This window comes from Variovorax sp. 01T432, assembly GCF_056398605.1.
The window spans coordinates 108,466-165,158 of record NZ_JBFTPS010000007.1; the positions used below are offsets into that span (position 1 = coordinate 108,466).

49 protein-coding genes and 1 pseudogene (1 of these 50 running past the window's edge) are annotated in these 56,693 nt (G+C 68.0%); 17 read left to right on the top strand and 33 right to left on the bottom strand.

The window, feature by feature from the left end; translation table 11 throughout:
- The first annotated feature begins 34 nt into the window (after positions 1-34).
- Positions 35-1,678 (top strand): methyl-accepting chemotaxis protein, encoded by a 1,644-nt coding sequence (locus AC1DNF_RS08295; protein WP_478148090.1) that lies wholly within the window; start codon positions 35-37, stop codon positions 1,676-1,678.
- Between the two features lie 281 nt (positions 1,679-1,959).
- Positions 1,960-2,199: a hypothetical protein gene (locus tag AC1DNF_RS08300; RefSeq protein WP_478148091.1), complete on the top strand. Its 240-nt coding sequence runs from the start codon at positions 1,960-1,962 to the stop codon at positions 2,197-2,199.
- A gap of 23 nt (positions 2,200-2,222) precedes the next feature.
- Here the strand turns inward: AC1DNF_RS08300 and AC1DNF_RS08305 are convergent, their stop codons facing one another.
- The 4 genes from AC1DNF_RS08305 to AC1DNF_RS08320 all read right to left on the bottom strand — a co-directional run bounded on the left by AC1DNF_RS08305 (position 2,223) and on the right by AC1DNF_RS08320 (position 8,502).
- Positions 2,223-4,748 (bottom strand): beta-propeller fold lactonase family protein, encoded by a 2,526-nt coding sequence (locus tag AC1DNF_RS08305; protein WP_478148092.1) that lies wholly within the window; start codon positions 4,746-4,748, stop codon positions 2,223-2,225.
- A gap of 214 nt (positions 4,749-4,962) precedes the next feature.
- Positions 4,963-6,261, bottom strand: coding sequence for an MFS transporter (locus AC1DNF_RS08310; protein ID WP_478148093.1), 1,299 nt, complete (start codon positions 6,259-6,261; stop codon positions 4,963-4,965).
- A 76-nt stretch (positions 6,262-6,337) separates the two neighbouring features.
- On the bottom strand, positions 6,338-7,723 hold the full coding sequence (locus AC1DNF_RS08315) for an MFS transporter (RefSeq protein ID WP_478148094.1): 1,386 nt from the start codon (positions 7,721-7,723) through the stop codon (positions 6,338-6,340).
- Between the two features lie 101 nt (positions 7,724-7,824).
- The gene (locus tag AC1DNF_RS08320; RefSeq protein ID WP_478148095.1) at positions 7,825-8,502 is read right to left on the bottom strand and encodes an ankyrin repeat domain-containing protein; all 678 of its coding nucleotides are present in this window, start codon (positions 8,500-8,502) and stop codon (positions 7,825-7,827) included.
- 225 nt (positions 8,503-8,727) lie between these two features.
- On the opposite strand from AC1DNF_RS08320, the gene AC1DNF_RS08325 reads away from it, so the two are divergent.
- The 6 genes from AC1DNF_RS08325 (at position 8,728) to AC1DNF_RS08350 (ending at position 16,452) form a co-directional block, all read left to right on the top strand.
- Positions 8,728-10,461 carry a PQQ-dependent dehydrogenase, methanol/ethanol family gene (locus AC1DNF_RS08325; protein ID WP_478148096.1) on the top strand — a complete coding sequence of 578 codons (1,734 nt, stop codon included), beginning with the start codon at positions 8,728-8,730 and terminating at the stop codon, positions 10,459-10,461.
- A gap of 13 nt (positions 10,462-10,474) precedes the next feature.
- On the top strand, positions 10,475-11,086 hold the full coding sequence (locus AC1DNF_RS08330; RefSeq protein ID WP_478148097.1) for a c-type cytochrome: 612 nt from the start codon (positions 10,475-10,477) through the stop codon (positions 11,084-11,086).
- A 22-nt stretch (positions 11,087-11,108) separates the two neighbouring features.
- The gene (locus AC1DNF_RS08335; protein ID WP_478148098.1) at positions 11,109-11,651 is read left to right on the top strand and encodes a cytochrome b; all 543 of its coding nucleotides are present in this window, start codon (positions 11,109-11,111) and stop codon (positions 11,649-11,651) included.
- Between the two features lie 39 nt (positions 11,652-11,690).
- Positions 11,691-12,650, top strand: coding sequence for a beta-propeller fold lactonase family protein (locus AC1DNF_RS08340; RefSeq protein ID WP_478148099.1), 960 nt, complete (start codon positions 11,691-11,693; stop codon positions 12,648-12,650).
- Positions 12,647-14,923, top strand: a complete 2,277-nt coding sequence (locus AC1DNF_RS08345) for a TonB-dependent receptor (protein ID WP_478148100.1) — start codon at positions 12,647-12,649, stop codon at positions 14,921-14,923. Before AC1DNF_RS08340 ends, AC1DNF_RS08345 begins: the two co-directional genes overlap by 4 nt.
- Before the next feature lie 83 nt (positions 14,924-15,006).
- On the top strand, positions 15,007-16,452 hold the full coding sequence (locus tag AC1DNF_RS08350; protein ID WP_478148101.1) for an NAD-dependent succinate-semialdehyde dehydrogenase: 1,446 nt from the start codon (positions 15,007-15,009) through the stop codon (positions 16,450-16,452).
- 19 nt (positions 16,453-16,471) lie between these two features.
- Here the strand turns inward: AC1DNF_RS08350 and AC1DNF_RS08355 are convergent, their stop codons facing one another.
- The 3 genes from AC1DNF_RS08355 to AC1DNF_RS08365 are packed head-to-tail and all read right to left on the bottom strand — an operon-like array spanning position 16,472 to position 18,197.
- Positions 16,472-16,852, bottom strand: a complete 381-nt coding sequence (locus tag AC1DNF_RS08355) for a c-type cytochrome (protein WP_478148157.1) — start codon at positions 16,850-16,852, stop codon at positions 16,472-16,474.
- A gap of 20 nt (positions 16,853-16,872) precedes the next feature.
- On the bottom strand, positions 16,873-17,442 hold the full coding sequence (locus AC1DNF_RS08360; protein ID WP_478148102.1) for a ferritin-like domain-containing protein: 570 nt from the start codon (positions 17,440-17,442) through the stop codon (positions 16,873-16,875).
- A gap of 38 nt (positions 17,443-17,480) precedes the next feature.
- Entirely contained in the window at positions 17,481-18,197 is a 717-nt protein-coding gene (locus AC1DNF_RS08365) for an RNA polymerase sigma factor (RefSeq protein WP_478148103.1), read from the bottom strand.
- A gap of 86 nt (positions 18,198-18,283) precedes the next feature.
- On the opposite strand from AC1DNF_RS08365, the gene kdsA reads away from it, so the two are divergent.
- On the top strand, positions 18,284-19,135 hold the full coding sequence (gene kdsA, locus AC1DNF_RS08370; RefSeq protein ID WP_478148104.1) for a 3-deoxy-8-phosphooctulonate synthase: 852 nt from the start codon (positions 18,284-18,286) through the stop codon (positions 19,133-19,135).
- Between the two features lie 13 nt (positions 19,136-19,148).
- Here kdsA and AC1DNF_RS08375 read toward each other — a convergent pair whose 3' ends face one another.
- From AC1DNF_RS08375 to AC1DNF_RS08410, 8 genes are read right to left on the bottom strand one after another with little or no spacing between them, the layout of a single operon-like run.
- A complete protein-coding gene (locus AC1DNF_RS08375) occupies positions 19,149-20,432 on the bottom strand; it encodes an MSMEG_0569 family flavin-dependent oxidoreductase (protein WP_478148105.1) in 1,284 nt (427 codons plus the stop codon).
- Between the two features lie 46 nt (positions 20,433-20,478).
- A complete protein-coding gene (locus AC1DNF_RS08380) occupies positions 20,479-20,763 on the bottom strand; it encodes an MSMEG_0570 family nitrogen starvation response protein (protein ID WP_478148106.1) in 285 nt (94 codons plus the stop codon).
- 12 nt (positions 20,764-20,775) lie between these two features.
- Positions 20,776-21,948 carry an MSMEG_0565 family glycosyltransferase gene (locus AC1DNF_RS08385; protein ID WP_478148107.1) on the bottom strand — a complete coding sequence of 391 codons (1,173 nt, stop codon included), beginning with the start codon at positions 21,946-21,948 and terminating at the stop codon, positions 20,776-20,778.
- Entirely contained in the window at positions 21,941-22,939 is a 999-nt protein-coding gene (locus AC1DNF_RS08390) for a sll0787 family AIR synthase-like protein (RefSeq protein ID WP_478148108.1), read from the bottom strand. The genes AC1DNF_RS08385 and AC1DNF_RS08390 overlap by 8 nt, the downstream gene beginning before the upstream one ends.
- Positions 22,936-23,496, bottom strand: a complete 561-nt coding sequence (locus AC1DNF_RS08395) for an MSMEG_0567/Sll0786 family nitrogen starvation N-acetyltransferase (RefSeq protein WP_478148109.1) — start codon at positions 23,494-23,496, stop codon at positions 22,936-22,938. The genes AC1DNF_RS08390 and AC1DNF_RS08395 overlap by 4 nt, the downstream gene beginning before the upstream one ends.
- A 2-nt stretch (positions 23,497-23,498) precedes the next feature.
- Positions 23,499-24,569, bottom strand: a complete 1,071-nt coding sequence (locus AC1DNF_RS08400) for an MSMEG_0568 family radical SAM protein (RefSeq protein WP_478148158.1) — start codon at positions 24,567-24,569, stop codon at positions 23,499-23,501.
- The gene (locus AC1DNF_RS08405) at positions 24,532-25,578 is read right to left on the bottom strand and encodes a Nit6803 family nitrilase (RefSeq protein ID WP_478148110.1); all 1,047 of its coding nucleotides are present in this window, start codon (positions 25,576-25,578) and stop codon (positions 24,532-24,534) included. The genes AC1DNF_RS08400 and AC1DNF_RS08405 overlap by 38 nt, the downstream gene beginning before the upstream one ends.
- Before the next feature lie 13 nt (positions 25,579-25,591).
- Positions 25,592-26,074 carry an MSMEG_0572/Sll0783 family nitrogen starvation response protein gene (locus AC1DNF_RS08410; RefSeq protein ID WP_478148111.1) on the bottom strand — a complete coding sequence of 161 codons (483 nt, stop codon included), beginning with the start codon at positions 26,072-26,074 and terminating at the stop codon, positions 25,592-25,594.
- Positions 26,075-26,414: 340 nt separating this feature from the next.
- Here AC1DNF_RS08410 and AC1DNF_RS08415 point away from each other — a divergent pair, with 340 nt between their 5' ends.
- A complete protein-coding gene (locus tag AC1DNF_RS08415) occupies positions 26,415-27,806 on the top strand; it encodes an aminotransferase-like domain-containing protein (protein WP_478148112.1) in 1,392 nt (463 codons plus the stop codon).
- Between the two features lie 276 nt (positions 27,807-28,082).
- Here AC1DNF_RS08415 and AC1DNF_RS08420 read toward each other — a convergent pair whose 3' ends face one another.
- From AC1DNF_RS08420 to AC1DNF_RS08445, 6 genes are all read right to left on the bottom strand, one after another.
- Positions 28,083-28,826, bottom strand: a complete 744-nt coding sequence (locus tag AC1DNF_RS08420; RefSeq protein ID WP_478148113.1) for a lysophospholipid acyltransferase family protein — start codon at positions 28,824-28,826, stop codon at positions 28,083-28,085.
- 16 nt (positions 28,827-28,842) lie between these two features.
- Positions 28,843-30,123 carry a dihydroorotase gene (locus AC1DNF_RS08425; RefSeq protein ID WP_478148114.1) on the bottom strand — a complete coding sequence of 427 codons (1,281 nt, stop codon included), beginning with the start codon at positions 30,121-30,123 and terminating at the stop codon, positions 28,843-28,845.
- Positions 30,120-31,082, bottom strand: a complete 963-nt coding sequence (locus AC1DNF_RS08430; RefSeq protein WP_478148115.1) for an aspartate carbamoyltransferase catalytic subunit — start codon at positions 31,080-31,082, stop codon at positions 30,120-30,122. The genes AC1DNF_RS08425 and AC1DNF_RS08430 overlap by 4 nt, the downstream gene beginning before the upstream one ends.
- Positions 31,082-31,579, bottom strand: a complete 498-nt coding sequence (gene pyrR, locus AC1DNF_RS08435; protein ID WP_478148116.1) for a bifunctional pyr operon transcriptional regulator/uracil phosphoribosyltransferase PyrR — start codon at positions 31,577-31,579, stop codon at positions 31,082-31,084. The genes AC1DNF_RS08430 and pyrR overlap by 1 nt, the downstream gene beginning before the upstream one ends.
- Positions 31,576-32,010: a Holliday junction resolvase RuvX gene (ruvX, locus tag AC1DNF_RS08440; protein WP_478148117.1), complete on the bottom strand. Its 435-nt coding sequence runs from the start codon at positions 32,008-32,010 to the stop codon at positions 31,576-31,578. Before ruvX ends, pyrR begins: the two co-directional genes overlap by 4 nt.
- Positions 32,011-32,191: 181 nt before the next feature.
- Complete coding sequence (locus AC1DNF_RS08445; RefSeq protein ID WP_478148118.1) at positions 32,192-32,791, bottom strand: YqgE/AlgH family protein; 600 nt, start codon at positions 32,789-32,791, stop codon at positions 32,192-32,194.
- On the opposite strand from AC1DNF_RS08445, the gene AC1DNF_RS08450 reads away from it, so the two are divergent.
- The gene (locus AC1DNF_RS08450; RefSeq protein ID WP_478148119.1) at positions 32,790-34,271 is read left to right on the top strand and encodes a cryptochrome/photolyase family protein; all 1,482 of its coding nucleotides are present in this window, start codon (positions 32,790-32,792) and stop codon (positions 34,269-34,271) included. The genes AC1DNF_RS08445 and AC1DNF_RS08450 overlap by 2 nt on opposite strands.
- A gap of 19 nt (positions 34,272-34,290) precedes the next feature.
- Here the strand turns inward: AC1DNF_RS08450 and AC1DNF_RS08455 are convergent, their stop codons facing one another.
- The 6 genes from AC1DNF_RS08455 to AC1DNF_RS08480 form a co-directional block, all read right to left on the bottom strand.
- On the bottom strand, positions 34,291-40,359 hold the full coding sequence (locus AC1DNF_RS08455) for a hybrid sensor histidine kinase/response regulator (RefSeq protein WP_478148120.1): 6,069 nt from the start codon (positions 40,357-40,359) through the stop codon (positions 34,291-34,293).
- A 25-nt stretch (positions 40,360-40,384) separates the two neighbouring features.
- Positions 40,385-42,709, bottom strand: a complete 2,325-nt coding sequence (locus AC1DNF_RS08460; RefSeq protein ID WP_478148121.1) for a methyl-accepting chemotaxis protein — start codon at positions 42,707-42,709, stop codon at positions 40,385-40,387.
- Positions 42,710-42,747: 38 nt separating this feature from the next.
- Positions 42,748-43,281, bottom strand: coding sequence for a chemotaxis protein CheW (locus AC1DNF_RS08465; protein ID WP_478148122.1), 534 nt, complete (start codon positions 43,279-43,281; stop codon positions 42,748-42,750).
- A 19-nt stretch (positions 43,282-43,300) separates the two neighbouring features.
- On the bottom strand, positions 43,301-43,666 hold the full coding sequence (locus tag AC1DNF_RS08470; RefSeq protein ID WP_478148123.1) for a response regulator transcription factor: 366 nt from the start codon (positions 43,664-43,666) through the stop codon (positions 43,301-43,303).
- Complete coding sequence (locus AC1DNF_RS08475; RefSeq protein ID WP_478148124.1) at positions 43,666-44,064, bottom strand: response regulator; 399 nt, start codon at positions 44,062-44,064, stop codon at positions 43,666-43,668. The genes AC1DNF_RS08470 and AC1DNF_RS08475 overlap by 1 nt, the downstream gene beginning before the upstream one ends.
- A gap of 75 nt (positions 44,065-44,139) precedes the next feature.
- A complete protein-coding gene (locus AC1DNF_RS08480) occupies positions 44,140-44,310 on the bottom strand; it encodes a rubredoxin (protein WP_088955233.1) in 171 nt (56 codons plus the stop codon).
- A 111-nt stretch (positions 44,311-44,421) separates the two neighbouring features.
- Here AC1DNF_RS08480 and thiD point away from each other — a divergent pair, with 111 nt between their 5' ends.
- The 3 genes from thiD (at position 44,422) to AC1DNF_RS08495 (ending at position 47,371) form a co-directional block, all read left to right on the top strand.
- Complete coding sequence (gene thiD, locus AC1DNF_RS08485; protein ID WP_478148125.1) at positions 44,422-45,387, top strand: bifunctional hydroxymethylpyrimidine kinase/phosphomethylpyrimidine kinase; 966 nt, start codon at positions 44,422-44,424, stop codon at positions 45,385-45,387.
- A 234-nt stretch (positions 45,388-45,621) separates the two neighbouring features.
- The gene (gene hemL, locus AC1DNF_RS08490; RefSeq protein ID WP_478148126.1) at positions 45,622-46,899 is read left to right on the top strand and encodes a glutamate-1-semialdehyde 2,1-aminomutase; all 1,278 of its coding nucleotides are present in this window, start codon (positions 45,622-45,624) and stop codon (positions 46,897-46,899) included.
- A 4-nt stretch (positions 46,900-46,903) separates the two neighbouring features.
- A complete protein-coding gene (locus AC1DNF_RS08495; protein ID WP_478148127.1) occupies positions 46,904-47,371 on the top strand; it encodes a hypothetical protein in 468 nt (155 codons plus the stop codon).
- Between the two features lies 1 nt (position 47,372).
- Here AC1DNF_RS08495 and purH read toward each other — a convergent pair whose 3' ends face one another.
- Genes purH through dusB form a run of 3 tightly spaced genes read right to left on the bottom strand, consistent with a single transcriptional unit; the run spans position 47,373 to position 50,292 of the window.
- A complete protein-coding gene (gene purH / locus AC1DNF_RS08500; protein ID WP_478148128.1) occupies positions 47,373-48,944 on the bottom strand; it encodes a bifunctional phosphoribosylaminoimidazolecarboxamide formyltransferase/IMP cyclohydrolase in 1,572 nt (523 codons plus the stop codon).
- A 6-nt stretch (positions 48,945-48,950) separates the two neighbouring features.
- Positions 48,951-49,187: a Fis family transcriptional regulator gene (locus tag AC1DNF_RS08505; RefSeq protein ID WP_028249493.1), complete on the bottom strand. Its 237-nt coding sequence runs from the start codon at positions 49,185-49,187 to the stop codon at positions 48,951-48,953.
- Between the two features lie 46 nt (positions 49,188-49,233).
- Entirely contained in the window at positions 49,234-50,292 is a 1,059-nt protein-coding gene (dusB, locus tag AC1DNF_RS08510) for a tRNA dihydrouridine synthase DusB (RefSeq protein ID WP_478148129.1), read from the bottom strand.
- Between the two features lie 143 nt (positions 50,293-50,435).
- Between dusB and AC1DNF_RS08515 the strand changes: the two genes are divergently transcribed.
- Positions 50,436-50,906, top strand: a complete 471-nt coding sequence (locus AC1DNF_RS08515; protein ID WP_478148130.1) for a YqaA family protein — start codon at positions 50,436-50,438, stop codon at positions 50,904-50,906.
- Positions 50,907-50,919: 13 nt separating this feature from the next.
- Here AC1DNF_RS08515 and AC1DNF_RS08520 read toward each other — a convergent pair whose 3' ends face one another.
- A complete protein-coding gene (locus AC1DNF_RS08520; protein WP_478148131.1) occupies positions 50,920-51,594 on the bottom strand; it encodes a glutathione S-transferase in 675 nt (224 codons plus the stop codon).
- Between the two features lie 177 nt (positions 51,595-51,771).
- Here AC1DNF_RS08520 and AC1DNF_RS08525 point away from each other — a divergent pair, with 177 nt between their 5' ends.
- Both AC1DNF_RS08525 and AC1DNF_RS08530 read left to right on the top strand, forming a co-directional pair.
- Entirely contained in the window at positions 51,772-52,530 is a 759-nt protein-coding gene (locus AC1DNF_RS08525) for a 2Fe-2S iron-sulfur cluster-binding protein (RefSeq protein WP_478148132.1), read from the top strand.
- Between the two features lie 11 nt (positions 52,531-52,541).
- A pseudogene (locus AC1DNF_RS08530) lies at positions 52,542-54,766 on the top strand (molybdopterin cofactor-binding domain-containing protein).
- Between the two features lie 6 nt (positions 54,767-54,772).
- On the opposite strand, the gene ychF reads toward AC1DNF_RS08530, so the two are convergent.
- Positions 54,773-55,864 carry a redox-regulated ATPase YchF gene (gene ychF / locus AC1DNF_RS08535; protein ID WP_478148133.1) on the bottom strand — a complete coding sequence of 364 codons (1,092 nt, stop codon included), beginning with the start codon at positions 55,862-55,864 and terminating at the stop codon, positions 54,773-54,775.
- A 58-nt stretch (positions 55,865-55,922) separates the two neighbouring features.
- Positions 55,923-56,693, bottom strand: the 3' portion of a protein-coding gene (locus AC1DNF_RS08540; protein ID WP_478148134.1) for an MOSC domain-containing protein. Its footprint extends 111 nt past the window's final position; the window shows 771 of its 882 coding nt (coding positions 112-882); the start codon falls outside the window, past its right edge; it ends in the stop codon at positions 55,923-55,925.

The window sequence follows — 56,693 nt, forward strand, 5'->3', positions numbered from 1 at the left end:
CTCCGCCCGCGAAGGGCGGAGGGCGCACCTGCCCGTGACCACCAACTCCATCACAAGCTCATCCAACATCCTTGGCCGACGCCTGCTGGCCGCCTTCTCCGCCGTTCTGCTTCTGACCCTGGCGGGCTCAGCCATCGGCATCTGGTCGCTGTCCAGGGTGGATGCGGCGACGCGCAAGGCCGTCGGGCAGGACGTCGAGTCCGAGCGCATGGTGGCGGACGCCTATCGTCTCCAGGCCATCAACGCGGCACGCTACAAGGCCATGGCGCTGAGCTCCGAGCCGGAGGTCGGGGAGGCTCTGGCCGCCGACATCCAGGCGACCGAGGCCCGCTACAGCGAACTTCTGACCCAGTTGGGCGGGCGCCTGCCGACCGCCTCGGATCGCGCGCTCCTGGCGCAGACCGAGGCCACGGGCCAGGATTTCAAGGTGGCCGTCAAGGAGCTCGTGGCCGCACGGGATTCCGGTCTCACGGAGCGCATCCGCGCCGTGTACGCGCAGCGCTTCCAACCCAGTTCAGCCGCGCTGCTCGCTGCTCTTGCAGGGCTTGCGCAAGCGCGGCGTCAAGCCATCGACGCGGCTGGCCAGCAGATCGCGGAACTGAGCGCTTCCGCACGCATGGCCCTGGCGCTCTTCAGCGCGGCCGCGATTGCGCTGGGCGTGGGGCTGACCCTTTGGCTGGTGCGCAGCATCTGCCGCCCCATCCGGGTGGCCAGCGAAACAGCCGTCCGGGTCTCCAGCCTCGATTTGCGCGAGGACATCGAAGGGCATGCCCGGGACGAAGCAGGCCGGATGCTGCTGGCGCTCGGAAGCATGCAGGGCGCCTTGCGCGAACTGGTCCTGCGCGTGCGCGAGTCCGTGCGAGGCGTGCGCGTCGGTGCCCACGAGATCGCCCACGGCAATTCCGATCTGTCCGTGCGAACCGAAGAGGCGGCTGCCAGCCTGCAGCAGACGGCGGCGGCGCTCGAGCAGGTGATACGCAAGGTCGAGCAGTCCGGCGAGGCTGCGCGCAACGCGGAGACGATGGCGAGCGCCGCGGCCGCCGTCGCGCTCGATGGCGGCGATGTGGTCTCGCAGGTGGTCAGCACCATGCAGGACATCCAGCGCTCCTCCGGCAAGGTGGTCGACATCATCGGGGTGATCGACAGCATTGCCTTCCAGACCAACATCCTGGCGCTCAACGCCGCGGTCGAAGCCGCGCGCGCCGGTGAATCGGGCCGGGGCTTCGCGGTGGTCGCGGCGGAGGTGCGGCAGCTGGCGCAGCGATCGGCCACTGCGGCGCGCGAAATCAAGGAGTTGATCTCGGCGTCGGTCCAAGGCGTCGAAGCGGGCACCGCGCTGGTCGACCGCGCGGGCCAGACCATGTCGCGCATTGTCGAATCCATCCAGGAGGTGGCCGGCACGGTCAGCGCCATCAACGCCGCGACCCTTGCACAGACCCGGGACATCGGGCTGATCAACACCGCCATCGCGCAGCTGGACCACATGACGCAGCAGAATTCGGCGCTTGTCGAGGAGTCTGCCGCGGCTTCGGAAGGCTTGCGGCACCAGGCAAAGGACCTCGATGCGCTGATCGACCAGTTCGTGTTGCCCGAGGCCCAGGGGGCTGCTGACGAGCGCCCGATGAAGGGCGAGGAGCGACGCTCGGGCGTGCCGCCGATCGCGTGGGCGACGGCCTGAGGCCCTGGATATACTGCGCCGGTCGCGTCCAAAGAAGGCGTGATCGGGTTTGGAAGCCCGCTGAAGCTCTGCACGCTGCCGCCTCGCTTGAGGGCGGGCGCGTCGACTATGGCAATTCGAAGCTTCAGGAGGCTTTCATGGCTGGTCCCGCTCGCGCATCCGCGCGTTCTTCCAAACTCTCTCCATCCCGCAGCCGGGCTGCTGCTTCCCGCAGCAAAGCGCCCCCCAGCCCCAGCGCAGACTCCCTGACGCAACGTCTGCGCAGCGCCGCAAAGCTTGCGTTGAATGCCGTCGACGAACTGTCCAACCTGGAGGAAGCACGCCGCGCCTATGACTGCCTTGAAGCGCTCATCGCGCCCTTCAAGCCGCTCGACAGCACAGAGATCCCCGTCAACCGCCACGAGCTCAGTGCCCTGCTGCTTCTCGTCAACACGGAACTCAAGCGCCGCGTCGAGGCCGCGGACACGGCCGTCAAGTCAGTGCACGATGAACTGGCGGCCCGGGATTCCACGGCCTTGTGACACAAGGCCTCGGGGCCTGCGCATCAAGGCTGCACCACCGCGATATCAAAGGGCCGCGCACCGACGGAGAACGGGCTCCCCGGTATATCCGTGAGCGCGCCGGTGACGGGGTCGACGCGGACCACCGACACGCTGAGCACCCATGCGTTCGCCACGTAGGCCAGCGTCCCCGACGAATTGAAGGTGGCGTAGTTGGAGCCGACCGTGCCATACGAGTTGGCCGGAACGGAGGTGAGCGCACCCGTGACGGGATCGATGCTGAAGGTCAGCAACTGGCCGCCGTTTCCCGACCCCACATAGGCGAAGGTGCCCGCCGGATTGACCGCGATGGATTGCCAGATCCATCCGGTATAGGACGCGGTGAACGGACTGCCCGCGACCGGACTCAGCGCACCCGTGACCGGGTCGATGGCATAGGCCGACACGCTGGCCTGCCCGTTCGTCACATAGGCGAAGGTCCCCGCCGGATTGACCGTGATGGCCGCGGGTGGCGTCCCGTTGGCGAAGGGGCTGCCCGGCACCGCCGTGAGCGCGCCCGTCGTGGCGTCGATGGCATAGGCCGAGAGCGTGCTGTCGTTCGCGTTCGTCACATAGGCGAAGGTCCCCGCGGGATTGATCGCCACCTTGGACGGGCCCGCGCCCGCGGGGAACGGGCTTCCCGGCACAGCCGTGAGCGCGCCCGTGGTGGCGTCGATGCTGTAGGCCGAGACAGTGTTGCCGTTGGCGTTTGCCACATAGGCAAAGGTCCCTGCCGGATGGATGGTGATGGAAACAGGGGTTGCGCCCGTCGCGAACGGACCTCCCGCGACCTGAACGAGCGCGCCCGTCGAGGGGTTGATGCTGTAGGCCGAGACGGTGTTGTCGTTCTGGTTCGTCGCATAGGCGAAGGTCCCGGCCGGGTTGGTCGTGATCCAGCGGTCCTGCGCCCCCGCGGGGAACGGGCTCCCGGGAATGGAGGCAAACGCGCCCGTGGTGGGATTGACGCTGTACCCCAGCACATTGCCGCCGCCGTAGTTCGGCACGTAGATATACACCGGCCGCGCGGAACACACGACGCTCACAAGCGTGACGTTGGCCACGATGCCGGAGCCCGAGCCCCTGGAGACGACGCAGTTCTGCCCCGTGGGCCGGGTGCCCACGGTGACGGCATAGCTGCCGTTGTAGGCCACGGGCGTCGCAAAGACGAAGGAGCCGTTGGCGGTGACGGTGGTCGGATCGGCGCCGTTGTTGTTCAGCGTGACCTGCGTGCCGCTGGCCAGGCCGCTGACCGTGCCGCCGACGGTGTAGGTGTTCGCCGAGCAGTTCACGCTCACGCTGGCGACGTTGGCGACGACGCTCGTGCCCGAGGCGCCGGAGACCGTGCACGTCTGGCCCGTCGGCTGGGTCGCCACGGTCACGGCATAGCCGCCGTTGTAGGCCACGGGAATGGCGAAGGTGAATGTGCCATTGGCGCTCACCAGGGTCGGATCGGCGCCGCCGTTGTTCAGCGTGACATGCTTGCCGCTGCCCAGGCCGGTGACGCTGCCGCCCACGGTGAAGGTCTTCGTGGCGCAGGTGACACTGAGGTCGGAGACATTGGCCGTGACACCGGAACCGGCACCGTTGGAAACCGTGCACACCTTCCCGGTGGGCTGCGTGCCCACGGTGACCGAGTAGCTGCTGCTGACCGCGGTGGGCAGGGTGAACGCGCCGTCCGCTGTGATGGTGAATGGGTCGGCACCGTTGATGAGCAGCGTGAGCGAGCCGCCCGCCAGGCCCGAGACCTTGCCACCGATGGTATAGGCCGTTGTCGAGGTGATGGTCGAACTACCTCCCGCCACGGCGGGCAGGGTCACCCGCACGAACGCGCCGACCGACGACGGCGCGGCGATCTGGACGCTGGTGGCGGTCGCGGTCAGCGGGAAATCGTCGAAGAACCCATCCACGCCCTGGCCGTTGGCCGCGAAGGGTGCGGTGGTCGGATCGAAGCCGGTGGTGGTGACGCCATAGCGCGCCTGCAGGATTTGCAACAGCGGCGCGATCAGGACCGAGGCCCTCGCCTGCTGGTATTGCGCGGCCGTGATCCGCGGCAGGAGCGCCAGCACCTGGTCGTTGTCGACCGGCGTCGCGGCGTTCGCGGCGAAGCCCGCGGCCGCGTAGGCCATCAAGGTGGTCAGCGGATTGATGTTCACGACGCCATCGACGATGGTCGTTCCCTGTGCGGGAATGGCCACCGCATCCAGAGGCGCGCCGCTCGGCGTGGTGTAACCCGCCACGAAGAACGCCGCGGCGCCTGGGGCGCAGCCGCTGGTGTCCATGGAATAGCTGCCATCGATCGCAGTGGTGGCTTTCGCGCAGACGCGGCCCGCCGAGTCCAGGACCTGGATGCTCTGCGCGGCCACTGGATGGCCGTAGGCCACCGTACCGGTGACCTTGGATGGCGCCGCGCCTGCCTGGGTGGCGGCAGCGGGAGGCGATGCGTCCCCACCGCCACCGCCACCGCCGCATGCGGCCAGGAACAGGCTCAGGGAGGCGCAGGCCGCGAGGCCCAGGAGTTTGCGTGTATGCATGGGGTAGGAGCGAATCCGGTAAGGAAGACGCAGCATGAGGCTCGTTCTCTCATGTGCGGCAACGCCGCGAGGCGCTAGCGTGACATATGTGGGAGAAGTGAACGCCGTGAAAGCGCGTCCCCGACCGGGCGATCGGCCGATGTCAGCAGGAAGTGTCGGTTCCGCCGCCAACGGCGAATGTCCCCGTGCGCGGCGCCATGGCCGCGCTCCGGACTCAGGCCGGAACCCGGGCCGCCGTGCCTTCCGACTTCGCGTCGTGTCCGATGATCAGGACCAGCACGCAGGCGAGCGCCGAAAGCGCCGCCAGGAACATCACCGCGTAGATGTCATTGCCCATCTTGTCCTTGAGCGTGCCGAAGATCGTCGGGCCGATGTAGCCGCCCAGGTTGCCGATCGAATTGATCCATGCGATGCCGGCCGCGGCCGCCGTGCCGCTGAGGATGGCGGTGGGCAGGGTCCAGAACATCGGCAGCGCGCTGAAGATGCCGAACGCGGCCAGACTCACGGCCGCCATCTTGGGCACCGGGGCACTGGTTTCCGCGGCCAGCATCAAGCCGACGAAGATGCAGGCCAGCGGCACCAGAAGGAACCACTTGCGCTCGCGCTTCGCATCCGACCAGCGCGTCCAGAACACCATGGCGATGGCGCCGACGAGGTAAGGGAAGGCGTTGATGAAGCCGATCTCCACGTTGCCGAGGCCGCCGAAGCCCTTGATGATCTGCGGCAGGAAGAAGCTCAGGCCATACAGCGGCACCGTGATGCCCATGTAGACGAAGCCCAGCGCAATCACGCGCGGGTTCGTCAGCGACTGCTTCCACGAGATCTTGTGCAGCGATTCGCGGTTGCGCTGCTCGGCGCCCAGAGTCTGCATGAGCCAATCGCGTTCTTCCGTGCTCAGCCACTTGGCATCCTTCGGACGGTCGGGCAGGTAGAACAGCACGAAGAAGGTCAGCACCAGCGAGGGAATGGCTTCGAGGATGAAGAGCCATTGCCATCCGTGCATGCCCGCGACGCCTTCCATGTTCAGGATGAAACCCGAGATCGGCGACCCGATCACGGTGGAGATCGGAATCGCGAACATGAACCAGCCCACGATGCGCGCGCGGTACGCCGCCGGGAACCAGAGCGTGATGTAGAAGATGACGCCCGGAAAGAAGCCCGCCTCGGCGATGCCCAGCAGGAAGCGCACGACGTTGAAGCTCGTCGCGCCGCCCACCCAGGCCTGGGCGGCGGAAATGACGCCCCAGCTGAACATGATGCGCGCGATCCATCGGCGGGCACCAAAGCGTTCGAGCGCCAGATTGCTCGGCACCTCGAAGAGGAAGTAGGCAATGAAGAAGATGCCCGCCGCGCTGCCGAACACGGCGGCCGTGAAGCCCAGGTCCTTGGACATCGCCGCCCCGGCGAAGCCGAGGTTCACGCGGTCCAGGTAGGCAATGAAGTAGGACACCATCAATAGCGGCAGCAGCCGCCAGCTGATCTTGGCTATTGTTCTTTTCTCGATCGGGTTCACTGTTGTCTCCAGCAGAGTTATGGAATGTTGTGTTGCTTGACCCCGCGCATCATGCCTGCTTGTCGCTCGCCCCGGGTCAGCGCATGTCGGCGCCCTCCTGCGGACTCAGGCGCACGAAGAACAGGAGCGACAGCAGCGTCATGGCCCCCACGACCACGAAGGCCGGCGAAAAATCGCGCGCCGCGAGGTGCGCCGAGTCGCCCCCGTGCCACCATGCCGCCGCGCTCACCAGCGAGGCGCCGAGCACCACGCCGAAGCTCAGCGAGAGCTGCTGCGCCATGCTCGACAGCGTGGTCGCGTGGCTCATGAGCGGCTTCGGAATCTCCGAGAAGCCCAGCGTCTGCATGGCCACCATGCCCATGGAGTTGAACAGGCCGCCGAGCATCATCGTGCAGAACATCAGCACGTGCGGCGTCCCGGGCCGGAACAGGCCGTAGCTCGCATACAGCAGGCTGGTCAGCGTCGTGGCCCCGATCAGCAGCGAACGGAAGCCGAAGCGGCGGATCGCCCGGGCCATGACGGTGCGCGTGGCCAGCGAGCCGACGGCCGTGGCGACCGTCAGCAGGCCGGAGTCCAGCGGCGAGAGCCCGAAGCCCAGCTGCAGCATCAGCGGCAGCAGGAAGGGCGACGCGCCGATGGCGATGCGCAGCGGCGTGCCGCCGATGATCGACGTGCGGAAGGTGAAGTACCGCAGCGTGCCGAAATCGATGATGTGGTGGGTCCTGCCGCGGCTGCGCAGGTGGTAGAGGCCGATGACCAGCACGCCCATCGCGATCACCGCGCCCGTCAGCCAGCCGGCCACGATTGCCTTGCCCACGGTCTCCAGCCCGCCGATGAGGCCGGTCAGGCCCAGGGCCAGCAGCGCGAAGCCGACAGCGTCGAAGGGCCGCCGCTCGTGCGCCTCCTCCGCGCCGTCGATGAACAGCATCGCCATGGCGATGCCGAGCAGGCCGAAGGGCACGTTGAGCAGGAAGATCCAGCGCCAGGAGGTCCAGGTGACGATGGCGCCRCCCAGCAGCGGCCCCATCATGCGGCCGATGGTCGGCGGCACGGTGAACCAGACCATGGCCGCCACGATGCGCGAGGGGGGCACGCTGCGCAGCAGGATCAGGCGGCCCACCGGCACCATCATCGCCCCGCCCAGGCCCTGGATGATGCGGAACACGACCAGTGACGCCAGCGAAGTGGCCGCGCCGCACAGGGCCGAGCCGAGCGAGAAGAAGGCGATGGCGCAGCAGAACACGCGCTTGGCGCCGAAGCGCTCGGCCAGCCAGCCGCTCAGCGGCAGGAAGACCGCCAGGCTCAGCAGGTAGGAGGTGATCGCGAGGTTGAGGTGCAGCGCCTCCACGTCGAGCGAGCGGGCGATGCTCGGCAGCGCCGTGGCCATGACCGAGGTGTCGAGGTTCTGCAGGAAGAGCGGGCAGGCGACGATGATTGGAACGAGTCTGTCGCGAGCTGCCATGGCCGCGATTCTACGGAGGGGTCCGAAGCGGGGCAGGCGCGGGGGGACCCGAACACGGCGGGTCGCCGAACGCAGGGCATGGACCGCGTCGCGACGCCCGTTCAGCGAAGACCTGCCGAGAGCGCCTCCGCTTCCTTGCCGGCGCCGCGCGCGATCTCGAGGGCCGTCAGGCCGCGGTCGTCGCGCAGGCTCGTATCGGCGCCGCGCGCCAGCAGCAGCCGGACGGCCTCGGGCTGCCCCTGGCCGGCCGCCCACATGAGCAGCGTCAGCTTGTGCTCGTAGGTGGCGTTGACGTCGATGCCGGCTGCCAGCAGCGCACCGAGCGCCTCGGCCTTGCCCTGCGCCGCCGCATACACGGCAGCCGGCTTGTTCATGCGGTCCACCGGGTCGGCGCGGGCGCCCGCGGCCAGCAGGCGCTTCACGACCTCGGCATTGCCGCCGTAGCTGGCGGCCATCAGCGGCGTGACACCCTCGATCGACGCCAGGTTGACGTTGGCACCGGCATCGATCAGCGCCGCCACCATCTCCGCATTGCCCTTCTCGGATGCGATGTAGAGCGCGGTCCTGCCGAAGCGATTGCGAGAGTCGACAACGGCTCCTTCGGCGAGCAGGTGCCGGACTTGCGTCATCTCGCTTTGCCGCGCCGCGACGAGGAGCTGCGCGTTGGCGTTCGGATGCGTCTCGGGCTGCGCGGCGGCTTGCGCGACGCATGCCCCTATAAACGCGGCGGCGGCCCAGCGCATCAGGGTCATCACGGGCCTTGCGGTCGATCGAATCATTTCCTTGTCCCCCATCAACGAATTCTGCAACCCACCCAAACATCCCTCTGTTCAGTGGACATCAATAGAGCTACGCTTGCAAGCGAGGCAAGACGGATATGAACTCCCTATGAGGAGGCACCCGCCAGCAGACGCTCCCCACCGTCACTGCGCGTTGCCTTGCGGTACCCGGCTCCCGGACCGCAGCGGTGGACAAGGGCATCAAATAAGCCCGAGGAGACCTGCATGCATCGACTCAAGCTCCCGCACGAAGGCAATCGGTCGCTCGTTGCCATCGCCACCCTGCTCTGTCTGTCCGGCGCTGCCCTCGGCCAGACGGAGATTGCCGGACAAGCCGGCGCCACCGGCGCGCCGGTGCCCAAACCGATCTCCGTGTCGCAGCGCCAGCTCGATGCGGCCACCGGGGACTCGGCGAACTTCCTGCTCTCGAACATGAACTATGCGCAGACGCGGTACTACCCGGCGGCGCAGATCAACACCGCCAATGTCGCCAGGCTCCGGCCGGCCTTCACCTTCCAGACCGAAGTCCTCGAGTCGATGGAGACCGCGCCCATCGTCGTCGACGGCATCATGTACATCACGACCTCCTACAACCATATCTACGCGCTGGACGCGGTGACGGGCAAGGAGTTCTGGCACTACAAGCACAAGATGGGTCCGGTCACGACCTACTGCTGCGGCCCGAACAATCGCGGGGTCGCCATCATGGGCGACGTCCTCTACATGGGCACGCTGGACGCCAAGCTGATGGCCTTCGATGCGAAGAGCGGCAAGGTGCTCTGGTCGGTGCAGATCGGCGACCCCGAAGCCGGCTATTCGGAGACGATGGCGCCGGTGGCGGTCGACGGCAAGGTGCTGATCGGCACCAACGGCGGCGAGTACGGCATCCGCGGCTTCGTGAAGGCTTACGACGCCAAGGACGGCAAGCTGCTGTGGACATTCGACACGGTGCCCGAGAAAGGCCATGAAGGCGTGTGGGCCACCAAGGATGCGACCCAGCGAGACCTGCACCGCGACATCGCCGCCGAGAAGGCGCAGCTCGCCAAGAGCGCCGACTTCTACAAGACACTGGGCGGCGGCGTGTGGATGGCGCCCGCGGTCGACAAGGAGAGCAACACGGCCTTCTTCGTCGTCGGCAATCCGAGCCCCGATCTCTACGGCGCCGAGCGCCCCGGCGACAACCTCTACACCGACTCGATGGTGGCGGTCGACCTCAACACCGGCGCCTACAAGTGGCACTTCCAGTACGTGCCGCACGACGTATGGGACCTGGACGCGGTCTCCCCGGTGATCCTGACCGATGCCATGGGCAAGGACGGCAAGATGCGCAAGGTCGCCATCCATGGCGGCAAGACGGGCCACGTCTACGTGCACGATCGCGCCACCGGCGAGCTGATCCGCTTCAGCGAAGCGATGATCCCGCAGGAGAACATGTGGGTGCTGCCGACCAAGGACGGCGCGCGCATGCTGCCGGGCGCGAACGGCGGCGTCGAGTGGAGCCCGATGGCCATCAATCCGAAGCTGCGCATGGTGTATGCCGCGAACCTGCACCAGCCCATGACCTACCACGTCGAGGAAGCCAAGTACCCGGGCGGCAAGCTCTGGCTGGGCGGCGCCTTCAAGGTGATTCCGGACGAGAAGCAATGGGGCCGGCTGGCCGCCGTCAATCTCGACACCGGCAAGGTGGCCTGGAAGTTCGACACCGAGCAGCCGCTGATCGGCGGCGTGCTCGCCACCGCCGGCAACCTCGTCTTCAACGGCGAGGGCAATGGGCTGTTCCGGGCCTTCGATGCCAAGACGGGAAAGAAGCTCTGGGAGTACCAGTGCGGCGCCGGCGTCAACGCGCCAGCCGTGTCGTACATGGCCGCGGGCAAGCAGTACGTCGCGGTGGCGGCCGGCGGCAACACGCAGCTGGACTACAAGCGCGGCAATTCGGTCTACGTGTTCGCGCTGCCCTGAAGTTGAAACGGCCTTGGCTCGCACCGATACCACACAGCGCTTCGCAGTGATCGCCGCCATGGCGCTCGCGCTGTGGGCGGGCGGCCCCGCGCGAGCGCAGGGTCCGGCGCCCGCGGCGCTTCCCATGCCGGCCAAGGCCGCCACCTGCGCCGCGTGCCACGGACTGGAAGGCAAGCCGCCGCTGCAGGCTGCCTATCCGATCCTGGCCGGGCAGACGTCCCGCTACCTCTACCTCCAGTTGAAGGACTTCCAGGAGGGTCGCCGGTCGAACGAGCTGATGACGCCGATGGTCGCGGGAATGACGCGCGACGAGATGCACGAGCTGTCGGACTACTTCGCCAGCCTGAAGCCGCCGCGCCAGAGCTTCGCCGCCGACGCGCGAAAGGCCGCGCAGGGCAAGCTCAAGGCGGACGAGACCCTTTGCACCATGTGCCACCTGGGCGGCTTCACCGGCCAGAACGAGATCCCGCGCGTGGCGGGGCAGAACTACGACTACATCGTCAAGCAGCTCACCGACTTCAAGACGCGGCGGCGAACCAACGACGCCGGCAACATGACGAGTGTCGCCAACACGCTGAGCGACCAGGACATCGAGAACCTCGCCCACTACCTGGTCGGGCTCTGAGCCGATGCGGTCGATGCGCGACATGCCACCCGCCGGCCCATCGCAGCACTACACTCGCACCGCCGTGTCCTTGCACTGGCTGATCGGCCTGGCCCTGCTGGGGCAGATCGCCTTTGGATTCCTTCTGGACAGCATCGCCCCGCGCGGGACACCCGCGCGCAGCGGCACCATCAATCTCCACAAGTCCTTCGGCATCGTGCTGGCCGTGCTGATCGGCGCCCGCCTGGCATGGCGCCTGTCGCACCGTCCTCCCGCATGGCCGGCCTCCATGGACCCCTGGGAGCGCCAGGCGGCGCGGGCGGCTCACCGGGCCCTGTACGCATGCATGCTCCTGATGCCGCTGTCGGGCTTCACCGCGTCGAACTTCAGCCGCTTCGGCATCCGCTTCTTCGGCATTCAGTGGGCGTCCTGGGGGCCGGACTCGCCGCGGCTCTACGCGGTCTTCAGCGGCATCCACCTCGCGACCGCCTATGTGTTCTGCGCGCTGATCGCGGTCCACGTGCTCGCCGCCCTCAAACATGCGCTGGTCGATCGCGACACCGTCTTCTCGCGCATGTTGTTGTAGCGGCGCCCGGCCGCCCCTTGTTTCGCACCAGGAGTCCGCATGTCACGTCGTCGAAGCTTCCCGCGCCTGTTCGTGTTCTCCTGCTCGCTCGTCCTGTCGATGGCCACGGCCGCGGCGGCCACCTTCGCCTATGTGCCCAACGAAGGGTCGGGCACCCTCAGCGTGATCGACACCGAGACCGACAAGGTGGTGGCCGACATTCCCGCCGGCAGCAAGCCGCGCGGCACCGCGGTCAGCACGGACGGGCGCACCGCCTATGTGAGCGACCAGCCGAACAACCGGCTTGTGACGATCGACCTCGAGAAGCGGGCGATGTCCGGCAGCATCGACCTGGGTGAATCGCCGGAGGGTGTCGGCATCTCGCCGGACGGCCGCTGGGTGGCGGTCGCGGTGGAGGAATCCAACGACGTCGTCTTCGTCGACACCCGCACCAACCGGAAGGCCTTCACGGTGACGGTGCGCGGCAAGAACCCGGAGCACGCGGTCTTCTCGCCCGACGGACGCCATGTGTTCGTGAGCGCGGAGGAAGGCGAGGCGGTCGACGTCATCGACCTCGACAAGCGCGCGCAGGTCGCGCAGGTGCCGGTCGGTGCCCGGCCGCGGGGCATCGGCTTCTCGCCGGACGGGCAGCGCGCCTACGTTGCCGCCGAGAACGCCGACGAGGTGTACGTGATCGACGCCGCGCGCTTCACCATCCTGCGTACCATCCGCGCCGGCAAGCGCAGCAACGGCATCGCGGTGCATCCCGACGGCAAGCGGGTCTTCGTGTCGAACGGCGGCGAAGCGAGCGTGTCGGTGATCGATGTGGCCAGCGGCACGGTCGTCGCCACGATCCCCGTCGGGCAGCGGCCGTGGAACATGGCGCTCACGCCCGACGGCAAGAAGCTGTACGTCGCCTGCGGCCGCTCGGGCAGCGTCACGGTGATCGACACCGACCGCAGGCAGCGGCTGCTCGACGTTCCCGTCGGCAAGCTGCCGTGGGGCGTCGCCATTCGATGAAGGCGCTGCTCCTGGCGGCCTTGGTCCTTCCGGGGACGGCACTGGCGCAGGCCGACGATGAAGAGGACCGCGTGCGCTCCCTGTCCACGGTCGAGGTGATCGGCCAGACCCCGCTGCCGGGCGGCATCTACCTGTCGCGGGACGCGTACCCCGGGAACGTGCAGGTGGAAGACGACGGCGCCATCGAGCGGGCGCACAGCGCCAACCTGCCGGACTTCATGAGGCAGCAGATGGGCAGTATCAGCGTCAACGAGATCCAGGGCAGCCCGTTCCAGCTCGACCTGAACTACAGGGGCCACCGCCTCTCTCCGCTGCTGGGCTCCTCGCAGGGGCTGTCGGTCTATGTCGACGGCGTGCGCTTCAACGAGGCGCTCGGCGACGTCATGAACTGGGACCTGTTGCCCGAAGCGGCGATCTCGACGCTGACCCTGGTGCCCGGCTCCAATCCACTCTACGGCCTCAACACGCTGGGCGGCGCGCTGGTGCTGACCACCAAGTCGGGCCTCACGCACCCGGGCACCGAGATGGATCTGTCGGTGGGCAGCTTCGGCCGGCGCCGCCTGGACTTCGGCCACGGCGTCCAGTGGGGCGAGGGTTGGCACGGCTACGTGGCCGCGACGCTGTTCGACGAGGACGGATGGCGCCAGCGCTCGCCGGGACACCTGGGCAATCTCTTCCTCAAGCTCGGACGCGAGACGGCGGGCACCGACTGGACCCTGAGCTACAGCCATGCGAGCAGCCAGCTCGCGGGCAACGGACTGGTCAGCGAGGGCCTGTACGCCGCGGACCGCGGCGCGGGCTACACCTTCTCCGACACCACCCGCAACAGCGCCGACTTCCTGGCCTTCAGCGCCAGGCACACGCTCGACGCGCGGGACCAGCTGTCGGTGTCGGCGTGGTACCGACGCTCGAAGCGAGAAGGCAGCAACGGCGACATCAACGACGCCTGGTCCGATTGGCTGCAGGGCTGCGAATCGGCGCCGCAATCGCCGGCCTGCAGCGATCCCAACGACCCCGGCTACATCACGCACACCGCGGTGATCAACCGGACGTCGACCCGGCAGCGCGGCGCCGGCGCGGGCCTCCAGTGGTCGCGCAACACCGATACCCATCGCATGGCCCTCGGTACCGAGATCATGGCCAACCGCACGAGCTACGACCAGTTCGAGCAGGAAGGCTTCTTCGACGCGTCGCGCGTCGCCTCGGCCGACCCCTCGGCGCCCGAAGAACAGTCGGTCGCCCTGCGCGGCAGGAGCCGCACCTTCAGCATCTTCGCCACCGACGTCATCGCGCTGACGCCGCAAACCCATCTCACGCTCTCGGGCCGATGGAACCAGACCCGCCTGAGCAACGAGCTCGGCACGCCCGCGCCCCTGGTCGGCGAATCCTTCACCTACGGCAAGTTCAATCCGGCACTCGGCCTGACCCATGCCCTGGACGCGGGCTGGAACCTGTTCGGCAGCCTGTCGCAAGGCACCCGCGTGCCCACCTCCATCGAGCTGGGCTGCGCCGACCCGGCCCGGCCCTGCACCCTGCCCACGGGACTGCAGGCCGACCCGTACCTCCGGCAAGTGGTCGCGCGCACCCTGGAACTGGGCATCCGGTCCCGCGCGGGCCAGGGGCTCCAGCTCTCGGGCGCCCTGTTCAGGACGGCGAGCCGGGACGACATCCTCTTCGTGCGCTCCGGCACTTCGCAGGCGGGCTACTTCACCAACGTCGGCCAGACCTTGCGGCAGGGCCTGGAGCTGTCGGCGCGCTGGCGCGGCAAGGAATGGCAGTGGTATGCGCACTACACCTACCTGCGCGCGACCTACGAGAGCACCGAGACGCTGCCCGGCCCGCTGAGCACACCGCAGCAGCCCAACCTCGTGCTGCCGGGCGCCCGCATCGCCGGGCTGCCCGGCCAGCTGCTCAAGCTGGGCGTCGAATGGCGCGCGACGGGCGCCCTTCGCCTGGGCGCCGATGTGCTGGTCTCGGGCTCGCAGGTCGTCGCCGGCAACGAGAGCGGCAGCCGCCCCGAGCTCGGCCGCATCGGCGGCAGCGCGATCGTCAATGCGCGCGCGAGCTGGCAGATCGATCCGCGCTGGCAGGCCTACCTGCGCATCAGCAACCTCACGGACCGGCGCTCGGCGAGCTACGGTGCCGGCAACCTCGATCTCTTCCCCGGCGGGCGCCCGCTGCAGCCGGGCGAGCAGGCGCAGCCCGCGCTCTTCCTGGCGCCGGGCGCGCCACGCGCGGCGACGGTGGGCGTGCGCTACGAGTGGGATCGGTGAGGCGCGGGCACTTTGCCGATAATGCTCCAGCTCCGCCGCGCGCGGAACGCGCCAACATCCCCGAAGTTTCCAAGGACCCCGACATGACCCCAACCAGCTACACCGACACCCGACTGCTGATCGATGGTGTGTGGTGCGACGCCGCGAGCGGCAAGACCCTGAACGTGATCAATCCCGCCACGGGCAAGGCCATCGGCAAGGTGGCCCATGCGGGCATCCCCGACCTCGACCGCGCCCTGGCGGCCGCGCAACGCGGCTTCGAGGCCTGGCGTCGCATCCCGGCCAACGAACGCGCCACCACCATGCGCAAGGCCGCCGGCCTGCTGCGCGAACGCGCCGCCGAGATCGCCGGCCTGCTGACGCAGGAACAGGGCAAGCCCTTCGCGGAAGCGCGCGGCGAGGTGCTGGCCGGCGCCGACATCATCGAGTGGTTCGCCGACGAAGGCCGCCGCGTCTACGGCCGGATCGTGCCCTCGCGCAACCTGGCCGCGCAGCAGCTGGTCATCAAGGAAGCGCTCGGCCCGGTGGCGGCCTTCACGCCGTGGAACTTCCCGATCAACCAGATCGTGCGCAAACTCGGCGCGGCGCTGGCCAGCGGCTGCTCCTTCCTGGTCAAGGCGCCGGAGGAAACCCCCGCCTCGCCCGCGGCGCTGCTGCAGACCTTCGTCGATGCGGGCGTGCCCGCGGGCACGGTAGGCCTGGTGTTCGGCGACCCGGCGGAGATCTCGAACTACCTGATCGCGCATCCCATCATCCGCAAGGTGACCTTCACCGGCTCGACCCCCGTGGGCAAGCAGCTGGCCGCGCTGGCCGGCGCCCACATGAAGCGCGCGACCATGGAGCTGGGCGGCCACGCCCCGGTGATCGTGGCCGAGGACGCCGACGTGGCCCTGGCCGTGAAGGCTTCGGGCGGCGCCAAGTTCCGCAACGCGGGCCAGGTCTGCATCTCGCCCACGCGCTTCCTGGTGCACAACAGCATCAAGGAAGAATTCGCCAAGGCCATGGTCAAGCACGCCCAGAGCCTGAAGCTGGGTGACGGCCTGGCCGAAGGCACGACGCTCGGCCCGCTGGCCAACGCCCGCCGCCTGACGGCGATGGCGAAGGTGATGGACAACGCCCTGGCCACCGGCGCGAAGATCGCGACCGGCGGCGAGCGCATCGGCTCCGAAGGCAACTTCTTCGCCCCCACCGTGCTGACGGACGTCTCGCTGGAAGCCGACGTGTTCAACAACGAGCCCTTCGGCCCGGTGGCCGCGATCCGCGGCTTCGACACGCTCGAGGAAGCGATCGCCGAAGCCAACCGCCTGCCCTTCGGGCTGGCCGGCTACGCCTTCACGAAGTCGATCAAGAACGCGCATCTGCTCTCGCAGCAGATGGAAGTGGGCATGCTGTGGATCAACCAGCCCGCCGCGCCCTCGCCGGAGATGCCTTTCGGCGGGGTGAAGGATTCGGGCTACGGCTCCGAAGGCGGCCCCGAAGCCATGGAGGCCTACCTGGTCACCAAGGCCGTGTCGATCATGGCGGTCTAGCGGCCGGCGGGCGCGGCGTTCAGGGCGCCCGCGCCTTGCATTCGGGCGAGCCGCCGGCCTGCTCGAGGTAGGCGATCAGGTCCGCCCGGTCCTTCCGGTCGGGCACGCCGTCGTAGGTCATGGCGGTGCCCGGCACCATCTTGAGCGGGTTCGCCAGGAAGAGGTCGAGGGTCTTCTCGTCCCACACGATCCTGGCCTTCTTCATGGCCGGCGAGTAGGCGAACCCGGGCACGCTGCCGGAGAGCCGCCCGAAGAGGCCGCAATGACGCGGCCCCACGCGATCCGTGGCAAGCGCATGGCAGGCGAGGCAGCGCGCATAGACCTGCTCGCCGCGCAGCGCATCCGGCGCGCACTGCGCCGATGCGGCTGCGAGGATCGCCATCGCGCCCGCCAGTGCCATGCGGCCCCAGCGGCGCGTGCTCACGACATGAATGCCGAAGGAACCGGCACCTCGCCCAGGGCCTGGCGCAGCACGGCCCAGTGCATCGCCTCGTCGCCCAGGATGCTCGCGGCGGCCTTGGCCAGATCGCGGTTGCCGAACAGCGGCACCGCGCCCAGGTAGGCGCTGACCGCGCCCTGCTCCAGCTTGGCGGCGAAGCGCAGCACGTCGGCCTGCGACTTCAGCTGCTCGACGGGGAAGTCGTACTTCGCCTTGGCCGTCACGGCCTTGCCGCCCAGCTTGGCGACGGTTTGTTCCAGCAACTCCGCATGGGCCTTGTGATGGCCCTGGAAGCTCAGCGCGAGGTCGAGCACCGGCTTTTCCAGCAGCTTGCTCTCGGCGCCGACCTGGTAGGCCGCGATGGCTTCGAGTTCGGCGCCCAGCGCCGTGTTGAGGATCTGCACATCGCCCTTGGTGGCGCCGCCGGCCTTGGCGGCCAGTGCGTCGTTGCCGGCCAGCAGCGCGACCGCGGCACCGGACAGCAGCAGACCGGAACGGCCCAGGAACAGGCGCCGCGCGGCGACAGGTGTGGGCATCAGAAAGAACGACATGAAATCTCCTCGTGGGTAAGAAAAACGGGATTCGGGAATCAGGGCTTCGGATCGGGTTCGCGCGCCGGCAGGGAGGCCATGACGCGCGCGATGATCTGGTCGCAGCGCGCGCCGTCGAAGCCGAACGCACCGCCCATCGCGATGTCGACCTCGCGCGACAAGGCCTCGCGCAACAGGCCGCGGGCGCGAAAGAAGCGCGTGCGCACGGTGGCCTCCGGGATCTGCAGCGCGGCCGCCACCTCCTCGATGCTCAGGTCCTCCACCGCCCGCAGCACGAACACGGTACGGAAGGCCTCGGGCAGGGCGTCGATGCCGGCTTCGATCAGGCCGCGCATCTCGCCGCGCATGGCCTGGCGTTCCGGTTGGGCATTGGCGTCGGCATGCATCCAGGTCTCCCCTTGGGTCTCGGACGCTTCGATGGCGGCGTCCAGCGGAATGATTTGCGCACTGCCATCCCGACGGATGCGGCCCAGGGCTTCGTTGACGACGATGCGCACCAGCCAGGTCGACAGCCTCGCATCCGCCCTGAAGCCCGCGAGCGCACGCCAGGCGCGCAGATAGGCTTCCTGCACTGCTTCCTGCGCCTCCTCGTCGTTCCGCAGGATGCTGCGCGCGGTGCGGAACAGCAGGCGGTTGTGCCTGCGCATGATCTGCTGGAAGGCGTCGGCCTCGCCCCGTGCCGCGCGTGCCGCGAGTTCGGTGTCGGTCGGCGGCTGCGAAGGCTGTGCGCCGGGAATGGTTTGAATGTCTTGCATGGCTGACCCTTGTGCCCATTGGATGGAGGCCGGCGGCGTCCTGTTCCCAAAGTCCGAGAATGCACGCTCGACGACCGGAGAACCCCTTGACCACCATCACCATCCAATCAACGCTCGAAGTCAGCAACAGCGGCGGCTTCGTGCTGTTCGGCGGCATCAACGTGCTCGAATCGCGGGACCTGGCCCTGCGCAGCGCGCAGGAATACGTGCGCGTCACGCGCAAGCTGGGCATCCCCTACGTCTTCAAGGCGAGCTTCGACAAGGCCAACCGCTCCTCGATCCATTCGTACCGCGGGCCCGGGCTCGAAGAGGGACTGAGGATCTTCGAGGCCGTGAAGGACGCCTTCGGCGTGCCCCTCATCACCGACGTGCACGAGCCCTGGCAGGCGCAGCCCGTGGCGGAGGTGGTGGACGTGCTGCAGCTGCCGGCCTTCCTCGCGCGCCAGACCGACCTCGTCGTCGCGCTGGCGAAGACGGGCAAGGTCATCAACATCAAGAAGCCCCAGTTCCTGAGCCCGTCGCAGGTGCTCAACATCGTGGAGAAGTTCAAGGAAGCGGGCAACGAGCAGATCATCCTGTGCGACCGCGGCACCTGCTTCGGCTACGACAACCTCGTGGTGGACATGCTGGGCTTCGGCGTGATGAAGAAGGTGACAGGCGACCTGCCCGTAATCTTCGATGTGACCCACGCGCTGCAGCAGCGCGAGGCCGGCGCGGCGGCCTCGGGCGGCCGGCGCGAACAGGTGGCCGAGCTGGCGCGCGCCGGCATGGCGCTGGGCCTGGCCGGCCTGTTCCTGGAGGCCCATCCCGATCCGGCGAACGCCCTGTGCGACGGCCCCAGCGCCTTGCCGCTGGACCAGCTGGAGCCCTTCCTCGCCCAGATCAAGGCGCTGGACGACCTGGTGAAGTCCTTCGCGCCCTTGCAGATCCGCGCCTGAGGCTGGCGCCGCCTCAGGCGAAAGCCGGCGCGGCCAGCGACGTCACGGGCACACCGGCGCGCCGCCGGGCCTCGATCTGTTCCGCCAGATACGCGGCATCGCGCGCCACGCCGGAGAAGCGCCCCGAGCCCCAGGTGTGCAGCCACGGAAGCCCGAGGAAATAGAGCCCCGCCTGATGCGTCACGCCGCGCAGGTGCACCGGTTCTCCACGCCCGTTGAACACCGGCGCGTCGACCCAGGCGAAGTCCGGCAGGAAGCCGATGCACCACACCACGCTCGTGATGCCCGCGGCGCGCAGGCTCAGCGCGGTGCGCTCCTCGGCGGGCTCCCACACGGGGACGTACGGCTCGCCGGGCGGTGCGTCGATGCCGCTCTTGTCGATGAACTTGTCGATGGAGGCGTTGATGCCGTTGTAGGTCCGGTCCGCCTGGTCCAGATGCTCGCGCAGGTTGGGCTGGAACTCCAGCAGGTCGCCGTCGAGGCCGGTGAGCTGCCCGTAGAGCTCCATGCCCTCCAGCGCGAAGCGGCGCAGGTCGATGTCGCGTCCGCCGTCGCGGCCGGTCACGTAGTGGTTGGTGTTGTCGCGCACGCCTTCGCGCAGCGGATGCTGCGTGACCGGCATGTCGTAGTAGTTCATGTCCGCGAGCCAGTCGACCACATCCTTGCCGCGGTAGAAGCGCGCGCAGCGCGGCGCGTTGCCGGTGGCGAGGTGGACCTTTCGCCCCGCGAGGTGCAGGTCTTCGGCGATCTGCGCGCCGGACTGGCCGCAGCCCACCACCAGCACCGCGCCCTCGGGCAACTGCGCGGGGTTGCGGTATTGGGCCGAGTGATACTGGGTCACCGAGGCCGGCAGGCGTTCGGCCATGCGCGGCACTACCGGCTTGTGATAGCCGCCCGAGGCGATCACCACCTGGTCGGCGGTAAAGCGGCCGGCGCTGGTGTCGACTGTGTAGCGCTCCGCCTCGCCGGCGCGCGACACCTTCTCCACGCTCACGCCCTCCAGCGCGGGCGCCTGGACCTGCTCGACGAAGCCGGCGAGCCAGGTGTTGATCTCGTCCTTGACCATGAAGCCATGCGGATCGTTGCCGGCGTAGGGCCAGCCGGGGAGATTGCACTGCCAGTTTGGCGTGACGAGGCAGAACGAGTCCCAGCGCTGCGTGCGCCAGGTGTGGACCAGGCTGCGCTTCTCGATGACGAGGTGGTCGATGGCGCGCTGCTGAAGGCAATGGCTCAGCGACAGGCCGGCCTGGCCGCCGCCGACGATGACGACGCTGTAGTGGGTGGTAGTGGGAGACATGGTGCGGCTCCTGTTCGTGGATGGGGCTTGAAGAAGCGTTCGATGTTCAGTCGAAGGCGGTGACGGTGACCTGCGCATCGGGCAGTTGGCCGAAGCGCCCGGCGATGGCCTCGATCTCGGCCAGCTGGTCCATCGCCTGCGAGCAGGCGAAGCCGTACTTCGCGCGCACGCGCTCGGAGGCGATGCCGAGCGCCTCGCGCGAGCGGCTGACGAAGTCGTCGAGCGCATAGCGCTGGCCTGGGGACAGGTAGTCCCGGATCACGAGCGAAGGCGAATAGCAGCGCGTCTCGCTCTGGTCGGGCCAGCGGACGCTGAAATGCATGACGGGCATGGTGTGTGTTCCTCAGTGATATCGGTAGAGCTGGAGGTGGCGCTCGGCACTCGCGCGCCAGCTGAAGCGCCGGGCCAGACGTTCGGATGAGCGCGCGATGCGGTCCGCGGATGGGGCGGCGAGCGCCTTCGCGAGCGCCCGCGCGATCGAGGCCGGATCGAAGGGGTCGGCCCAGCTGCAATCGCCCTCCTCCAGGTGTTCGGTGAAGGGCTCGATGCGCGAGACGACGACCGGCACGCCGCTGGCGAGCGCCTCCAGCACCACCAGGCCGAAGCCTTCGCGCAGCGAGGGCATGGCGACGACGTCGGCCAGGCGATAGAGGCCCGGCATGTCCTGGTCGGCCAGGGGCCCGGTGATCAGCAGCGGCAATCCGGGGCCGATGGGGAGCCCGGCGTCGCGCGCGAGCGCGGCGAAATCGCGCGCGTACTGCGTGTGGTCGAGCAGGCTGGCGCCGCCGGCGATCACGAGCTGGGCGTCCATGCCGCCGGCGCGCAGGCCGATGAAGGCCTGCAGCAGYCGCAAGGTGTTCTTGCGCTCTTCCACGCCACCGACGGCCAGCAGCACCGGGCCTTCGGCGCGGATGCCGAGCCCGCGGGCCAGCGCCGCATCCGCCGTCGAAGGCATGGGCGTGAAACGCTCGGCGTCGATGCCGTTCCAGACTTCCTGCGCGGCGACGCCGTGCTGCCGGGCGAGCACGTCGCGCCACATGCGGCTCGGGCAGAACACCTGGCTGGCCTGCGTGAAGGCGCGTTCCTGCCAGCGCATCAACCGTTCGTCGGCGAAGTCGTCGAGATGATGGACGGTGCGCGTGAAGCCGCCGATGAGCCCGCGCGATGCCAGCGTGGCCAGCGCGTTGCCGCCGATGCCGTCGTGGCAATGCAGCACGTCGAAGCGCCGGCGCGCGAGCAGGACCGAGAGATGGGCGACATAGGCCTCGATGCGCTGCGCCACCATCTCGACCATGTCGCGCGGCGTGCCGCCGACAGGCACGAGTTCGGTGGCGCAGCGCACGGGCCGGAAGAAGTCCTGGCCCGGGGCGGCGGGCGCCATCACCGTGACCTCGTGCCCCGCATCGTGCAGCGCATGCGCGAGTTCGATGGTGTGGACCACGCCGCCGCGCGGGTTGACCGAATGCGTGAGCAAGCCGATCTTCATCGGCCCGCGGGTCGCCGTGCCGTCATGCATGCGCCGTCTGCGCAGAGGCAGCCTCGCGGATGAAAGCATCGCGGTTCAGGTCCCAGAGCCGTTCGCGCTCGGCGCCTTGCTTCAGGACCAGCGTGCGCGTGTCGTCGACCCGTCCGACCACGGCGCAGGCGAGGTCGCGCGCGGCGAAGCGCGTGAGCACGCGCCCCAGGTTCTCGGGCCGCACGCTCAGGATGAAGCCGTAGCTCGGGAAGGAGCTCAGCCAGCGCGGCAGAGGCACGCCGGCAGGGCGCGGAATGGCGTCCAGGTCGATCACCGCGCCGACGCCGGAACATTCGAGCAGCATCAGCGCCGTGCCGATGGCGCCGGCCATGCTGATGTCCTTGGCGGCATCGCACAGGCCCGCCTCCGCGAATTGCGGCAGGAGCTCCAGGTCGCCACGCAGGCGTTCGGGCGGCGCGGTGGTCGATGCGTTCCAGTAGGGAAAGGGCTCCTCGTAGGCCCCGCGCAGGTCGACGGCCATCACGAGCGGGTCGCCGGGCCGCGCCGCGAAGCTGCTCAGCAGCTTCTGCGCGCGTCCCAGGATGGAGACCGCCAGCTGCGGGCGCGGGCTGCGGTTGTTGCTGTGGCCGCCGACGATGGGCACGGCGTAGGCCGCCGAGGCCCGCGCCATGCCGCTCAGCATCTGCGATGCGGTGTCCATGCCCGCGCTCCACAGGGCGTTGACCACGGCGGTGGGGCGTCCGCCCATGGCGTAGATGTCGCTCACGTTGACCATCACGCCGCAATAGCCGGCGAACCAGGGCATGCGCTCGATGAAGTCTTCCACCAAGCCTTCGATGGCGAAGAGCAGGTAGCCGCCCTGCCCGTCCGGTATCGCCGCGCAGTCGTCGCCCACGGGAACGGCCTGCGCCAGGTCGGCCGCGCCGCCCGGCAGCGCGGCGCCGAGGGCGCGGACGATGTCGCTGATGTCGCGCTTGTGGGCGAAGCCGCGGCTGTCGCGCAGCGCGCGGGCGATGTCGGAGAGCGTCATGCCGGCCTCCTGGCGCGGGAGACGAAACCGCTCACCGGGTCGTGGCACGGCGGATAGAAGCCCAGGTCCGCCTGCATCTCGGCATGCGGCCGGCCATGGATGGCCAGCTCGCGCAGCGATCGCCAGTGCAGCTTGCGAAAGAGCGGCACGTTCTGCGATTGCACGTGCGCGAGAAAGGTCTGGCAGCCTTGCGCATGCGCGCGCGACACGGCCAGCCGGATCAGTGTCGCGCCCAGGTGCCCCTGGCTGCGGAAGGCCGGATGCACCGCCAGGCGCGAGCCCCACCACAGGCCCGGCGCCGCCTCGTGGATGCGCACCGTGCCCACCACTTGGTCGGGCATGCCGCCGACGCAGGACATGGCAACCAGCAGCTGCGCATGCCCGTCGATCGCGTCGCGGTCGTCGCCGGTGAAGATGCCCTGCTCGATGCAGAACACGGCGCGGCGCAGGGCGTGCGCTCCATCGCGCTCCCAGGCCTGCGCGGCCTCACGCACGAGGAACCCGGCGGGCGCGTAGAGCGCCGGCGGCTCGACGACATCATCGATGATGCAGGACATGCTCAGCTTTCGTAGACCGAGAGTGAAGAGCAGGCGCCGCACTTGCCGCAGCCGGCCTTGATGTCGCTGGCGCGCAGGTTGGCGGCCGCGACGCGCTGGCCCAGCGGCTGCAGGATCGACTTCATGAACTCCGGCGAAGGAGCGGGATGGTCTTCCAGCGGCGTGCCGCTGATCGGCACGAAGGGCACCACGAAGGGATACACGCCGAGCGCCAGCAGCCGGTCGCAGGTCTCCAGGATCGCCTCGCGCGTGTCGCCGAGGCCCGCCAGGATGTAGGTGCTGACCTGCCCTCTTCCGAACACGCCCACGGCCGCCTCGAAGGCCGTCATGTAGCGCGAGATCGGCACGCTGGCCTTGCCGGGCATGATGCGTTCGCGCACCTCGGGCGTCACGACTTCGAGGTGCATGCCGAGCGTGTCGATGCCGGCCGCCTTCATGCGATGGAACCACTGGTCGTCGTCCGGCGGCTCGCACTGGCCCTGGATCGGAATGTCGACCGCCGCCTTGATCGCGAAGGCGCTCTCGCAAAGAATCCGGGCGCCCCGGTCGGTCGCGTTCGGCGTGCCGGTGGTGAGCACCATGTGCTTGACGCCGTCGAGCAGCACCGCCGCGCGCGCGACTTCGGCGAGCTGTTCCGGTGTCTTGCGCGCCACGGTGCGCCCTGCCGCCAGCGACTGCCCGATCGCGCAGAACTTGCAGCTCTTCCTGCGGCTCTCGTAGCGGATGCAGGTCTGCAGCACCGTGGTGGCGAGCACGTCCGAGCCGTGCAGCGTCGCGATGTGCGAATAGGGCACGCCGTCGAAGGTCTGCATGCCGTAGAAGCGCGGCTGGCTGGGAAAGCTGATGCTCGCGATCGGGATGCTGCCGCGCGTGAGGGTGCTGCGGCCCTGCGCGTCAGGCGCCTGGGCCGTGAAGGGCGAGTTCCACGCCGTCGAGGTGTGGACCGGCACCATGATCGTGTGGCCGTCGACGGTGACGGCCTTGTGGTCCGACGGTCCCGCGCCGCCGCGGCGGCTGGAGGCGCCGGCGCCCGGATCAACCAGCCGCAACCCGAAGGACTGCAACTCGGTCATCAGTTGCCTGCTCGATGGAATGTCGGTCGTGCTCATGGGGGGTGCTCCCGGTGTCGAAGGTTGAAGGACCCGGCCGCGCCATGGGCTGCGTGGTGGTGGCGGGACGGTCGTTGAGCGCGAGGCTCAGGAGTTCGGGCCGGGCGTAGTGGCCGACCGAATCCATCATGCGTTTGCGCTTGGTGATGAGCGCCATGTCGAGGTCGGCGATCACCATGCCCTCGCCCTCGGTGAGCGGCGTGGCGAGGTGCTTGCCCTCGGGCGAGACGATGGCCGTGTGGCAGCCGCCGCGCAGTGCCTTCTGCAGGCCCGCGTCGGGGGTGATGGCGCCGATCTGCGCCTCGGTCAGCCAGCCGGTGGCGTTGATCACGAAGCAGCCCGACTCCAGCGCATGGTGGCGGATGGTCACTTCCATCTGCTCCGCGAAGATCGGTCCGACCAGCGAGCCCGGGAACTGCGCGCAGTGGATCTCTTCATGCTGGGCCATCAGGCTGTAGCGCGCCAGCGGGTTGTAGTGCTCCCAGCAGGCCAGCGCGCCGACGCGGCCCACCTGCGTATCGACCACCTTGAGCCCGGCGCCGTCGCCCTGGCCCCAGATCATGCGCTCGTGGTACGTCGGCGTGATCTTGCGGCGCTTGAGCACCAGGCTGCCGTCGGCGTCGAACACCAGCTGCGTGTTGTAGAGGCTGCCATGGTCGCGTTCGTTCACGCCGAGCACCACGACCATGCCGCGGGCCCGTGCGCGCCCGGCGACCGCCGCCGTCACCGGGCCGGGCACCACTACCGATCGCTCCATCAGCCGGATGTGGGCCGGCCCCTGCAGCACCGGCGGCTGCACGAAGGAGAAGTACGGGTAGTAGGGCACGAAGGTCTCGGGAAAGACCACGATCCGCGCGCCCTTGGCGGCCGCCTCGTCGATGGCCTCGCACACCTTGTTCAGCGTGCCGTCGTGGCTGTCGAAGTCGGGCGCGATCTGGACCGCGGCGGCTCGGACGATGCGTGAGGAACTCATGGCGGCGCCCGCCTCACAGGGTCCAGGTGTCCAGGATCACCGCGCCGGCCTTCTTGTGCAGCAGCACGATGTCGAGCACGTCGAGCGGGTTGATCGGCACGATGCCGGGGATCAGCGCGCCTTCGCCGTGGCCGTAGAGCGCCTGCAGCGCGAAGCGGCAGGCGTAGACCTTGCCGCCCTCTTCCATGAACTTGGTGATCTGCTTGTTGAAGTTCTGGTGGCCCGGGAAGGCCTCGTCGCCGAGCGTCGGAAAGCCGCGCTGCACGCCGAGCGTGACGCCGGGGCCATAGAGCAGGACCGAGGTCTCGTAGCCCTTGCGCTTGAGGCGCGTGGCCTGCAGCAGGTTGACGAAGCCGATGGAGCCTTCGAACGCGACCGTGTGGAAGGTGACCAGGGCTTTCTCGCCCGGTTCGGCCTTCACGTCCTCGAAGACTTTCTCTTCGTAGTCGACGAGATGTTCGCCGGTGAGGTTCGCGGGTTTGGTGACTTTGGGCATGCGGTTGCTCCGGTAGAGGTGTGAATGAATGAGGTTGCGCGCCCTCCGAATTCGCACGCTCCGTGCCACTGCCCGACGGGCTCGATGCGATCAAGCTGCGATCAATCAGCTGCGATGCGGCGCGGGCGCCACGCAGAATTTTTCGGCACCCGCCGCGAGGGGCTTCAGCGGGCTTGCGGCGGCTCGTTTCGCACTCGATTGATGCATTCGCCATGCGATCAATGCACCCGATCAATGGCGCTTCATGCACACGATCCATGCACGGCGCTCCTCGCAGCCCGGCACGCTTCATGCGTTCAACTTCCCATCCCGATGCAATCAATGGATGCGATCAACTGCCATGAACAAGACCACCCTGCAATGGCAGAAGCGGCTGGAAACCAGCGACAAGCCGGCCTATCTCCTGCTGGCGGATCTGATCGCCGACGACATCCGCACCGGCCGCCTGACCGCGCGCGACAAGCTGCCGACGCTGCGTGACCTGGCGGCGGATCTGCGGCTGAACTACACGACGGTCGCGCGTGGCTATGCCGAGGCACGCAAGCGCGGCCTGATCGACTCGCGCTCGGGCACCGGTACCTTCATCCGCGGCAGCAGCCCGAGCCTGCCGCTGCGCGGCGGCGGCGGCGCCGAGATGACGATGAACCTGCCGCCGGAGCCGCAGGACGCGACCCTGCTCGACAGAATGCGCCAGAGCGCCAGCCGCATCCTGGCGGACGCGAACATGTACGACCTGCTGCGCTACCAGGACTTCGGCGGCACGCCGCGCGACCGCGAAGCCGGCATGCAATGGATCCGGCCGCGCGTGCCCGATTGCCGGCTCGACCAGATGCTGGTGTGCCCCGGCATCCACAGCGTGCTGACCGCCCTGTTCTCGCAGCTCGCGCGGCCGGGCGAGCTCATCTGCGTGGAGGCGCTGACCTACCCCGGCGTGAAGGCCATCGCGACGCAGCTGGGCATCCAGCTGCATGCGCTGCCGCTCGACGAGGAGGGGCCGATGGGCGAGTCCTTCGAGCATGCCTGCAGGACGCTGCGGCCCAAGGCGCTGTACTGCAACCCCACGCTCAACAATCCCACCACCGCGACGATTTCGCGCGCGCGCCGTGAAGCGCTGGCAGACATCGCGCTGCGCTACGCCGTCCCGATCATCGAGGACGACGCCTACGGGATGCTTCCGCGCCAGGTGCCGCCCGCGATCGCCACGCTCGCGCCGGACCTGACCTACTACATCACCGGCTTCTCGAAGACGCTGGGCGCGGGGCTGCGCAACGCCTATGTGCGCTCACCCAGCGCGCGGCAGTCGCAGCGCCTGGCGGGCGCCCTGCGCGCCACCACCGTGATGGCTTCGCCCATCACGAACGCCCTCGCGACATTGTGGGTCGAGGACGGCACGGCCGAGGCGATGCTGCAGGCGATGCGCAACGAGTCGGCGGTGCGGCAGGGACTGGCGGGCAAGCACCTGGCCGCCTACGGCATCGCGGCGCAGAGCGAAGGCTTCCATCTCTGGCTGCCCTTGTCGTCGGCCTGGAGCACGGTGGAATTCGCCTCCTACCTGCGCACGCAGAACGTCGGCGTGGTGGCGAGCGCGGCCTTTTCGACCGACGGCACGCCGCCGGAGGCCGTGCGCATCTGCCTCGGCGGCCCGATGTCGCGCGACGCGTGCGACCACGCGCTGCGCCTGATCGCCGACACGCTGGCGCACCCGCTGCACCCGCATGCGACGGTGATGTAGCCCTGTCGCGCCGGGCGCTTCCTGTAGGCAGTGGCCCACGCGCTCCGATTGCGTTATCCGGCAATCGCCACGCGAGCGGGCGGCTAGGCTGAACGCACACACACCAACCGGAGAACCCTCATGAAAAGTATCGTCCTGTGGCTCTGCGGCGTGCCGCTCATCGTGATCATCGGACTGAAGGTCTTCGGGGTTTTCTGAGCGACGATTCCTCCTCCCGGCGCTACCCAGCGCCGTTGTACAGCGCCCCTTCGGGGGCGCTTTTTTGCGTGCGAGGGTTCAGTGCGTCTCGCGGCGAAGCGTCTGCACGTCGCCGTGCAGCGCCTGCGCCCAGGCCCGGCGATCGCGCCCGGCCGAGGGCTGCGGCTCGCCGAAGCGCACGATCGCCAGCAGCGGCGGCGCCTTGAGCGTGTTCCAGAGCGAGGCCGCCAGGGTGTCGTCGCCGATGTAGCGCGGCGCATGGCTGGTTTCGCCGGTGGCCGCGTCGGCGAAACGAATGGCGGCCGGCTGCACCGGCGCCCCCGCCGAGATGGCGGCCTGCAGCAGGTTGGCGTGGAAGGGCAGCAGGGTATGGCCGTCGCTCGTCGTGCCTTCGGGAAACACGGCGATCAGGTCGCCGGCGCGCAGCGCCTCGGCCATGTGATGCACCACGCGCACCGCATCGCGGCGGCGTTCGCGCTCGATGTAGAGCGAGCCGGCGCCGTTGGAGAGCGTGCCGATCACCGGCCAGCCGCCGATGTCCGACTTGGAGACGAAGCGCACATGGCGCGCCGCGTGGATCGTGAGGATGTCGAGCCACGACAGGTGGTTGCACACGATCAGCATCGGCCCCTGCTCGGGCGGCGTGCCCTGCACGGTGAGGCTGATGCCCATCAGTGTCAGCATCCGGCGCGCCCACTGCTGCACGTGCAACTCGCGCTCGGCCACGGACAGGCGAGGGAACTTCGTGCGGATGGTCCACCAGCCGCCGAACGCGTGCGTCAGGGCGCGCAGCAGCTTCACGGAGACGGTCAGGAAATGCATCGCCCGGAGTATCGGCCTAGCCGTGCACCCGGCGGCCGCCCACGAGCGTGAAGCGCGCCTGACCGCGCAGCGCATAGCCGCCGAAGGGCGTGTGCTTGCCCTGGCTCCTGAGCGCCCCGGGGCGCACCTGCCATTCGAGCGCGGGGTCGACGATGCAGATGTCCGCCGGCCCGCCCACCGCCAGCTGCCCCACCCCTTCGGCATGGGCGCCCAGCAGCTTCGCAGGCGCCGCGCTCACGACCTCGATCGCGCGCGCCAGGCCGGCGCCGCTGCGCTCGCCCCATTGCAGCGCGAGCGGCAGCAGCAGTTCGAGCCCGGTGGCGCCGGGTTCGCTTTCGGCGAAGGGCAGGGTCTTGGCGTCTGCCTCCACCGGCGTGTGGTCGGACACCAGCGCGTCGATGGTGCCGTCGGCCAGCGCGGCCGAGAGCGCATCGCGATCGCGCTGCTGGCGCAGCGGCGGCTGGAGCCGCGCGCGGCTGTCGAAGAAACCGATGTCGGTATCGACCAGGTGCAGCGAGTTGATGCTGACGTCGCAGGTGAGCGGCAGGCCTTCGGCCTTGGCCGCGCGGACCAGCGCGACGCCGCCCGCGCTCGACAGGCGGCAGAGGTGCACACGCGCGCCTGTGCTGCGCATGAGTTCGATGATCGTGAAGATGGCGATGGTTTCGGCGGCAGCCGGGATGCCGGACAGCCCGAGCCGCGTCGCGAGCGGGCCGCTGGCGACGACGCCCTGGCCGAGATCGCGCTCCTGCGGCCGCAGCCACACGGAGTAGCCGAAGGTGCTGGCGTACAGCAAGGCGCGCTGCAGCACCTGGATGTTGCCGAGCGCGACATCGGCCTGGCCGAAGCCGATGCAGCCGGCCTCCGTCAGTTCGACCATCTCGGTGAGCACTTCGCCGGCCAGGCCGCGCGTGAGCGCGCCGAGCGGAAAGAGGCGCGCGCGCCGCATCTTCTCGGCGCGGAACTTGAGCATCTCGACCAGGCCGGGCTCGTCGAGCACGGGGTCGGTGTCGGGCGGGCAGACGAGGCTGGTGACGCCGCCGGCGACGGCGGCGGCCATCTCGCTCTCCAGCATGCCTTCATGCTCGTAGCCGGGCTCGCGCAGCCGGGCGGCGAGATCCACCAGGCCAGGGACGACGAGGCAGCCCTGCGCATCGAGCGTCTGGTGGGCGCGGAAGTCGCTGCCCGCGTCGCCGATGGCGAAGACCTTGCCGTCGGCCAGCGCCACGTCGGCCTGGCGATCGAGGCCGCAGGCGGGGTCGATGACGCGGCCGTTGGTGATCAGGACATTGCTCATGCTTCGTTCCCCGCGACGATGCTCATGACGGCCATGCGGATCGCGATGCCGAAGGTGACTTGCGGCAGGATGACGCTCTGGCGGCCGTCGACCACGGCGGAGTCGATCTCCACGCCGCGGTTGATGGGCCCCGGGTGCATCACGATGGCATCGGGTTTGGCGAGCTGGAGCTTCTCGGGCGTGAGGCCGTAGGTCTTGAAGAATTCCTGCGACGAGGGCAGCAGCGCGCCGCTCATGCGTTCGTTCTGCAGCCGCAGCATGATGATGACGTCGCAGTCCCGGATGCCCTCTTCGAGCGTGTGGCACACACGCACCCCCATCTGCGCCATGTCGGCGGGCACCAGCGTCTTGGGGCCGACCACGCGCACTTCGGCGCAGCCGAGCGTGGTGAGGCCGTGGATGTCCGAGCGCGCGACGCGCGAATGCAGCACGTCGCCGACGATCGCGACGCTGAGGTTCGCGAAGTCCTTCTTGTAGTGGCGGATGGTGTACATGTCGAGCAGCCCCTGCGTGGGGTGCGCGTGACGCCCGTCGCCCGCGTTGACCACGTGCACGTGCGGTGCGACGTGCTGCGCGATCAGGTAGGGCGCGCCGGATTCGCCGTGGCGCACGACGAAGAGGTCGGCCGCCATCGCGCTCAGGTTGGCGATGGTGTCGAGCAGCGACTCGCCCTTGGTCGCGGAGGAGCGTGCGATGTCGAGGTTGATGACGTCGGCCGACAGCCGCTTGGCCGCGATCTCGAAGGTGGTGCGGGTGCGCGTGGAGTTCTCGAAGAACAGGTTGAACACGCTCTTGCCGCGCAGCAAGGGCACCTTCTTGACCTCCCGGTCGCTCACGCTGGTGAAGTTGACGGCGGTGTCGAGGATGTGGGTGACGATGTCCCTGGGCAGGCCTTCAATGGACAGAAGGTGGATCAGTTCGCCGTTCTTGTTGAGTTGCGGGTTGCGCTTGTAGAGCATCAGTTGCTTTCCTCCACTTGCAGGCTGAGGGCGCCCTTGTCGTCGCGGGCGAGCGCGAGCGACTGCGAGGCCGGCAGCGTCAGCCGCGCGGCGGCGAAATCCGCCGCCACGGGCAGCTCCCGCCCACCGCGATCGACCAGCACCGCGAGCCGGACGCAGGCTGGCCGGCCGAAGTCGAACAGTTCGTTGAGCACCGCGCGGATCGTGCGGCCGGTGTAGAGCACGTCGTCGAGCAGCAGCACGTCGGCGCCGTTGACGTCGAAGGGCAGCGTGGTGTGGGCGCTGGCGGTCAGTCCGCGGCGCGCGAAGTCGTCGCGGTGCATGGCCGAGGAAATGACGCCGGGCGCGCCGGGCAGGCCCAGGTCTTTCTGCAGCCGCTCGACCAGCCAGGCGCCGCCGGAGGTGATGCCGACCAGGCGCGTGTTCTCGCGCATCAGGGGTTTCACGCCGCGCAGCAGTTCGAGGTAGAGCGCTTCGGCGTCGGGGATCGGATTCACGGCAGGCTCCTCAAGAACTGCTCCAGGATGATGCACGCCGACGCGGCGTCGACATCGCGCGCGCCCGAGGCCAGCGCCTCGGTGGTGCTGTAGCGCTCGTCGACCTCGTAGACGGGCAGCCGGAAGCGGCCCCTGAGCTGTCGCGCGAAGCGCTGGGCGGCGCGCGTGTTGTCATGGGGCGCGCCGTCGGGGTGATAGGGCACGCCGATGACCAGGGCGTCGGGCTGCCACTCGCGGATGCGGGCTTCCACCTGCGCGAAGCGCGCGTCGCCCTCGGCCTTGATGGTGGCCTGCGGCGTCGCCGTTCGCAGCAGCCGGTTGCCGCTCGCGACGCCCGTGCGTTTCTGGCCGAAGTCGAAGCCCAGGAAGCTTTGGAAATGCGAAGGAACAGGGGTGGCGCCAGCGGCGGAAGATGTGTCGTCGCCCGACATCGCCAGTCCGCTCACCGACGCGCCCCACCCGCCCAACCCCATCCGCAAGACGGCCGCCCCGCGCCCGAACGTGCCCTCCCCAGGGGGCCGCCGCGCACGGCCGCCCGAAGCGGCCGGCCCGCCCCCGGTCGGGGGAAGGCGAAGCGACACGAAATGCGCGCAGCCTGGGGGCGAGCCTTATTCATGCATGCCCCGCATCGGGCGAGAGCGTCCAGGCCTCCAGGCCCAGCAGCGACAGCGCCTTGTCGTAGCGCTGCTCGACCGGCGTGTCGAAGATCACGGCCGGGTCCGCGACCACGGTGAGCCAGCTGTTCTCGGCCAGTTCGGATTCGAGCTGGCCTTCGCCCCAGGCCGCGTAGCCGAGCGACACCAGCACCTTGCGCGGGCCGGAGCCGGTGGCCATGGCCTCCAGCACGTCCTTCGAGGTGGTCATTTCCAGCCCGCCCGGAATGGTCATGGTCGAGGCGTAGACGGATTCGCTCGGCCTGTCGGCATCGGCGAATACCGGTTCGTGCAGCACGAAGCCACGCTCGGTCTGCACCGGCCCGCCCTGGAACACGGGCGCGCTGCCCAGCTCGGGGCGCGAGAGGTGGAGTTCGATCTTTTCGAACAGCACCTTGAGATTGATGTCGCTGGGCTTGTTGATCACCAGGCCCAGCGCGCCGCGCTCGCTGTGCTCGCAAAGGTAGACCACGCTGCGGCTGAAGGCCTTGTCTTCCAGGCCCGGCATCGCGATCAGAAAATGATGCGTGAGGTTCATCGGGGCAGAATCGGGGGCCATGCCGCCGATTTTACTGGCCGTCGACAAAACTTATCCCAAGGGTCTGATGTGGTTCAGGCGCGACCTGCGCTTGGACGACAACGCGGCGCTCTTCCAGGCCCTGCGCGCCTGCCGGCAGGTGCTGTGCGTGTTCATCTTCGATCGACGGATCCTCGACGCCTTGCCGCGCGCGGACCGTCGTGTCGAATTCATTCGCGAGTCGCTGATCGAGCTCCAGGCCGAGCTGGAATCGCTGGGCGGCGGCCTGATCGTGCGCCACGCGGTGGCCGAGGACGAGATCGCCACCCTCGCGCGGGCACTCGAAGTGCAGGCCGTCTATGCGAACCGCGACGACGAGCCCGGTGCGCTCGAGCGCGACGCCCAGGCGCTGGGCGCCCTCGCCAACGCCGGCATCGCCTTCCACACGTACAAGGACCAGGCCATCTTCGAGCGCGAAGAAGTGCTGACCCAGGCCGGCCAGCCCTACACCGTCTTCACCCCTTACAAGCGGGCCTGGCTTGCCAAGGTGGACGCGTTCTACCTGAAGCCCTATCCGGTGCGCGGCTATGCCGATGCGCTCATTGCGTCGCCCGAGAAGTTCCGTGCGCCGGTACCCGCGCTCGCGGACATCGGCTTCGAGAAGACCAATCTTGCCGAGCTGGAGCTTCCCACTGGCAGCCAGGGCGCCGCCGCCCTGTTCGAAGACTTCCTCCAGCGCATCGACCGCTACCAGTCGGCGCGTGACTTCCCGTCCGTGCGCGGCCCGAGCTACCTGGGTGTGCATCTGCGCTTCGGCACCATCTCGATCCGCGCGCTCGCCGGCGTGGCGTATCAGCTGACGCTGCAGGGGAACGCGGGCGCCGCGACATGGCTCAGCGAACTGATCTGGCGCGAGTTCTATTTCCAGATCCTGGCGCACTACCCCCACGTGGCCGCTGGCGGCGTGTCGCGCAGCTTCAGGCCGGCCTATGACAAGATCCAATGGCATCACGGCAAGCATGCCGACATGTTGTTCGACGCCTGGTGCAAGGGACGGACCGGCTATCCGCTGGTCGACGCGGCGATGGCGCAGATCAACCAGACCGGCTACATGCACAACCGCCTGCGCATGGTGGTGGCCAGCTTCCTGTGCAAGGACCTGGGCCTGGACTGGCGCCGCGGCGAGCGTTACTTCGCCGAGCACCTCAATGATTTCGAGCTGTCGTCGAACAACGGGGGCTGGCAATGGGCGAGTTCGAGCGGCTGCGACGCGCAGCCCTACTTCCGGATCTTCAACCCCGTCACCCAGAGCCAGCGCTTCGACCCCGAGGGCAAGTTCATTCGCCGCTACCTGCCGCAACTGGCGAAACTCCCCGACAGCGGAATTCACGCGCCGTGGACGCTCAAGCCGGTGGAACTGGAAGCGCTTGGTATCCGGCTGGGCGAGGACTATCCCAAGCCCATCGTCGACCACGCCGAGGCGCGCGAGCGCACGCTGCACCGCTATGGAGTCACGAAGTAACCCCGAGGGGGTGAGCTCTTTATGCCGCCATGGCCTGGACGCTGGTGTAGTTGCGCACCAGGCGCAGCAGCTCGTCTTCCGAGTAGGGCTTGCCGAGGTAGTGATTGACGCCCAGCGTGCGCGCGTGGTCGCGGTGCTTCTCGGCGATGCGCGAGGTGATCATGATGATCGGGAGGTCGGCCAGCGATGCGTCGGCGCGGATGTTGCGGGCCAGGTCGAAACCGTCCATGCGCGGCATCTCGATGTCCGAGAGCACGACGGCGGGCCGTTCCTGCTGGAGCCGCTCGAGCGCCTGCAGACCATCCGCGGCGAGCGAAACGCGGTAGCCCTCGCGCTGCAACAGGCGCTGCGTGACGCGGCGCACCGTGATCGAGTCGTCGACCACCAGGATCAACGGCACCTGCGGCTCGACATCCGCGACCGCACGGGCCACCGGGGAACGCACGCCCTGCGAGACCGAAGGACCGGCGGCGGCCTGGAATTCGCGTGCCTTGTCACCATGGACCGCGGCAAGCGCCACCGGGTTGTAGATCAACGCCACCGCACCCGAGGCCAGCACCGAGATGGCAGCCATCCCCGGCAAGCGCGAAAGCTGCGGACCGAGATTCTTGACCACGACTTCCTGGTTGCCCAGCACTTCGTCCACGTGCAAGGCCACGCGCTGCGCGGCGCTTCGCACGATGACGACGGTGTTCGCCTTGCCCAGCGGGCGCTCGCTGCGCGGGGAGGACTGCAGCAAGGCGCCGGCCCAGAAGAAGGGCACCTGCTCGCCGCCGAAGGCATAGCGCTGGTTCAGGTAGGCCGTCTCGAGATCGGCGCTGCCCGCGCGCAACACCAGTTCGACCAGGCTGGACGGCACGCCGATCGAAGTGGCGCCGGTGCGCAGCATGACCACGTGAGTGACGGCAGTCGTCAGCGGCAGCACGAGCTTGAAGGTGGTGCCCTGGCCCGGTCGGCTCAGCGTTTCGATGCGGCCGCCGAGCGCCGCGACATCCGCCCGCACCACGTCCATGCCGATACCGCGACCCGCCAGTTCGGAGACCTGCTCGGCCGTCGAAAAGCCGGGCTGGAAGATCATCTCGGCGGCTTCCTCGGGCGTGAGCTGCCTGCCTTCGGCGATCAGGCCGAGCTGCAAGGCGCGCGCCGCGATGCGCTCATAGTTCAAGCCGCCGCCATCGTCGCGGAAACTGACGGATACGTCGTTGCCTTCGTGGTGAAGTTCGATGACGATCAGGCCGCTCGGGTCCTTGCCGGCTTGCTCGCGGACCGCCGCGCTCTCGATGCCGTGTGCCACGCAATTGCGCAGCAGATGCTCGAAGGCGGGCGTCATGCGGTCGAGCACGCCGCGGTCCATCTCGATGGAGCCGCCGACGATGTCGAGCCGCACCTGCTTGCCGGTGTCCTTGGAAGCCTGCCGCAGCACGCGGTACAGACGCTCGGAGATGCCTTCGAATTCGACCATGCGCGTGCGCAGCAGGCCGCGCTGGAGTTCGCGCGTCTGGCGTGCTTGCGCGCTCAGGTCGTCTTCGGTCGCCTGCACGGTCTTCTGCAGCGTGCGCTGGACGGTCGCCACGTCGTTGACCGACTCGGCCATCATGCGCGTGAGTTCCTGCACCCGCGTGAAGCGGTCGAACTCGAGTGGGTCGAAGCCCTTCTGCGAATCCTTGGCCTGTGCCAGGCGCGACTGCATCTGGCTTTCGGCTTGCACCTCGATGTCGCGCAGCTGCTGGCGCAGGCGATCCAGGTTGCCTGTCAGGTCGCCGAGCGAATTACGCAGCTGGCCGATTTCGGCTTCGAGTCGCGAACGGGTGATGATCACCTCGCCGGCCTGGGCCACCAGGCGATCGAGCAGGTGGGTGCGGATGCGCACCGCCTGGCTCGAAATGGCGCGCAGCGGCACCAGCGCCGACGGTGAAGGCAGAGCGACGGCGCGGCGGTCCGCCGCCGGCTGCGGGGCCTCGGGCGGGGCCACGACCGCTTCGGCCGGGTGCGCAACAACGGCCTCGGGCACTGCTTCGGGTTCAGGCGCGCCGGGCGCCGGGGTCGCAGCGACCGCGCGCTGCGCGAGTTCCATCTGCCTCGCATCATCGGCGGCGCGCAGCGCGTCGAAAGTCGCCTGCAACGCATCGAAGCGCACGAGGAGCTGTTCGACCGAATGACGATCGGTACCTTCCGAGCCGATCATCTCGATCTCGGATTCCATGCGGTGCGCACGCTCGCCCAGGCGCATCGCGCCGGCCAGCCGGGCGCTGCCCTTGAGGGTGTGCAGCGTGCGCAGCGTGGAAGCGCGCGGCGCGGCGTCGTCGGGGCGCTGCGCCCAGTCGCGCAGCGCGCTGCCGAGTTGCGGCAGCAGTTCCGCCGCCTCCTCCTCGAAGATGGGGAACAGGTCGAGGTCGACGGCATCGGCCACGTCGACGGCGTCCTCCGCATCGTCGAGCGCCACGTCGGCCATGGCGTCGCGCATGATGCGCGAGACGCCGCTGGGGGCTTCGATGGCTTCGAAAGGCGCCTGGGAGGCGGCCACATCGCGCAAGGCCACCAGCAGCTCGTCCGCGGGATCGCGCAGGAAGCCGGCAGCGAACTGGTGCAGCAGGCGCCGCACTTCTTCCGCCGCGGCAACCAGCACCGCGCCCTGCGCCGGCGTGCCCCGGCCTTGTCGCTGCAGATGCTGCAGCGCTGCCTCGAAGGAGCGCGCCATGCCCGACAGGCTGTGGAATCCGACCGTCGCGGAGCTGCCCGCGAGCGAATGCGCCAGGCCGATGGTCGAATCGGCCACCCGCTCATAGGATTCGAGCGCCCATTCGCCGACTTCAACCCCCAGTTGCCGCGACCATTCGTCGGCTTCGTTGATGTAGACGTTGTAGAGCGCAATGCCGATGCGCAGCGGCCCGATCACCTTGACCTGCTCCTCGGCGCTCGGCGTCGGCGAGCGCTCCTCCTCGACGGGCGCCGCGTCGGCGGCCGGCGCGGGCGCCTGGGCTTCCGGTTGAAGTTCGAGCAAGGTCGGCGCCGCCTCGGCTGGCGCCGGGGGGGCGGCTTCCATCTCCGTGACCGATTCGGGCACGGGTGCCGGCTCCGGCGCGAGTTCCGGCTCGGGCTCCTGCCGCGGTTCGGCCTCGGGCACCATCGCCAGTTCGATGTCGAGTTCAGGCTCGGGCGGAGCCGTCGAGACCGGCAAGGACGCGTCGATCTCGAAGTCGACCACGAGTCCGGGCTCGGGCTCGGGCTGGACGCTCGGCGTCGCGGGCCATGCAAGCGAGGGCTCGATCGAGGCGTGCGCGGTCTCGAGGAAGTTTAGGTCCTCGAGCTCGCCCAGATCCAGTGGTTCTTCCGGCCGGGGCGCCGGCTTTCCATCGAAATCCAGGAAATCGGTGGATGCGAAATCGTCGTCGAGGGCGGAGGCAGCCTGGCGCGGCTGCGCGGGTTCCTCTTGCACACTCGCGGAAGGCTCGTGCAAGCCGGACCAGACGGTGGAGACATCGTCGTCCGATGGCGCCACCATCGGCATGGGCGGCGCTTCGTCACGCGGCGCGGCGGGCGCCACGAGGTTGAGGTCCGGAAGATCAGGCAGCAGCAGCGGCAAGGGCTCGAGAGCGGCTGGCGCCTCGGCCTTCACTTCGCTCCCTTCGCCGGCAATATGGCGCGCGGCGGCAACGAGCGCGTCGGCGTCGGCCATGCGCATCGGCGCGATCGGCTCGCCCGAGCGCAAGGCTTCCGCCATGGCGCGGAAGGGCGCCGATTGCCAGTTGTGGGGCTCGTTCGTCGCGATGGCCTCGACCCACTTCGCAAAATCAACCAGGGCCTTGCGCGTGGCGGCGACGAGTTCGGGCGTGGCCGGGCGCTGATCGGCCAGCCAGGTGTTGAGTACCTGCTCGAAGCCCCAGGCCGCTTCGCCGAAATCCATGAGCCCCACCATGCGGGAGCTGCCCTTGAGCGTGTGGAATGCGCGCCGCAGCACGGTCAGTTCGCCGCCGTCGTCCGGGCGGGTGGCGAGCACGGAGACGGCAGCGAGGCCGTTGTGCAGCACCTCGCGCGCCTCGTCGAGGAAGATGTTCTGGAGGTCGTCTTCCTCGAGCTCCGTCACCTCGGTGTCGGGCAGGCCTTCCAGCGGCGCCGGGCCGGTGATCTTGGCCGTCCAGCTCGCGGTGGCGCGGCTGAACTCCTCGATCGGGGTCACGGGCGCCTTGCGGTTCGGCGCGGAAAGCGCGGCCAGCTTGGCGGCGATCTGGGCGTCAACCTCCTCGACACTCAGAACGGTGTTGGCGACCGACACCGGCCCCGAGGCCGATGCGAAAGAAGGCGCCGCTTCGGGCGCGGCGCTGTCGCTGGCCTGCCGGCCCATGAGAGGCTTGAGCTCGCCAGCCTCGGCATCGAAGACGAACAGCCGCTTCGCCAGCGCCGGCTGGTAGCTGAGCATGTCGATCAGAAAGCCCAGCGCGCCCAGGTTGTTGCCGAGCGAGTCGAAGGCCTGCACTTGCCCGACGGTCGATTCTTCGCCCAGGAGCTGGTCGACGTTCTCGCGCATGCGCAGCACGGTCTGCGCGGCCTGGTCGAGGCCCAGCACCGAGAACACGCCGCGCATTTGCAGCAACTGGGTCGGCACGGTGCGCAGCAGCGCCTTCTCTGTCGGACGGCGGAAGAACTGGTCGAGCGACTTTTCGAGTTCGCTCAGGTGGCTGCGCAGCTCACCGACGACGGTCCCCATCGTCTGGCGGTCGCTCACGCGGCGGTAGAGCTCTTCCATCCACGGCTCGAGCGGCTCCGAGCGGCCGCTGTCGCGCGCGCGCTCGATGCGCCCGGCCAGTTGCACGGTCCGGGCCGTGAGCTGGCGATCGTGCGGATCGAGGTCTTCGAAGGCCGCTTCGAGGTAGAGGACCGAAGTCGCGACTTCCATCGCCAGTTCGGTCGACGGCGGCTCGCCGGATTTCAGTGAGGCATCGACGGCGTTGCCAAGCGCCTGCGCCATCGGCAGGCTCGGCGGATGCAGCTTCTGCAGCGATTCGCCGAGCTGGGCGAAGGTGTCGGCCACCTGCCGGGTGCGCGAGACGTCGCCGCCGGAGAGCGCCGACCACATTTCCTTGGCGGCCTCGATGCGCTTGCGCGCCTGCGCCAGCACCAACGGGTCGAAGCGACCGAACTGCTCGATCGTGTAGTCAACGGCCTGCTCGTTGGCGACGCCCCAGGCGACGCGGACGGACCGCAGCGTGGCGGCTTCGTCGCGCGAATCTGGAACAGCCTGGGAACAGAAGAACAGCAGGTCCTGCCCCAACCGGTCCGAAACGGTGTTGTCCCCGCGCGCCAGCGTGGCGTATTGCAGGAGCACGCGCGAGGCCGCGCGCTTGACGTGGGCATCGGCGGGAATGAGCGCCAATGCCAGGGCCTCGAAGAAGCCGGCGGCGAGCGTCCAGAAGCTGGAGACTCTCGGAATCGAGGCGCCGCGCCCCAACCCCAGGCACAAGGCGTGCAGACGCCGGGCGGCCTGATCGTCGCCGTTCTTGACGACCTTGAGCACTTCGCGGTCGAGCTTGGAACGGACGGCGGGGTCGTAGACCAATGCCGTCTGGGTCGGGGCAGGCCGGATCTCGACCCAGCGCCATGCCATGCTCCACAGATCGGCGGGATGGACACGCTCGTTGCCGACGAGCTCGAGGACTTCCCGGTACTGCGGAAACAGGGCGACGGACGACACCGTCTTGCCCGCGACCAGGGCGTTGAGAAAATCGGCGACGGCGAAGCCGGCACGGTCGATCTTCTGGACGGCGGCCTCGGTGCAGCGGCTCGGCTCCGCGATGAAGCTCTGGACCGCGAACTCCATCGCGCCCAGAACGAGCGCGGGCGGCGCGTGGCCCACCATCTGCAGCGCGCCGACCGCCTGGTGGAGCTGCTGGCGCGCCAGGCGCAAGGGCGTGGGGTCGACATCCGGCCCCGTGCCCGCCTCGCGCGCAAAGCGCCGCAGCGTCTTGCTCACGCCGTCGAGCGATTTCTGGATCTCGCCGAGGACCCAGGCCAGAGGCCCGAGGTCTTCGGTCGCCGGCGCATATCCGGCTGCGGCTGCGGGGGCGGCGGTGGCGGGGGTTGGGATCGACACGTTCGGTGCTCGGCGTTCGGGACGTTCAGGCGATCTTGAAGCGGGACACCGATTGGCGCAATTCCTCCGCCATGTGCGAGAGCTCGCGCACCTGCTGTGCCGTCGTGCGCGTGCCTTCGCCCGTCTGCTCGGTCACGGCAAAGATGTGCTGGATATTGGCCGCCACGACATTGGCGGAATCGGCTTCGCGCGAGGCGGATTGCGAAATCTGCTCGATCAGATCGGCGAGGCGGCGCGACACGCGGTCGATCTCCGACAGCGCGGTACCGGCGTTGTCCGAAAGCTTGGCCCCTTCGACCACGCCCTGCGTGGAGCGCTCCATGGCGCCGACCGCATCCTGGGTGTCGGTCTGAATGGCTTTCACCAGCGCGGAGATCTGGCGCGTGGCGTCGGCCGAGCGTTCCGCAAGCCGTTGCACTTCTTCCGCCACCACCGAGAAGCCGCGACCGGCTTCACCGGCGGATGCCGCCTGAATGGCTGCATTCAGCGCCAGCACGTTGGTCTGTTCGGTAATGTCCGAGATCAGCTCGGTGATTTCACCGATCTCCTGAGAGGATTCGCCGAGGCGCTTGATCCGCTTGGAGGTTTCCTGGATCTGGTCGCGGATCGAGTTCATGCCGCCGATGGCGTTCTGCACGGCTTGCAGGCCCGAGGACGCGGCTTGCAGCGACTGGCGCGCCACCGTTGCCGACTCCTGCGCCTGCGAGGACACGCCGTTGATTCGCTCCGCCATCGTGAGCACCGACTGGCCGGTTTCGCGAATCTCGCGAAGCTGTTCGGTCGATGCGGCGAGCAGCTCGGTCGAGGTGCTTTCGACCTGCGCGGTCGTCTGGGCCACCCGCGTGGCCGTGTTCTGCACGTTGCCCACCAGCAGGCGAAGTTCTTCCACGGTGTAGTTCACCGAGTCGGCGATGGCGCCGGTGATGTCTTCGGTCACGGTGGCTTCCTGCGTCAGATCGCCTTCGGCGACGGTCTGCAGTTCGTTCATGAGCCGCAGAATCGCAGCCTGGTTGGCGGCGTTGACGCGGCTGGCGTCCTCGCTCATGCGCTCGGCTTCAAGACGCTCGCGTTCGGCGGCAAGGGCGCGTTCGCGGCCTTCGCGAACCTGCACGAAGCCGATGGCGCCGGCCAGCGCCAGCGCGGCCAGCGACAGGACGAAGAGCATTACCACCGTGCCCGCGCCCAGACCGGTACGCGCCGACAGTTTTTCCTGCAGGTCGCCCAGCGAGGTGCGCAGGGGTTCGCTGTCCGCGAGGATGGCGGCCTGCGCCTCGCGCGCGGCGACCAGGCCCTGGAGGTTGCCCAGAATGGCGCCCGCCTGGGTGCGCGTCTGCTCGTAGGTCTTGAGGATGGTGTCGAGCTGCTGCCGCGTCTGCGCATCGCGCGTGCCGGGCAGGCGCTGCTGGGCGCTGCCGTCGAGCAGGCCTCGCGTGACTTCCTGGAAGGTGTTCAGATCCTTGCCGAGCAGGAACACGGCGTCGGGGCTCACGCCCTCGACAGTGAGGAACTCATTGGCCGACTTGCCGATGCGCTGCGTCAGCATCACCAATTGACCGGCCGCGGAGATCTCCGGCAGCGTGGCGTTCTGCTGCATCTTGAGGGAAGCCACGGTCTCGGTCATCTCGAGCAGATCGGAAGACTGGCGATTGATGTCGCGAAGCGCGTTGCCGACCTGCGTCAGGATCTGCTGCTGTGCCAGCACGGCCTTCGCGCTCTTGTCGGCGCGCTCGACGAGCGGCGTGATCTTGGCGAGTTCGCTGTCGTACTGGCTGCCGACGCGTTCCAGCTTGAGTGCGTCGTCGCCGTTCGCCAGACCCTGCACGCGGCGCGTCAGGTCGTCCGAACTGTCCTTGACTTCCGCGAAGGCGGCGACGTTGCCCACCAGCGCCTGCGACACGGACTTGGCGAGCCGCTGCGACTGCATGAGCGACTGGCCAGTGGCCGCCACCTGCTGAGCGAGACGTTCGGCGCGAAGAATGGCCGAGCCCGCCACCAGCAACAGCAAGAGCACCACGGCCGCGAGCACGATCGCCAGCACGCGCTGCTGGCGCGCCGGGTTCGAGCGCAAGGGCGGCGCCGCGCCGACGGCATCGGGCGGAGCCGACCGATCGGCATGGGGCTCGGCCTGCGCAAGCGGCGCAATTTCCTCGCTCGCGAGCGTCGACTCGAAAGCGACGTCAGCGGATGCCGGTGCTGGGGATGAATCACGGCGCATGGGCACGGCATTTTCCTCGGGCTGCAGGGTTTCGCCATTGTCGAGCGAAAGGGTGGCGGCGCTGTCGGCGCGCACCGTCATGCCGTCGCCGCCCACGGGCAGGAGTTTCTTGAACTTGTCAGCGATCGAGCTCACGGTCGTTCCTTCAGGTTGTGTCGGCGCCGGCGAATCGCTCAGGCGCCGATGCTCAAAAATGGGGGGTGCTGCGAGAGCGCCTGCAGGTTCACTTCCTGCCACTGACCGCCCTCGGCGTCCGTGTACAAATGGCCGAACCAGGGCGCGGCATCACCGCCAGGCTGCTGCGAATCGACGAAGGCATCCACACCCCGCAGACCGATCAGCCGGTCGATCAGCAAGGCACAGTTGACTTCAAGCATCTCATTGAGCGCGACGAGGCGCGACTGGGCGCGCGCCGCTTCGCCGAGTGCCTGCGTCGGCGCCTTTCCGGAGGCGAAAGTCGAAAGCTGGACGACGCCATAGAGGCCGCCGCGCAGGTTGGCGACGCCCAGGAACCACGGCTCGGTGTAGGACACCGGCTGCGGGGGCGTCCATGGAAAGATCTCGCCAGCGTGGCCGAGCGGGAAAAGATACTTCGCGTCGCCCGCCTCGACGGCGAGCCACGATGCGGAAACGCCCGATGTGCGCGCCGCCTGAAGGCGGCCGGCTAGCCGGGCCTGGAAAGCGCGTAGAGCGTCGCGGTTGGCCATGGACGGGAAATCCGCGCGATCAGGCGAGCGCCTTGATCTTCGCCATCAGCTCGGCCGCATTGACCGGCTTGACGATGTAGTCGCGGGCGCCTTGACGCATGCCCCAGAGGCGATCGGTTTCCTGGTTCTTGCTGGTGCACAGGATGATCGGCACCGATGCATATTGAGGATTGCGGGCAATCGCGCGGGTGAGCTGGAATCCGTTCTGCCCGGGCATCACGACGTCCATCAGGATCAGGTCGGGCTGCTCTTCCTCGATCCGGCGCATCGCGTCATCCGCGTTCTCGGCGGTCTTCACCGAGAAGCCGTTCTTCTGGAGGAGGTCGGTCAGGAAAACCAGTTCCGTCTTGGAATCGTCGACCACGAGCACTTTTTGAATGGGCATTACTGCGCTTCCTGCTGAACGATGCCGAACTGCTGCACGGCCTGCAGCAATTGGTCTTTTGTAAAAGGTTTGGTGAGGTAGTCCTGCGAGCCGACCATGCGGCCGCGCGCCTTGTCGAACACGCCGTCCTTGGACGAGAGCATCACGACAGGGACGTTGGAGAAATGGGCATTGCGCTTGATGATGGCGCAGGTCTGATAGCCATCGAGGCGTGGCATCAGGATGTCGCAGAAGATCAGATGCGGCCTGTGGTCATTGACCTTCGACAGGGCATCGAATCCATCCTCCGCCAGGAGAACTTCGTGACCCCCCTGCTTGAGGAAGATCTCGGCGCTGCGGCGAATGGTGTTGCTGTCATCGATGACGAGCACCTTGTAACCGGATCCATTCGTGCTCATTGGACAACCGCTCCTTGTGACACTATGACCACTGCACCCCGAAGGAGCGCAGGAAGCGTGGCCCTATGCCATGCTTCAGATCTCTACCATCTCAAAATCTTCCTTGCGCGCCCCGCATTCGGGACAGGTCCAGTTCATCGGGACATCTGCCCATGCGGTGCCTGGCGCAATACCATCTTCGGGCACTCCCACCGATTCGTCGTAGATCCACCCGCAAATCAGGCACATCCAGGTTTTCGTATTCATCGCAGCTTAAGGTCCCTGTTCATAGAATGCAACGATGGTATCCAAACGTATCAACAAATCGCGTGATAACCGTCTCGGATATGCCACCATCGGCTGGGCCCTGACAGGCGTATGAGCACTTCCCTACTACCATCAGAGCACAACAGCAAAGTGAGCGATCTTACCGACCCCTCAGAAGACGAATCCGCCTCGCAGGGCGAATCGAATCCGCCATGCGTGCTGGTGTTCAATGCAAGCGATCCGAGCGGCGCGGGCGGCCTCGGCAGCGATGCATTGGCCATGGCCTCGGTGGGGGCGCACATGCTGCCGGTGGTCACCGGCGCCTATGCGCGTGACACAGCGGAGATTTTCGATCACTTTGCCTTCGATGAAGAGGCTGTTGCCGAGCAGGCCCGCGCCATTCTCGAAGACGTCGAGGTGCAGCTCATCAAGGTCGGCTTCGTGGGCTCGCCCGAGAACCTGAGCACCGTCGCCGAGACAGCGACCGACTATCCCGATGTGCCGGTGGTGGCCTACATGCCCAATCTTTCCTGGTGGGAGGACAACCAGATCGAGGCCTATCTGGACGCATTCCGCGAACTGGTGCTGCCGCAGACCACCGTGCTGGTCGGCAACCACAGCACGCTGTGGCGCTGGCTGCTTCCGGACTGGGCCGGCGAACGTCCGCCCACCGCGCGCGACATCGCCAAGGCGGCCGGCGAGTTCGGCGTGCCCTACACCCTCGTCACCGGCATGGTCCTTCCCGAGCAGTTCATCGATAACGTGCTGGCCTCGCCGCAGGCGGTCCTTGCCAGCGAGAAGTACGAGCGCCTCGATGCCGTGTTCGCAGGCGCGGGCGACACGCTCTCGGGCGCCCTCGCCGCGCTGCTCGCCAGCGGCACCGACCTCGTCGCGGCCACCAGCGAAGCGCTGAGCTACATGGATCGCTGCCTCGACGCCGGCTTCCGGCCCGGCATGGGTCATGTGCTGCCCGACCGCCTCTTCTGGGCTCAGCCGGAGGAGGACGACGACAATGGCGATGACGAGCCTCCTTCCTCGTCCGACTTTGCCCTGCCTCCGCACGACACCCGACACTAGGATGAAACACCCCCGAAGCGCCTGCGGCGCCTCCCCCTCAAGGGGGCGATACCGGCGGCCCGGCAAAGCCGCTTCCGCGGTATCCCTGGCGTTGGGCCGCGTCGGTTTCATGCGTCGCGGGTCGCGCGATGGCGTGCTGGACAACTGAAATGTTGCTCGCCCCCAGGCTGCGCGCACTTCGTGTCGCTTTGCCTACCCCCCGCCCCTTCGATACACACCCACGCTGGATGCAACATGGATCAGAACGACATTCTTTTTGAGCGCGCTCGCGCCGTCATTCCGGGGGGCGTCAACTCACCGGTGCGCGCCTTCAAGGCCGTGGGCGGCACGCCGCGCTTCGTGAAGCGCGCCAAGGGCGCCTACTTCTGGGATGCGGCCGATCAGCGCTACATCGACTACATCGGCTCCTGGGGACCGATGATCCTGGGCCACGGGCATCCCGCGGTGGTCGAAGCGGTCCAGCGCGCCGTGGTCGACGGCTTCTCCTTCGGTGCGCCGACGGAGCGCGAAGTCGAACTCGCCGAGGCCATCCTCGCGCTCGTGCCATCGATGGAGATGGTGCGGCTCGTGAGCTCGGGCACCGAAGCCGCGATGAGCGCCCTGAGACTCGCCCGCGGTGCCACGGGCCGCAAGTACATCATCAAGTTCGAAGGCTGCTATCACGGCCATGCCGACGCGCTGCTGGTCAAGGCGGGCTCGGGCCTCGCCACGTTCGGCCATCCGACCTCGGCCGGCGTTCCGCCGGAGGTCGTCCAGCACACGCTCGTCCTCGAATACAACAACGTCGCGCAGCTCGAAGAAGCCTTCGCGCTGCATGGCCACGAGATCGCGTGCCTGATGATCGAGGCCATCGCCGGCAACATGAACTTCGTGCGCGCGAGCGCCGCCTTCGCCCGGCGCTGCCGCGAACTGTGCACACAGCATGGCGCGCTGCTGGTGTTCGACGAGGTCATGACGGGTTTCCGCGTCGGCCTGCAAGGGGCACAGGGCGTGCTGGGCATCACGCCCGACCTCACCGTGATGGGCAAGGTGATCGGCGGCGGCATGCCGCTGGCCGCCTTCGGCGGACCGCGCGCGATCATGGAACAGCTCGCGCCGATGGGTCCGGTCTACCAGGCCGGCACCCTGTCGGGCAATCCGGTGGCGACGGCCTGCGGCCTCGCGACGCTCAAGGAAGTGTCCAGGCCCGGCTTCTTCGATGCACTGTCACAAAAGACGCGCATGCTCGTGGAGGGCCTCAAGTCCGCCGCCGCCGCCGAAGGCGTGCCCTTCAGCGCCGACAGCGAGGGCGGCATGTTCGGCTTCTTCCTGCTCGACAAACTGCCGCAGAACTACTCCACAGTCATGACCACCGACAACACCAGGTTCAATCTGCTGTTCCACGGCCTGCTGGACCGTGGCGTCTACATCGCGCCGGCGCTGTACGAAGCCGGCTTCGTGAGCGCCGCGCACAGCGACGAGGACATCGCCGCGACCATCGAAGCCGCGCGCCAGATCTTCGCTACGCTCTGAGTTCGTGAGGTTCCGAAAGCTTCTGCCTTGGCTGGGCCTGCTGCCGGGCCTGGCCTTCGCGGAGTTCGACATCGGCAAGACCTGGATCAACGCCGGCTTCTACTCCTACCACTACGACCGCAACAAGGGCCTGGAAGATGCCAACCCCGGGATCGGCGTCGAATACCCGCTGAGCAGCACCTATTCGCTCACCGCCGGCATGTTCCGCAACAGCGACAGGGAACGTTCCAACTACTTCGGCATGTACGTCATGCCCGTCGAGCTCCACGGCGTGAAGCTCGGTGCGGTGGTAGGCGCCTTCGACGGCTACCCGAAGGCCTTCAACGGCGGCTGGTTCCCGGCGCTGATCCCCACGGCCGCCATCGAAGGCAAGAACTGGGGCCTCAACGTGGCCGTCATTCCGACCATCGGGAACCGCCTCTACGGGGCCATTAGCTTCCAGCTGAAATACCGCTTCACGAGCGGCGAATAATTCAATGCCTGAAGTGGCGAACACCTGAGAGCACCATCACGACGCCGCGTTCGTCGGCCGCATCGATCACCTCCTGATCGCGCATCGAGCCGCCCGGCTGGATGACGCAGCCCGCGCCGGCATCGACCACGACATCGAGTCCGTCGCGGAACGGAAAGAAGGCGTCGCTCGCCACCGCCGTGCCCTGCAGCGACAGGCCAGCGTGCTGCGCCTTGATGCTCGCGATGCGCGCCGAATCGAGCCGGCTCATCTGGCCGGCGCCGACGCCCATCGTCATGCCGTCGGCGCAGAACACGATGGCGTTGCTCTTGACGAACTTCGCAACCTTCCAGGCGAAAAGCAGATCCTCCAGTTGCTGCGGCGTCGGCTGCTTCTTGCTCACCACCTTGAGCTCGTCGATCGACAGCTCGCGGTTGTCGGCCGTCTGCATCAACAGGCCCGAGCCGACGCGCTTGATGTCCATGGCATTGCGGCCGTTGTCCCAGTCGGTGGGGCCGCCGGGCGGCAATGCGATCTCGAGGATGCGCACGTTGACCTTCTTCTTCAGGATTTCCAGCGCATCCGGCGCATAGCCGGGCGCCATCAGCACTTCGACGAACTGCTTGCTCACCGCTTCCGCGGCGGCGCCGTCGAGCGGCCGGTTGAAGGCGATGATGCCACCGAAGGCCGAGGTGGGATCGGTCTTGAAGGCCTTGCTGTACGCCTCGTGCGGGTCCTGGCCGATGGCGACGCCGCAGGGGTTCGCATGCTTCACGATCACGCAGGCCGGCGTGCCGAAGCTCTTGACGCATTCCCACGCCGCGTCGGCGTCGGCGATGTTGTTGTAGCTGAGCTCCTTGCCATGCAATTGCCTGGCCGTCACCAGCGAGCCCGGCGCGGGATGCAGGTCGCGGTAGAACGCGGCTTGCTGGTGCGGGTTCTCGCCGTAGCGCAGATCCTGCAGCTTGACGAAGCGGCCATTGCTCTGCGAAGGGAAGAGGGAGCGGGTGTGGTCTTCCTGGATGCTCGAAAGATAGTCGCTGATCGCGCCGTCGTACTGGCTGATGCGATTGAAGGCGGCAACGGAGAAGGCGAACTTCGTCTTGTCGCTCAGCTTGCCATCCGCCTTCAGTTCGGCGAGGGCCTGCGGGTACTGCGCCGCATCGGTCAGCACGCCGACGTCCTTCCAGTTCTTCGCGGCGCTGCGCACCATGGCCGGCCCGCCGATGTCGATGTTCTCGATCGCGTCCTCGAGGGTGCAGCCGGGCTTGGCGACCGTGGCCTCGAAGGGGTAGAGATTGACCACCAGGAGGTCGATGGTGTCGATGCCGTGTTCCTTCAGCGCCGCCATGTGCGCCGGGACATCGCGCCGCGCCAGAAGACCGCCGTGCACCTTGGGATGCAGTGTCTTGACGCGGCCGTCGAGCATCTCCGGAAAGCCGGTGAGTTCGGCCACTTCGGTGACGGGCAGGCCGGCGTCGGCCAGCAGTCTGGCGGTGCCGCCGGTCGACAGCAGCCTGACGCCGAGCGCGTGAAGCGCCTGTGCGAATTCGAGGATGCCGGTCTTGTCGGAAACGGAGATCAGTGCGTTCATCAATGGTTACTTCAGCAGTTTGTGTTCGACCAGCTTCTTGCGCAGCGTGTTGCGGTTCAGGCCGAGCCATTGCGCGGCCTTGGATTGGTTGCCCTCGGCGCGAGTCATCACGACGTCGAGCAAGGGCTTTTCGACGACGCGCACCAGCATCTCGTACATGCCGTCGGGTTCGGTACCGCGAAGGTCGCGGAAATAACTGTCCAGGCTGCTGCGTACGCAGTCTTCGATGTGTTTCTTGCTCATGGCACTCTTCTCTTCTTCTCTGCGGTTCTCTCTCGTTCCGTTCTTCTCAGGCAAGCGCACCCGCCGACTGCTCGTCCTGCGGCTCCGGCGCTTCTTCGCCGCCGGCCGGGATGCGGTCCATCCGGGTCGCCAGCGTGTCGAAGAAGGCGCCGACCGCGCGCAGTTGCGAGTCGCAGTCCTCGATGGCATTCATCGCGCCGCGAAACGCCTCGCCGCCCGGCAGCGCGCGCACATACCAGCCGATGTGCTTGCGCGCGGTGCGAACGCCGCTGTAGTCGCCATAGAGCGCGTAGTGCTGCTGCAGGTGTTCAAGCATGAGACGGCGCACCTCCGCCACCAGCGGCGGTGCAAGGTGCGTGCCGGTCGCAAGGAAATGCGCGATCTCGCGGAAGATCCACGGCCGGCCCTGCGCGGCACGGCCGACCATCACGGCGTCCGCGCCTGTCAGGGCCAGGACTTCACGCGCCTTCTCGGGCGATGCGATGTCGCCATTGGCAACCACCGGCACGCGCACCGCCGCCTTGACGGCGGCGATGGTGTCGTATTCGGCATGGCCTTTGTAGCCCTGTTCGCGCGTACGGCCATGAACGGTCAGCATCTGCACGCCGGCCTCTTCGAAACGGCGCGCGAGCGTTACCGCATTGCGGTGATCCTCGCTCCAGCCCGTGCGCATCTTGAGCGTGACGGGCACCTTGTGCGGCGCCGCGGCCTGCACCACCGCCTCGACGATTTCGAGCGCCAGCGGCTCGTCGCGCATCAACGCGGAGCCGGCCCATTTGTTGCAGACCTTCTTCGCCGGACACCCCATGTTGATGTCGATGATCTGCGCGCCGCGATCGATGTTGTAGTGCGCGGCCTCGGCCATCATGGCCGCGTCGGTGCCGGCGATCTGCACCGAAATAGGGCCGGGCTCGCCTTCATGATTCGCGCGGCGCGAGGTCTTGAGCGTGGCCCACAGTTCCTTGCGTGAAGTGACCATCTCGCTCACCGCGTAGCCGGCCCCGAGCTCGCGGCACAACATGCGGAAAGGCCGGTCCGTGACGCCCGCCATGGGCGCGACGAACAGCCGGTTCTCCAGCGCGATGTGGCCGATGTGCAAGGTCATGAAGGGAGGTAGCGCGCCCAGGGCTGCTGAAAAATGAGGCACGATTGTAGCGGCGCCACGGCCCGGTTGCTGAAACCTTTTTTGCTATCCGGTGAGCGCCGCGGACCCTTGCGCTGCGCGCTCCTTTCTATACTCCAGCGCACATGCAAGCTTGGCTCGACTCTCTTTTTTCGCTTCTCGCGCTACCGCAGTACGGGCTCAGCACGCTCTTCGTCGCCGCATTCGTCTCGGCGACCTTGCTGCCGGTCGGATCCGAGCCGATCCTGTTCGGCCTGCTCAAGCTCAACCCCGACATGTTCTGGTCCGCGATCGGCGTGGCGACATTCGGGAACACCCTGGGTGGCGTGCTCGACTGGTGGATGGGCTATGGCGCGCACAAGGTGGCCGACAAGTACGCGCATTCCAAGCACCACCTGCGCGTGCTCGGCTGGCTCGAGCGCCTGGGCCCGAAGGCCTGTCTGCTCGCGTGGCTGCCCATCGTCGGCGATCCGCTGTGCGCGGTCGCCGGCTGGCTGAAGCTGCCATTCTGGCCGTGCGTGGCCTACATGGCGATCGGCAAGTTCGCGCGCTACATCACCATGACGGCCGCACTGCTGCATCTCTGGCCGAACTGATGCGCGCGCCCACTCAGCTCAACAAGCCATAGGGGCCGCCGCGGTCCAGGGCGCGCTGGTAGGCGGGGCGCGCATGGATTCGTTCGAGATACGCCATCAACCGCGGGCGGCTCGCATCGAGGCCGCCTCGCGCCGCCGCGGCCTCGACCGGAAAACTCATCTGGATGTCGGCGCCCGAGAACGCATTGCCGGCGAACCATTTGGTCTTGCCGAGTTCGCCTTCCATGAAGTCCAGGTGGCTCGTGATGTTCGGCGTGATGAAGCCCGCCTTCGCCTTGCTCGCGATGGCCCTGGCGATCGGCCTGGCAAAGAAAGGCATCTTCGATTTCTCGATCTTGTCGAACACCAGTTTCAGCAGCAGGGGCGGCATGGCCGAGCCTTCGGCGAAGTGAAGCCAATAGCGATAGCGCAAGGCCTCGGGCGTGCCCGCCGCCGGCGCGAGGCGGCCATTGCCGTAGCGCTCGATTACCGTTTCGACAATGGCGCCCGATTCCGCCAGCGTGAGTCCGTCATCGGTCGTCACCACCGGCGACTTTCCGAGCGGATGCACGGCGCGCAGGGAGGGCGGCGCGAGCATCGTCTTCGGATCGCGCTGGTAATGGACGATCTCATAGGGCAGTTCGAGCTCTTCGAGCAGCCAGAGAACGCGCTGGGAGCGCGAGTTGTCGAGATGGTGGACGGTGATCATGAAGGCACTAAGGCGGGAGGCTGGACCTGCTTTCTACACCCATGTGGCATGCGTGGGCCTGCGCCTACAGAAGGACGGCGCGCCAGTGAATACATGCGCGGCCGCCGCGTTCCTAGGGTGCTGCTCTCGGAATGCATTGAATGCATGCGGCCGCATTGGGCGGCCCAAGGAGTCTCCATGCAAGCGCCCTCCACGCCCGAAGCGGACGATTCGAAGTGGCCCGTCACGCGCCGTGCCGTATTCCAGACCGGCGCGGCTTTCGCCGCGGTCCAGGCAGTGGGCACCGCGGCCGCGCAGTCGAGCGCCCCCGCGCCCAACGAGGCCGAACTCCCGCCGCAGCGCATGGCCGTGGAACTCCACATCAATGGCAAGGTCCAGCGGCTGACCGTCGACACGCGCACCACGCTGCTCGATGCGCTGCGCGAGAACCTCCTCATGACGGGATCGAAGAAGGGCTGCGACCACGAGCAGTGCGGCGCCTGCACCGTGCTCGTGGAGGGGCGCCGCATCGACGCCTGCCTCACCCTGGCGGTCATGCACGACGGGCAGCGGCTCACGACCATCGAGGGCCTCGCGCCGGGCGAGATGATCACCGCGGTGACGCTGCCCGCGCCGGTGCCCGGCCGCCATGTCTACCGCAAGGTGCGCGACCGCGCCTCCTATGCATTCGCGCTGGTGTCGGTGGCGGCCGTCGTCGATGCATCGGAGGGCCGGATCCGCTCGGCGCGAATGGCCTTCGGCGGCGTTGCGCACAAGCCCTGGCGCGTGGAAGCGGTCGAGGCGACGCTCACCGGTGCGAAGGTCGATGAAGCCGCATGGAACCGCGCGGCCGACGGCGTGCTCGCGGGCGCGCGCGGCTACGGCCACAACGATTTCAAGATCCCGTTGCTGCGCCGCACCTTGCGTGCCGCGGCGAGCGAAGCCGCAGCCGGCTGAAGGGCGCGATCATGGAAATGACGACACCCTCCGCCCGCAATCCGATCGACGACAACCGCCAGGGGCTGATCGGCCAGCCGATCGACCGCGTCGACGGCCGCCTCAAAGTCACCGGCGCAGCGCCCCTGCCTACGAAGTCCAGGAGGGCGGCAGGCCCGCGTATGGCTTCATCGTCGAGGCCACGATCGCGAAGGGCACGGTGGCCGAGCTCGACGCATCCATGGCCGAGAACGCACCGAGCGTGCTTCTGGTGATGACCCACAGGAATGCCCCCATGCAAGGCGCATGGGGGCCGATCGACGCCGCGGACCGCTTCGGCCGCGCTGCACCCCAGATGGGCGACGACCGGGTGCGCTACTACGGCGAAGCGGTGGCCTATGTCGTGGCCGAAAGCTTCGAGCAGGCGCGCGCGGCAGCCAGGCTGATCCGGATCCGCTACGAAGCGCAACCCGGCGAGTACGAACTCGACAGGACCAAGGCCGAAAAGCCCGTCGATACCGGAGGCCGCGAGGCGGACACCGCCGTCGGCGACTTCGAGGCCGCATTCGCCGCGGCCCCGGTCAGCATCGACGCGACCTACACGACGCCGCATCTGGTTCACGCGCAGATGGAGCCGCACGCCACGCTCGCCTACTGGAAGGACGGCCGCGTCATCATTCACTGCTCCGCGCAGTTGCTGGTGAGCGCCCGCAGTGCCGTCGCCGCGACCCTGCGGATTCCGCCGAACAACGTGCGCATCCTGAGCCGCTATATCGGCGGCGGCTTCGGCGGCAAGCTGCCGGTCTACGGCGACGTGATGCTGTCGGCCATGGCCTCGCGCCAGTTGGGGCGCCCCGTCAAGATGGCCTTGACGCGGCAGCAGATGTTCCATTTCACGACGCATCGCAGCGACACCATCCAGCGCGTGCGCCTGGGCGCCTCGGCCGACGGCAGGCTCGGCGCAATCGGCCACGAGACCTGGTCGCACAGCGCGCGCTTCGACAACTTCTACGAGTCCGCGAGCGCGCAGACGCGATCGCTGTACGCCGCGCCCAACCGCATGACCGCGCATCGATCGGTCAAGCTCGACCTCCCGATTTCGGACGCCGCGCGCGCACCCGGCGAGGGCGTCGGGATGCTGGCGCTGGAAGGCGCGATGGATGAGCTCGCCGAAAAGCTCGGGCTGGATCCGATCGAGCTGCGCATGCGCAACGAGCCGGCGATGGATCCGGAGAAGAAGCTCCCCTATTCGACCCGCCAGCTCGTGCGCTGCATGACCGAAGGCGCGGAGCGCTTCGGCTGGAGCCGCCGCAGTGCGACGCCAGCCTCGCGGCGCGAAGGCCGATGGCTGATCGGCATGGGCATGTCCGCCTCGACGCGGTCGAACATCTTGCGCGATTCGAAGTGCACCATCCTGCTGGACCGGCAGGGCATGTTGACGGTACGCATGGCCATGACAGACCTCGGGACCGGCACCTACACGGTGCTCTCGCAGATCGTCGCCGAAATGATGGGCATACCGGTGGAGAAGGTTCGCATGGAGCTGGGGGACAGCGACTTCCCGGAGACGCCGGGTTCGGGCGGCTCGTTCGGCGCCGCGAGCGCGGGCTCGGGATTGTTCGACGCCTGCATGAACCTGCGCGAGAAACTGGCCCGCCGGCTGGGCGTGAAGGCGATCGATGCGAGCTTCGCGGACGGCAAGGTCACGGCCGGCAACAAGTCAGCGACGCTCGGCGCCTTGGCGGGCGCGGTGGGCCTGCAGGCCGATGGAGAGATCAAGGCCGGCGACATGGCAAAGAAGTTCTCGCAGCAGGCCTATGGCGCGCACTTCGCGGAAGTCGCGGTCGACATGGACACCGGAGAGATCCGCCTGCGCCGCATGCTGGGCGTCTTCGCCGCGGGCCGCATCCTCAACCAGAAGACGGCCACGAGCCAGGCCATGGGCGCGATGATCTGGGGCGTGGGCAATGCGCTTCACGAGGAAGCCGTCGTCGATCCGCGCCATGGCTTCTTCGTGAACCACGACCTGGCGCCATACCACGTGCCGGTGCACGCGGACATTCCGGCGATCGAGGTGCGCTTCCTGCACGAAGTGGATGACAAGGCGAACCCGCTGAAGATCAAGGGCATCGGCGAACTCGGCATCTGCGGTGCGGGGGCCGCGGTGGCGAATGCGGTCTACAACGCCACCGGGGTGCGGATCCGGGACTACCCGCTGACGCTCGACAAGGTGCTGGCGGGGCTGGAACGGCCTTGAGTCGCGCTAGGAGCTGAACAGGAAGTTCATCACGTCCCCATCCTTGACGACGTAGTCCTTGCCTTCCGCCCGCATCTTTCCCGCATCCTTGGCGCCCTGCTCGCCCTTGAAGGCGATGAAGTCATTGAAGGCGATGGTCTGGGCGCGGATATAGCCCTTCTCGAAATCGGTATGGATCACGCCGGCCGCCTGCGGGCCGGTGTCGCCGACGTGGATGGTCCAGGCGCGCACTTCCTTCACGCCGGCCGTGAAGTAGGTCTGCAGGCCCAGCAGGGTGTAGGCGGCGCGGATCAGGCGATTGAGCCCCGGCTCCTCCTGCCCGATCTCCGACAGGAACATCTTCTTGTCCTCGTCGTCCATGTCGGCCAGCTCGGCTTCGATCTTGGCGCAGATGGCCACCACGGGCGCGTTCTGCGCGGCGGCGTATTCGCGCAGGCGGTCGAGGAAGGGGTTGTTCTCGAAACCGTCTTCAGCGACATTGCCGACGAACATCGCCGGCTTGGCGGTGATCAGCGAGAACTGCTTGATCAGCGGCTTGTCTTCCTTGCTGAATGCGATGGAGCGCACCGGCTTGTTCTCGTTCAGCGAGGCCTGGCACTTCTCGAGCAGCGCGACCAGCTTGATGGCTTCCTTGTCGCCGGAGCGTGCCGTCTTGGTGTGGCGGTGCAGCGCCTTTTCCACGGTCGAGAGATCGGCCAGGCACAGCTCGGTCTGGATGACCTCGATGTCGGAAATGGGGTCGACCTTGCCGGCCACGTGGATCACGTTGTCGTCCTCGAAACAGCGCACCACGTTGACGATGGCGTCCGTTTCGCGGATGTGCGCGAGGAACTGGTTGCCCAGGCCTTCGCCCTGGCTGGCGCCGGCGACCAGGCCCGCGATGTCGACGAACTCGACGATGGCCGGCACGACGCGTTCGGGCTTGACGATCTCGCTCAATGCCGCAAGCCGCGGATCGGGCACCTCTACCACGCCGACATTGGGCTCGATGGTGCAGAAGGGATAGTTCTCGGCCGCGATGCCGGCCTTGGTCAAGGCATTGAAGAGGGTGGACTTGCCGACGTTGGGCAGGCCGACGATGCCGCACTGGAGACTCATGGCGGGGGCTTTCAGAATTCTGGGGGGAACCGGGGATTTTAGGCGCCCGGCCTTGCGCTCATTCGAAGCGCAGGTTTGCGCCGACCGGCTGGCCGACGCGCAGCGCATGCTCGACGCCCTGCAGCACGATCGCATTCATGCCGAAAGTGATGGCGCCGTCGACGCGGGCGTCGGCGCGGTAGGTGCGCAGCATGTCGCCGACTTCGTGGCTGCACAGCGCCGTGGCCGGGTCGATGTCGGGGATCGGGCAGCGCGAGCAGGGCTTGACCGGCTGCAGCCGGGCCTCGCCCTCCGCGGTGCCGATATGCAGCATGTCGACGCGATCTTCGTCGTGGGCCTCGACGCCGGCGAGCACGATGTTGGGCCTGAAGCGCTCGATGCCGACGGCGCCATGGCCGGCCGCCACCAGCTTCGCATTGAGCTCGGCGAGCGAGCCTTCGCTGACCACCAGCACCGGGAAGCCGTCGGCGAACTGATTCGGCGCTTCGATGCCGCCGGTCCAATCCAGGCTCGACAGCCGCTGGTGATCGGGATCGAAGCGCACCAGGCGCAGCCGCCGGGGTTGACCAGGCTCCGACAGAAAGTCGCTGAACCACTGCGCCGCGATGTCGCCCATGTCGTAGGCCGCCACCTCATCCTTCCAGACGCGCACGCGCACGGGCCCCTCGACGCGGTCGAAGGCAATATGCAGCGCCAGCATGCCGGGCGCGCGCAGCACCATCTCGGAATGCTTCAGCTGGGGACGGATGAGCGCCATGCGCGGTACTTCGCGCTGGGTGACGAACTCGCCCTGGGCGTCGACCACCATCCAGGCGCGATCGAACTCCAG

Bases quoted from the DNA above. Each gene is read 5' to 3' on its own strand.
- AC1DNF_RS08390 (WP_478148108.1), bottom strand. From the start codon at position 22,939: ATGACGCTCTCCGACATCGCCCGCGCGCTGCGCGACAGCCGCGGCTTC.
- AC1DNF_RS08515 (WP_478148130.1), top strand. From the start codon at position 50,436: ATGCAAGCTTGGCTCGACTCTCTTTTTTCGCTTCTCGCGCTACCGCAG.
- AC1DNF_RS08380 (WP_478148106.1), bottom strand. From the start codon at position 20,763: ATGCCCGTCATGCATTTCAGCGTCCGCTGGCCCGACCAGAGCGAGACG.
- AC1DNF_RS08325 (WP_478148096.1), top strand. From the start codon at position 8,728: ATGCATCGACTCAAGCTCCCGCACGAAGGCAATCGGTCGCTCGTTGCC.
- AC1DNF_RS08425 (WP_478148114.1), bottom strand. From the start codon at position 30,123: ATGAGCAATGTCCTGATCACCAACGGCCGCGTCATCGACCCCGCCTGC.
- AC1DNF_RS08355 (WP_478148157.1), bottom strand. From the start codon at position 16,852: ATGGCACTGGCGGGCGCGATGGCGATCCTCGCAGCCGCATCGGCGCAG.
- AC1DNF_RS08525 (WP_478148132.1), top strand. From the start codon at position 51,772: ATGCAAGCGCCCTCCACGCCCGAAGCGGACGATTCGAAGTGGCCCGTC.
- AC1DNF_RS08340 (WP_478148099.1), top strand. From the start codon at position 11,691: ATGTCACGTCGTCGAAGCTTCCCGCGCCTGTTCGTGTTCTCCTGCTCG.
- AC1DNF_RS08480 (WP_088955233.1), bottom strand. From the start codon at position 44,310: ATGAATACGAAAACCTGGATGTGCCTGATTTGCGGGTGGATCTACGAC.
- AC1DNF_RS08520 (WP_478148131.1), bottom strand. From the start codon at position 51,594: ATGATCACCGTCCACCATCTCGACAACTCGCGCTCCCAGCGCGTTCTC.
- AC1DNF_RS08470 (WP_478148123.1), bottom strand. From the start codon at position 43,666: ATGCCCATTCAAAAAGTGCTCGTGGTCGACGATTCCAAGACGGAACTG.
- AC1DNF_RS08420 (WP_478148113.1), bottom strand. From the start codon at position 28,826: ATGCATTTCCTGACCGTCTCCGTGAAGCTGCTGCGCGCCCTGACGCAC.
- AC1DNF_RS08430 (WP_478148115.1), bottom strand. From the start codon at position 31,082: ATGCTCTACAAGCGCAACCCGCAACTCAACAAGAACGGCGAACTGATC.
- AC1DNF_RS08345 (WP_478148100.1), top strand. From the start codon at position 12,647: ATGAAGGCGCTGCTCCTGGCGGCCTTGGTCCTTCCGGGGACGGCACTG.
- AC1DNF_RS08465 (WP_478148122.1), bottom strand. From the start codon at position 43,281: ATGGCCAACCGCGACGCTCTACGCGCTTTCCAGGCCCGGCTAGCCGGC.
- AC1DNF_RS08445 (WP_478148118.1), bottom strand. From the start codon at position 32,791: ATGGCCCCCGATTCTGCCCCGATGAACCTCACGCATCATTTTCTGATC.
- AC1DNF_RS08400 (WP_478148158.1), bottom strand. From the start codon at position 24,569: ATGACCGAGTTGCAGTCCTTCGGGTTGCGGCTGGTTGATCCGGGCGCC.
- AC1DNF_RS08475 (WP_478148124.1), bottom strand. From the start codon at position 44,064: ATGAGCACGAATGGATCCGGTTACAAGGTGCTCGTCATCGATGACAGC.
- purH (WP_478148128.1), bottom strand. From the start codon at position 48,944: ATGAACGCACTGATCTCCGTTTCCGACAAGACCGGCATCCTCGAATTC.
- AC1DNF_RS08335 (WP_478148098.1), top strand. From the start codon at position 11,109: ATGCCACCCGCCGGCCCATCGCAGCACTACACTCGCACCGCCGTGTCC.
- AC1DNF_RS08505 (WP_028249493.1), bottom strand. From the start codon at position 49,187: ATGAGCAAGAAACACATCGAAGACTGCGTACGCAGCAGCCTGGACAGT.
- AC1DNF_RS08320 (WP_478148095.1), bottom strand. From the start codon at position 8,502: ATGATTCGATCGACCGCAAGGCCCGTGATGACCCTGATGCGCTGGGCC.
- AC1DNF_RS08395 (WP_478148109.1), bottom strand. From the start codon at position 23,496: ATGTCCTGCATCATCGATGATGTCGTCGAGCCGCCGGCGCTCTACGCG.
- thiD (WP_478148125.1), top strand. From the start codon at position 44,422: ATGAGCACTTCCCTACTACCATCAGAGCACAACAGCAAAGTGAGCGAT.
- AC1DNF_RS08450 (WP_478148119.1), top strand. From the start codon at position 32,790: ATGCCGCCGATTTTACTGGCCGTCGACAAAACTTATCCCAAGGGTCTG.
- AC1DNF_RS08410 (WP_478148111.1), bottom strand. From the start codon at position 26,074: ATGCCCAAAGTCACCAAACCCGCGAACCTCACCGGCGAACATCTCGTC.
- AC1DNF_RS08375 (WP_478148105.1), bottom strand. From the start codon at position 20,432: ATGTCTCCCACTACCACCCACTACAGCGTCGTCATCGTCGGCGGCGGC.
- AC1DNF_RS08405 (WP_478148110.1), bottom strand. From the start codon at position 25,578: ATGAGTTCCTCACGCATCGTCCGAGCCGCCGCGGTCCAGATCGCGCCC.
- AC1DNF_RS08415 (WP_478148112.1), top strand. From the start codon at position 26,415: ATGAACAAGACCACCCTGCAATGGCAGAAGCGGCTGGAAACCAGCGAC.
- AC1DNF_RS08305 (WP_478148092.1), bottom strand. From the start codon at position 4,748: ATGCATACACGCAAACTCCTGGGCCTCGCGGCCTGCGCCTCCCTGAGC.
- AC1DNF_RS08365 (WP_478148103.1), bottom strand. From the start codon at position 18,197: ATGCAAGACATTCAAACCATTCCCGGCGCACAGCCTTCGCAGCCGCCG.
- AC1DNF_RS08360 (WP_478148102.1), bottom strand. From the start codon at position 17,442: ATGTCGTTCTTTCTGATGCCCACACCTGTCGCCGCGCGGCGCCTGTTC.
- AC1DNF_RS08350 (WP_478148101.1), top strand. From the start codon at position 15,007: ATGACCCCAACCAGCTACACCGACACCCGACTGCTGATCGATGGTGTG.
- dusB (WP_478148129.1), bottom strand. From the start codon at position 50,292: ATGACCTTGCACATCGGCCACATCGCGCTGGAGAACCGGCTGTTCGTC.
- ychF (WP_478148133.1), bottom strand. From the start codon at position 55,864: ATGAGTCTCCAGTGCGGCATCGTCGGCCTGCCCAACGTCGGCAAGTCC.
- hemL (WP_478148126.1), top strand. From the start codon at position 45,622: ATGGATCAGAACGACATTCTTTTTGAGCGCGCTCGCGCCGTCATTCCG.
- ruvX (WP_478148117.1), bottom strand. From the start codon at position 32,010: ATGTCGGGCGACGACACATCTTCCGCCGCTGGCGCCACCCCTGTTCCT.